This window comes from Bradyrhizobium sp. U531, assembly GCF_051710265.1.
Classification (GTDB): domain Bacteria; phylum Pseudomonadota; class Alphaproteobacteria; order Rhizobiales; family Xanthobacteraceae; genus Bradyrhizobium.
Genome location: NZ_JASVEN010000007.1, coordinates 284,649 through 332,063, shown reverse-complemented (window position 1 = coordinate 332,063; position 47,415 = coordinate 284,649). Strand labels below are relative to the sequence as shown.

Below are 47,415 nucleotides of genomic sequence, written 5' to 3'. Positions count from 1 at the left end.
CAGCCGACAGAGAACTGTCACCCATCCATCCGGTCTACTTTGTTACCTATCTATCCGGTCTGGACACTCTTCTTCCTTCTCCCCTTGTGGGAGAAGGTGGCGCGAAGCGCCGGATGAGGGGTATCTATCGACGCATTCAGTGAGAGTTGCACTCTTAGAGAGAAACCCCTCACCCGTCTCGCCGCTATGCGGCGAGCCATCCTCTCCCACAAGGGGAGAGGGAACACCGGCCGCCCCTTCTCTTTTTGCATTCCGCTACGGCGCGCATCGCTTAGCTGCCGCGACCGTTTGTCGCTACAACGGTCCCCGCAAACAAAGCCCAAACAACAACACACAGGGAGAAACAACATGCAAAAACTCATCGCCGCGGTTGCGGCCGGCCTTGCCCTTGCCGCGACGTCAGGCGCGGCGCAGGCCCAGATTTCCGACAATGTCGTCAAGCTCGGCGTGCTCACGGACATGTCGAGCCTCTATGCGGACGCGACCGGCAAGGGCTCGCTCGCCGCTGTCGAGATGGCCGTCGCCGATTACGGCGGCAAGGTCGCCGGGGTCCCGGTCCAGATCGTTGCTGCCGACCACCAGAACAAGCCCGACGTCGGCGTCAACATCGCCCGCAACTGGTACGACAACGACAAGGTCGACGCGATCCTCGACGTACCGACCTCCTCGGTGGCGCTGCCGATTTCCGCGCTGACCCGCGAGAAGAACAAGGTCAACATCAACTCCGGCGGCGGCTCGTCCGACATCACCGGCGCGCAATGCTCGCCGAACACGGTGCACTGGACCTACGACACCTATGCGCTGTCGAACGTCGCCGGCAAGGCAATGGTGAAGCGCGGCGAGGACACCTGGTTCTTCGTCACCGCCGACTACGCCTTCGGCATGGCGCTGCAGCGCGACGCCGCCAACGTCGTCAAGGAGAGCGGCGGCAAGGTGCTCGGCGAGGTCCGCCATCCCCTCAACTCCTCGGACTTCTCGTCCTTCCTGCTGCAGGCCCAGGCCTCCAAGGCCAAGGTGGTTGCGCTGGCGAACGCCGGCGGCGACACCACCAACGCGCTGAAGCAGGCGGCCGAGTTCGGCCTGACCCAGGGCGGCCAGAAGATGATCGCGCTTCTGCAGGAGATCACCGACACGCATTCGCTCGGCATCAAGGCGACGCAGGGCCTGATCGTCACCGACGCCTTCTACTGGGATATGAACGAGGAGACCCGCGCCTTCTCCAAGCGCTTCAACGAGAAGGTCGGCCACATGCCGACCATGATCCAGGCCGGCCTCTATTCGGCGACCATGCACTATCTGAAGGCGATCGAAGCCATCAAGTCGGACGAAGCGCCGAAGGTGATGGAGCAGATGCGCAAGACGCCGATCAACGATTTCTTCGCCAAGAACGGCAAGATCCGCATCGACGGCCGCATGGTGCACGACATGTATCTGTTCGAGGTCAAGAAGCCCGAGGAATCCAAGGGCGAGTGGGACCTCTACAAGCTGATCGCCACCGTGCCCGGCGACGAGGCCTTCCGTCCGCTCGACAAGGGCGGCTGCCCGCTGGTGACGCACTAGGTTCCGTCATTGCGAGCGTAGCTAAGCAATCCAGAAATGCACCCGCGGAGATAGCTCTGGATTGCTTCGTCGCCGGCGCAAAATTGCTTCGCAATTTTGTCGCTGGCTCCTCGCAATGACGGCAGCCCAACAAGCACGACAATGCGCCCGGTGAAAACCGGGCGCACGTCGTTTAGGCCGTCAGGCGAGCCGCGTTACTCCGAATACTTGAACTCGGGCATGTTCTTCAGCTCGTCCTTGCTGGCGTTGAACACGGCGTGGTCCGGGTACCATTTCGAAGTGGACGACGTCGTGGTCGCAGCGGGCTTGGTGTCGGCGGTGCCGGTCGCAGCGCCGGTCGTGGTGGTGGTCGTCGCCGGCTTCGCGCCGGTGCCGGTGTAGGCCACGGCCTCGTTGACGAACTTCAGCTTCTCATAGGGCACGGCGACGAGATGCTCGCCCATGCCGAGGAAGCCGCCGACGCCGATCACGGCGATCTTGATGTCACCATTCTTGTCCATCAGCAGGTCGTTGATCGTGCCGATGTTCTCATTGGCGTCGTTGTAGATCTTCAGGCCGTCCATCTTCGAGGTACGCCATTGACCGGACGCCGTCGTGGTCGTCGTCGTGGCGGTGGCCGCGGTCGGCGCCTTGTCGGTGGTGGCGGTCGGGGATTGTGCAAACGCAACGGTGGCAAGCAGTGCAGTACCGGCGAGGCCGGCGGCGATCGATTTCATCATCATGTTGTCCTCTCCTTCACAAAAAACTCGTGTGGAGAAAACAGCGCTGATCACGCGCGGTTCCTTGCGCGCCGCAATTTCGTCGCGCGATGCGCGCGCGCAGAATTTCGCGCGAGTGTTCCTGCGTCACTCAGTAACATTCTGCGCCGCACGGTTCCCCGCCGACGATCGTGCGCCCTGGGTGAAGCACGATCGCGGCGAGGACCGCGCCGACCCTGATGGTTCAGGTCAGCTCTTGTAGTCGATCAAAAGCGCGGAGAAATCGGACTTGCCGGACGAGCTGCCGTTGGCGCCGTAGGACGATGACGAGGATTGCGATTGCTGCAAGGCCTGGAGGAACTGCTGCAGGATCTCGGCCGTGGTCTGGTCGCTGGAGGTGCTGCTGGTCGTGTCCGTCGAGGACGCCGAATCCGAAGAGCTGTCGTCCGGTGGCGGACCGGGCGGAGGCCCGCCCGCGCCGCCTGGCCCGCCGGGACCGCCCGCGCCACCCGGACCGTTCGCGAAGGCCGACTGAAACACGCCCTTGAGCTCGTCGGCCTGGTCGGAGGTCAGCGTCCCGTTCGACACCTCGTTCGAGATCAGGTCGTCGATCTTCGACTGCATGTCCTCCTTGGAGGGACGCGTGCCGCTCGACTGGTCGCTCGACCGGCTCTGCTGGAGCGCGGTGTCGATGTCGGTCAGCGCGGTCGAGAGCGCGGACTGGTCCGACGACGAGACCGTGCCGGCGGACACCTGCGATTGTAATTCCTGCTGCAGCCGCTGCAGCGGCGACTGGATATTGCCGGCGGAGGCCGCCGAGATCGAGGTCATGATGGCTCCGTGGTTTTTGCGGGGTTTCACTGCCGCCCACGCCACGGTATGGTTAACGGCCTTAACGATACCTTGCCGTTCCGCAACGGTGCGATTGCCGTCTGTTGCGGGACGCCGGGCAGAAACAATCCGAAACAAAAATCTTCGCCATTTGGCCCGAATCTTGGACAAACAAAGCGCATGGCCATTCCCAATCCCAACATCCTGGTCGTCGAAGACGACCGCGAAACCCGGACGTTGATTGCGAAGTACCTGCGCAACAACGCCTGCAACGTCACCGCCGTGAGCGACGGCCGCGAGATGTCGCGCGCCATGTCCGATCACCGCGTCGACCTCATCATCCTCGACGTCATGCTGCCCGGCGAGGACGGCCTCAGCCTGTGCCGCAAGGTGCGTGCCGAGTCACAGACGCCGATCATCATGCTGACCGCGCGCGGCGAGGACGTCGACCGCATCGTCGGCCTCGAGATGGGCGCGGACGATTATCTGCCGAAACCCTTCAACCCGCGCGAGCTGCTCGCTCGCATCAACGCGGTGCTGCGCCGCCAGGCCGCGGCGCAAGCCGCAAGCTCGATCGAGGGCGCCTCCGCGCTCACCTTCGAGGGCTGGCACATCGACCTGCGGCTGCGCGAGCTGCGCAATCCCGAAGGCGCGCGCGTCGCGGTGACCAGCGCCGAGTTCGATCTGCTCCGCACCTTCTGCGAACGGCCCGGCCGCGTGCTGTCGCGCGACAGCCTGCTCGACCTCACCCAGGGGCGCAACACCGGCTCGTTCGAGCGCTCCATCGACGTGCTGGTCAGCCGTATCCGCCGCAAGATCGAGCCGAACCCGGCCGATCCCACCCTGATCAAGACGGTGCGTTCCGGCGGCTATCTGTTCACGCCGCGAACTCAAGTCGCAGGCTCGCAGGCGGCAAGCACCCAGGCAGCTGGCACTGAAGCGGTTGCGGCGCCCCTGAGCAATTGACGGGGACGCCGACGATGAGGCCGTTCGGGTTCTTTCACCTCAAGGGGATCGGCGGGCAGATCGCCGCGCTGGTGCTGGCTTCGACCGTCGCGCTCCACCTCGTCGTCACCACCGCCTTCCTGATCAGCCGGCCGGACCGCCCCGACACGCCGCCGGACGGCGCGCATCAATTGACCGACGCCGCGCTGCTGCTCGGCTCGGCCGAGGCGAGCGAGCGTCCGCGCCTGCTCGCCGATCTCGCGCGCGCCTTTCCAAAGCTCGGCATCGAGATGCTCGCGCCCGGCACCGCGAGCGTCGAGGAGAGCGACAATCAGCATCTGCGCGCGATGCGCCGTCATCTCGGGCGCGGATACAAGGCGGTTCAGCTCGCCCCTGGCGGCGGCGAATCCCGCGTCGGCGTCGAATTGCCCGACGGCACCATGATATCAGCACATGTCGATGGCGGGCCGCGACAATGGTTTTGGGGCGGCCCCTGGCTGATGGCGCTGATGAGCGCGTTCATCTGCGTCACCGTGCTCGGCCTGTGGGCGGCGCGCGCGCTGGCGGCTCCGCTGTCGTCCTTCGCCAAGGCGGCCGAGAATTTTAGTCTCGACGGCGGCGCCGAGCCGCTGCCCGAGCGCGGCCCCGAGGAGATCCGCTCGGTCGCGCGCGCGCTCAACCGCATGCATGAGCGGATCGCGCGGCTGATGTCGGATCGCACGCGGATGCTGGCCGCGATCAGCCACGATTTGCGCACGCCGATCACGCGGCTGCGCCTGCGCGCCGAGTTCATCGAGGACGAGGGCAACCGCAAGCGCATGCTGATGGATCTCGACCAGATGCGCGCGATGCTGGAAAGCGTGCTGTCGCTGCTGCGCAACGACCGCAAGATCGAAGCCGTTACGCTGGTGGACATCGCCAGCACGCTGCAGCTCGTCGCCGACCAGTTCGGCGACATGGGCCATGTCGTGCATTACGACGGGCCGGCCTCCGCGACCGCCGCCGCGCGGCCCGACGATCTGCATCGCGGCGTCACCAACCTCGTCGAGAACGCCGTGCGCTTCGGCGCCGAGGTGACGATCCGCCTCGACGTCTCCGGCACCACGTTCGTCATCGACGTCGAGGACGACGGTCCCGGCATTTCGGATGCGCGCAAGCAGGAGATGCTGGAGCCGTTCGTGCGCGGCGACGACGCGCGCACCATGGACGAGTCCACCGGCTTCGGCCTCGGCCTGTCGATCGCGCGCGCGATCGCGGTCGCCCATGGCGGCGAGCTGTCGCTGCACGACCGCGAGCCCCACGGACTGATCGTGCGGATGCAATTGCCGCTGTGGCAGCAGCCCCGGCTTGCGGCCTGAGATACCGACTTAGAACCGCCGCTTACGCCGCGAGCGGCGGATGCTCGACGGCGACCTCGTCGAAGATGGCCACCGCCTCGAAGCGGTAGTTGCAGGCGTGGCAGGTCCAGAGATAGCTGACGCGCCCCTCGCCCGGCTCGATCCAGTCGGGCTGCGGGATCGGCGTGCCGCATTGGGCACAGGGGTTTTGCCTGGGGGTCTCGCTGAGGATTGCTTTTGTCATGGCACCTCTCCCGATTTGCTAGCCGCTTCCTACTCGCTTTCGCGCGCCTGCGCGAATAGACAGTCATGCTGCCGCGAGTGGTCCGCCCTGAGGGAACCTGTACGCCGGCATTGAGTCGTAACAGCGGCTCTGCGCTGCAAAATCGTTAACGGCGGCGTTTGGTCACATCATCGCCGCGTTCCGGAGGCCTATCGGCAGCCGGGCGCAGGTCACTCAAGGGCCTCAGGATTATCTTATGAAGATTTTACGCATTGCCGCGCTGCTCGCGGCCGGGCTGACATTGCCGCAGGCCGCCTTCGCAGGTCAGGCCGAATATGCCGAGATGGTCGCGGCCCATGCCCGCGCCAACGGCGTTCCGGAGGCGCTGGTACATCGCGTGATCATGCGCGAGAGCCGCTATCAGCCCGGCCTCGTCGGCCATGGCGGCACCATCGGGCTGATGCAGATCAAGCTCGCGACCGCCCGCGGCGTCGGCTACACCGGCGATGCCGCCGGCTTACGCGATCCCAACACCAATCTCACTTATGCCGTGAAATACCTCGCCGGCGCCTATCGCGCCGCCAATGGCGATCACGCCCGCGCCGTGCGCTATTTCGCCGGCGGCTATTATTATGCCGCCAAGCGCCAGCGGCAGGAGGCCGTGCAGGTCGCCACGATGGGCGACATGGGCCAGAGCGGCATGGGTCAAGGCGGCATGGGCCAACTTTGGCTCGAGCCGAACGGCAATCCGCAGCCGATGTTCGGCAATGCGCCGCACCGCAAGCTGGCCCAGCGCGTCCGCAATGCGCGGGCGCAGGCGATGAAGTAACGTCTCGTGTCCCGGACGCGCTGCAGCGTGCAACGCTGCTGCGCAGAGCCGGGACCCAGCATCCCATACTCCAGCATCCCATACTAAGGCATGGGCCCCGGCTCTGCGACGCACCACGCCGCCGAGGGGCGGCGCGCTGCATCGCGTCCGGGGCAGGGCGGCGAGGTTCCCCGCAACACGCGTTGACCACCCCGCCCCGCTGTCCTACATTAGAGCCGTTCCGAGGGGTGCTCCGAGGAGGAGCTGAGATACCGCTAAATGGGCAATAACGCCCAGGACCGCGGTGACCCTTTGAACCTGATCCGGGTCATGCCGGCGAAGGGACAGGGATGTTGCAAACGACCAAGCGACCGGATTCACCGGTATCCATCATCGGCGCAGGCATCGCGGGAGCCTGGCAGGCCCTGTTGTTCGCACAGGCCGGCCATGCCGTGACCTTGCACGAGCGCGGTGACGAGGCGATGACGGATTCCACCAGCCATTGGGCGGGCGGCATGCTCGCGCCCTATTGCGAGGCCGAGGTCGCCGAACCCATCATCAGCCGCCTGGGGCTGCGCTCGCTCGAGGTCTGGCGGCGCGAGCTGCCCGACACGCCTTTCAACGGCTCGCTCGTGGTCGCCCATCCGCGCGAGCGCAACGACTTCGAGCGCTTTGCGCGCATGACCGAGGATCACCGCCGGCTCGACGCCGCCGGCCTTGCCGAGCTCGAGCCGTCGCTGGAGGGCCGCTTCCGCGATGCGCTGTTCTTCCCGGCCGAGGGCCATGTCGAGCCACGCCGCGTGCTGCCGCAGCTGCACGAGCGCATCCGCGCCGCCGGCGGCACCATCAAGTTCTGCAGCGACGTCACGGCGAACGATCTCGCAAAAGACTCTGACGGCATCGTCATCGACTGCCGCGGCCTCGGCGCCCGCGACGAGCAGCCGGAGCTGCGCGGCGTCAAGGGCGAGATGATCCTGATCGAGACCAGTGAGGTGCAGCTCGCCCGCCCGGTGCGGCTGATGCATCCGCGCTGGCCGCTCTACGTGATCCCGCGCGAGGACAATCTGTTCATGCTGGGCGCGACCTCGATCGAGACCGAGGACACCGGCGTCAGCGTCCGCTCCGCGCTGGAGCTGCTGGGCGCGGCTTACGCGGTGCACCCCGCCTTCGGCGAAGCCCGCATCGTCGAATTCGGCTCCGGGCTTCGTCCCGCTTTTCCCGACAATCTGCCGCGCATCGGCATTCGCGGCCGCAGGATCACCGTCAACGGCCTCTATCGCCACGGCTTCCTGATCGCGCCCGCGCTCGCCGAGCTGACGCTCAACTATGTCGAGCGCGGCCAGATCGACAACGAGGTGATGCAGTGCTTGTGATCGTCAACGGTGAGCAGCGCGAGGTGAACTCGGCCAGCGTCGACGCGCTGCTCTCCGAGCTCGACTACGAGGGCACCCATTTCGCCATCGCGCTGAACTACGACGTCGTGCCGAAAAGCCGCTGGGCCGAGACCAGCCTGAAGGCCGGCGACGAGATCGAGATCATCACGCCGCGGCAGGGAGGGTGAGGATGGATGCTGTCTCTCACCACGAACTCCGCCGTCATCCTGAGGTGCGAGCCGTCTTCGGCTCGCCTCGAAGGATGGCCGCGCCCGCAGCTGTCATCCTTCGAGGCGCGCAAGAGCGCGCACCTCAGGATGACGGTCCGCGCTTGTTGCCTGCAAGGAAATTGAAGCCATGGTGACCTTCTACGGCAAATCCTTCTCTTCCCGCCTGCTCATCGGCAGCGCGCTCTATCCCTCGCCTGCGATCATGCAGTCCGCGATCCGCGCCTCAGGCTCGAACATCGTCACGGTGTCGCTGCGGCGCGAATCCGCCGGCGGCAAGTCGGGCGATGCGTTCTGGAAGCTGATCCGCGAGCTCGACGTCACCGTGCTGCCGAACACCGCCGGCTGCCGCAGCGTGCGCGAAGCCGTGACCACCGCCAAGCTCGCGCGCGAATTGTTCGGGACGTCCTGGATCAAGCTCGAAGTCATCGCCGACAACGACACGCTGCAGCCCGACGTCGTTGGCCTCGTCGAAGCCGCCACCATCCTGATCAAGGACGGCTTTGAAGTGTTCCCCTATTGCACCGAGGATCTCTCGGTCGCCAACCGCCTGGTCGATGCCGGCTGCAAGGTCGTGATGCCGTGGGCCGCTCCGATCGGCAGCGCGAAGGGCATCACCAATCGCGATGCCTTGATGCTGATGCGCGACCGGCTGCCCGACATCACGCTGGTGGTCGATGCCGGCCTGGGCGCGCCCAGCCACGCCGCGCAGGCGCTGGAGCTCGGCTATGACGCCGTGCTGCTCAACACCGCAATTGCAAAGGCCGCCGATCCCGTCGCGATGGCAAAAGCCTTCCGCTTGGGTATCGAGGCCGGCCGCACCGCCTTCGAGGCCGGGCTGATGAACGCCCGCGACTTCGCCTCCCCCTCCACCCCTGTCGTTGGGACCCCGTTCTGGCATGCCGTATCCTGATCGCTTCTATCCCGTCGTCGACAGCCTCAAATGGGTCGAGCGTCTGACCAAGCTTGGCGTCGGCACCATCCAGCTGCGCGCCAAGGCGCTCAACGACGCCGATGCGCTGCAGATCGTCAGCGACGCGCTGGCGATCACCAAGGACACGCAAGCCAAGCTGGTCGTGAACGACTATTGGCGCGCGGCGATCGTCGCGGGCGCAAAATATTTGCATCTCGGCCAGGAGGATCTCGCGGAGGCCGATCTCGGCGCCATCCGCGAGGCCGGCCTCTCGCTCGGCGTCTCCACGCATGACGATGCCGAGCTGGAGACCGCGCTCAAGGCCAAGCCCGATTACGTCGCGCTCGGACCAATTTTCTTCACCACGCTCAAATCGATGCGCTTCGAGCCGCAAGGCATTCCGAAGATCACCGATTGGAAGAAGCGCATCGGCCCCATCCCGCTGGTCGCGATCGGCGGCATCAAGTTCGAGCACGCCGCGGAGATCTTTGCGGCGGGTGCGGATTCGATCGCGGTCGTGTCCGACGTCACCCAGAACGCCGACCCCGATGCCCGGGTCCGGCAATGGCTCGGCCTGAAGGAGACGGCGTGATGCGCACGGCGCTCTCACTCCACACCCAACTGTCATCGCCCGGCTTGACCGGGCGATCCAGTACGCCGCGGCTTCACGGTTCTTACCGCGACGCCGCGGCGTACTGGATTCCCGCCTTCGCGGGAATGACAGCTGTAATTGACGCACGCGCGGCGAAACCAACGAATTAAACCGGAGGATCCCATGAACATCCGCTCCAATCCCGAAAAAACCGTCCCCGCCGTCACCACCGGCCCGCTGCCCTCCTCGCGAAAGATCTTCGCCTCCCCCGACGCCGCGCCCGATCTGCGCGTGCCGCTGCGCGAGATCATCCTGTCCGAAGGCGCGGGCGAGCCGAACCTCCCTGTGTACGACACCTCGGGCCCCTACACCGACCCCTCCGTCACCATCGACGTCAATGCCGGCCTTGCGCGCGGCCGCAAGCAATGGGTGCTGGAGCGCGGCGGCGTCGAGGAATATCAGGGCCGCCAGATCAAGCCGGAGGACAACGGCAGCGTCTCCACCGACAACGCCGCGCGCGCCTTCTCGGCCTATCACCAGCCGCTGCGCGGCCTCGACGGCCACAAGATCACGCAGCTCGAATTCGCCCGCGCCGGCATCGTCACCAAGGAGATGATCTACGTCGCTGCCCGCGAGAACCTCGGCCGCAAGCAGCAGCTCGATCGCGCGGAAGCCGCCCTTGCCGACGGCGAAAGCTTCGGCGCCTCCGTGCCCGCCTTCATCACCCCGGAGTTCGTCCGCGACGAGATCGCGCGCGGCCGCGCCATCATCCCCTGCAACATCAACCACTCCGAGCTCGAGCCGATGATCATCGGCCGCAACTTCCTGACCAAGATCAACGCCAATATCGGCAACTCGGCGGTGACCTCGTCGGTCGAGGAAGAAGTCGAGAAGATGGTGTGGGCGATCCGCTGGGGCGCCGACACCGTGATGGACCTCTCGACGGGCCGCAACATCCACACCACCCGCGAATGGATTTTGCGCAACTCGCCAGTGCCGATCGGCACCGTCCCCATTTATCAGGCACTGGAGAAGTGCAACGGCGACCCCGTCAAGCTGACCTGGGAGCTCTACAAGGACACCCTGATCGAGCAGTGCGAGCAGGGCGTCGACTATTTCACCATCCACGCCGGCGTGCGCCTGTCCTACATCCACCTCACCGCCAGCCGCGTCACCGGCATCGTCTCCAGAGGCGGCTCGATCATGGCGAAGTGGTGCCTGGCGCATCACAAGGAGAGCTTCCTCTACACGCATTTCGACGAGATCTGCGACCTCATGCGCAAGTATGACGTCTCGTTCTCGCTCGGCGACGGCCTCCGTCCGGGCTCGATCGCGGACGCCAACGACCGCGCGCAGTTCGCGGAGCTGGAGACGCTCGGCGAGCTCACCAAGATCGCGTGGGACAAGGGCTGCCAGGTCATGATCGAAGGCCCCGGCCACGTGCCGATGCACAAGATCAAGATCAACATGGACAAGCAGCTCAAGGAATGCGGTGAAGCCCCGTTCTACACGCTCGGGCCCCTGACCACCGACATCGCGCCGGGCTATGACCACATCACCTCAGGGATCGGTGCGGCCATGATCGGCTGGTTCGGCTGCGCCATGCTCTGCTACGTCACGCCGAAGGAGCATCTCGGCCTGCCCGACCGCAACGACGTCAAGGTCGGCGTCATCACCTACAAGATCGCCGCCCACGCCAGCGATCTCGCCAAGGGCCACCCCGCCGCGCAACTGCGCGACGACGCCCTCTCCCGCGCCCGTTTCGACTTCCGCTGGAGCGACCAGTTCAACCTCGGCCTCGACCCCGACACGGCCAAGAACTTCCACGACGAGACCCTGCCCAAGGAAGCTCACAAGGTCGCGCATTTCTGCTCGATGTGCGGACCGAAGTTCTGCTCGATGAAGATCACGCAGGACGTGCGGGATTACGCGGCGACGCTGAACGATCCGGCGGCGGTGGGGATGTCGATGAGCGGGACGGCCGAGGATGGGATGAAGCAGATGAGCGCGAAGTTCAAGGAAATGGGCTCAAGCGTTTATCTGGATGCGGAGAAGGTGAAGGAGAGTAATCGGGTGTTGTGAGGCTGACGAAAGTCGCACTCCAATCATGAAAGGGGCGATCGACAGATCGCCCCTTTTTCGTTGCAATGCAGGGGGCATCGAGATTATCTTCGCCCTATGGTTGCAGATGCGTTGAAGCTAGTATTTTGCGACGCTAAACGCCGTTTGGGGATGGGATGAGATGGTCGGAGTAATTTACATCCTAACGAACGTAGCGATGCCTGGCATCATCAAGATCGGTATAACCGAAGGCGACATTGAAGATCGGGTAAGAGGCCTAGATAACACTTCAGTCCCATTGCCGTTTGAATGCTTCTATGCAGCTCAGGTCGCAGAACCTTGGAAGGTTGAGAAAGCTATCCATGAAGCTTTCGGCGACAATCGCATTCGCAAGAGTCGTGAGTTCTTTCGGATTTCGCCGGATAAGCCTAAAGCGATTGTCGAGCTACTCTGCCAGAAGAACGTAACTCCCGGACAAGAGATACTGAGCGAGGCCGACGATCAAGAAGCCTTGAACGAAGAGCGAAAGCGAAGAGCCAACTTTCGCTTCTCTCTGATAGGCATCAAGCCCGGCACAGAATTGCAATCCGTTTTTGACGACAACATAACATGCAGAGTTAAGAATGACCGCTGGGTTGAATTTCGTGGAGAGGAACACAGCCTTTCAAGCTCGGCGCTCCTAGTTGCTCACGAAAAGGGGCTTGGATGGGCGGCCATACAGGGGCCCCAGTACTGGAAACACAACGGCAAGACTCTTGCGGAGCTGCGGGAGGAAACCGCCCAAGAGGACTAAGAGAAATTAGAGCTGAGCCGACGAAAACCAAGGACGCGCAATGACAACCATCGACATTATTGCCCTATGGGGAAAATACATTTTACTTCCTCTCGTAAGTGCAGTCTTTGGAGCCGCAACAAAAGGATGGATAGAAAACCGACGTTTTCTTAAACTTGAGAAGTCGCGAGACATTGTCGGGCGCTGGCGAGGCGAATTGAGGTACATAAAGCCGAAGCAGCCTGCGGAATCGATCGAAATAGAATTCTACCGGTACAGATTTTGGAATTTGCCTTATTGGCTTGATTCCAAATTGATCAGAGGCGTGGTCCGCTCTGGAAACGACACGGATGGAGACTTGTTCATTCAAGGCGGCTTCTATCAACCAGACCAACTCATGCTGGACTATCAAAGCTCTCAGGCCGTCAGACGACAATTTGGAAGCGTAATTCTAAAGTTGGACGCAAGTGGCGGAACGCTATTTGGGAACTTCATCGGTCACTACGATGAGCCTTTGGTGGGCGCTCTGTCTCTTGAGAGAGGTCGGAAATAGTAACAGCCACCGAGTTGAACCTTCCCTGCGATAGATCTACTGACAATCGACTTGCCCGCCCCCATACCCCACCGCCTCCCCGACCAGCTCCGCCCCAACCTCCGCCTCGTCTTCGTCGGCACCGCCGCCTCGACGCGCTCCGCCGAGCTCGGGCACTACTACGCCCATTCCGGTAACCGCTTCTGGCGGGCGATCCATGAGGCCGGGATCACGCCGCGGCGCTATCAGCCGAGCGAGTTCGCTTCGCTGATAGAGCTTGGGATCGGCTTCACCGATCTCTCCAAGACGGGCGCGGGGATGGATCACCAGATCGCGGCGGAGACGATCGACGTGGCGGGGTTCAGGGCGAAGATGGAGACGTACCGGCCGCGCACGATTGCGTTCACGAGCAAGAAGGCGGCGAGCTTGTTTTACGGCCGGCCGTCGACCGCGATTGCGCTGGGGCGGCAGAGGCGCGATGCGAGCTTGCCGGAGATCTTCGTACTGCCGTCGCCGTCGGGTGCGGCGTCGGGGAGTTGGTCAATCGAGCCGTGGCGGGAGCTAGCGACGTGGATCAACCGGGGTCCGTAGGGTGTGTTAGCTGCGCGGCGGCGCGAAGCGCGGGCGCGCGGCGCAACCCACCGCTTGTGCGGCTGCGGATGTAGAAGCTGGTTCGTCACGCCTTGGGCCGTTCCGTGGTGAGGGACCGCAGCTGTGGGCGGCTAACCCACCCGACGAGACCGCAGGCCCTCACCGAAACAGATACGTCACCCCGAACGTCGCCAGATGCGTCCGCATCGCGACGTCGTAGGTGTTGACCGACGGGTCGAACTCGGGTCGGCCGCTCGACCGTGCGACGGTGAAGCCGGCGCTGCCGTAGTCGGCATAGCGGTATTCGGCGCGCGCGAGCCAGTTGCCCCACACGACTGTCTCCAGGCCGCCGCCGAGCGTCCATCCCATCTTCGTGGTCGACGAATTGATGATCGGCGAGGACAGCGCGAAGAAACCGCTGCAGTTGCGACTGGTGCAGGTCGAGGTCAACTCGAAGTTCTGCCAGGCCGCGCCGGCGGTGGCATAGAGCATGGTGTGGGGGTTGACGAGATAACCGGCGCGCGCACGCAAGGAGGCGTCCCAGCGGCTGCGGATCGAAAGGCTCTCGCCCGGTGCCTGGGAGTCGGCGAGATGGATGCTGGTAAAGCCCTCGCGCATCGTGGTGCGGTCGGCGAAGCCGACGTCGCCCTCGACGCCGGCGGTCCATTGCGAGGCGAGTTGCCAGAGATAGCCGGCGTAGGGGCTGGCACGAAACCCGGTGTTGTCCATCGGACGGTTGTTGGCGCGCTCGGCGAGATCGAACGCAGAGCCCCCGATCGTCTCCGACGTCGCCGTCAGGTCGGTGCGCGTGGCGCGCGCACCGAGACCAACACCGACATAGGCGCCGGTCCAGGACGGCAGCATCGCGGCCTGCGCGAACAGCGGATGCGAGCGGCCGCCATTGAGGGGATCGCCGAACTTCCAGGCGAGGCCGACGCTCGCCGTGTGGGTCCGCAGCCCGGTGTCGAAATTGTCGACCGTCAGCGTGGGCCCCGCGCCGCTTCTCGTGCGTGCGATGGCGAAGGGCGAGGTTCCGAAATCAGCATAGCGATAGTCGGCGCGCAGCAGCCAATTGCCCCACAGCGGGGTCTCGATACCGCCGCCGAGCGTCCACCCCGTCTTGATGGCGGAGTTCGACACAACCGCGGGCAGCGCATTGTTGCAGGTGGCGCCGACGCAAACCGAGGTGACGTCGAATTGCTGCCAGGCGAGTCCGCCCGTCACATAGGCCATTGTCGATGGCGTCAGGAGATAGCCGGCGCGGCCACGCAGGCTCGCATCCCACCCGGCCTCGAGTGCGAGGCTGTCGACGAGGAAGGTGGATGAACCGGCCCGCGGCGAGGCGCGAAAGCCCTGGAGGATGGTGGTCTGGCGACCAAGACCCAAATCGCCTTCGACGCCGAGGACCCAGCTTGGTGCCACTTGCCAATTGAAGCCGGCATAGGGATTGACGCGAAGACCCGGGCCATCGAACGGTTGACTGATGACGGCGTCACTGATGTCACGGGGAACGCCATCCTCCAGCACCGATGTGGTGGTGAGGTCGGCGGCCGTCGATCGGAAGCCGAGGCCGAGGCCGGCATAGAAGCCGGTCCACGACGAGACCGCGACGGGCGGCGCTTTGGCGAAAGGCTTGAGCGCGACATCCGCGCCTTGCGCGGGAGCTGCGAGCGCGAGCGTAATCGCGGCCGAAAGCGCGGCGCCACACTGCAGGACCCCGCGCTTGCGGCGGGTCGATGATCGTCGCATGTCGAAACTTCTTGTCGCAATTGTCCAAAATCCCATACTGCGAACGGCGGACGCCTCGCGTCGTCCGATCGAACGACGCCGCGCACAATCCGCCTGCCTGTTGCAGAAACGGCACGGCGGCGATACCACGCCAAGACAGAGGAGCCCGCCCATGCTGACCCTCTACTCCTACCCGGACCTGTTCGGCGTCGCCGACAACAACGGCTACGGCCTCAAGGTCTACGCCTTCTTCAAGCTTGCGGGCGTACCGTTCGTGCACGCGCACATCTTCGACGCCTCCGCGGCGCCGCGCGGCCAGCTGCCTTACATCGTCGACGAGGGCGAGACCATCGGCGACAGCGAAGCCATCATCGCGCACGCCATCGCGAAATATCGCCTGACGATCGACGCCGCGCTCTCGGCCGCGCAGCGGCGCACCAACCATCTCGTCACGCGCATGCTCGACGATCTCTATTGGGTGATGTCCTATTCGCGCTGGCAGGACGATCGCTATTATCCCGCCTTCCGCGACGGTTTTATTGCGCAGCATCCGCAAGTCAGTGCCGAAGGGTTCGAGAAAGCCAAGGCTTACAATTCGCAGCGCTATCACTACCAGGGCATCGGCCGCTACACGCCGGAGCAGGCCTATGCGCGGGGCCTTGCCGATCTCAAGGTGCTGGCCGAGATGGTGCCCGCCGCAGGCTTCGTCCACGGAGCGTCACCGACGAGTTGCGATGCCGGCATCTACGGCTTCCTCGCCAACATCCACTACTTCCCGATCCCGACGCCGCTGAAGGCCTTCGTCGACGCGCACGCAAATCTCGTCGCGCATTGCGAGCGGATCCATGCGATGCTGTCACCGGCATCGCAGTCCTCATCCCAGTGAACATCACAGACCTCATCCTGAGGAGGCTGCGAAGCAGCCGTCTCGAAGGATGGCCGCAAGCGAGAGGCCGTCGTTTCGCACTATCGGCGTGATCCCGCGCAATAAAACAGGCAGGCTGTCGGAATCGAGGCCGGTCATTCGTCCTCCGGCCGAACGTAGATTATCCGGAGTCCCAAATGCCTGCCACCATCACCGCCTTCGAATCCTCGCCCGACCGCGGCCGCGGGCAGGCCCGCGACATGCGCGTGCGCTGGGCCTTCGAGGAGGTCGGGCTGGCTTACGACGTCCGCCTCGTCTCTTTCGCGGCGATGAAGCAGCCGGCGCATCTGGCGCTGCATCCGTTCGGCCAGATCCCGACCTATGAGGATGGCGATCTCGCGCTGTTCGAGTCTGGCGCGATCGTGCTGCACATCGCGGAAAGCCACGATGGTTTACTGCCGAAGGACGCGAACGCGAGGAGCCGCGCGATCGCGTGGATGTTTGCCGCGCTGAGCACGGTGGAGCCGCCGATCGTCGAGCTGTCGATGGCGATGCTGTTCGAGCGCGACAAGGGCTGGTACGCGGAGCGCCTGCCGATGCTGCAAGACCGTGTCCGTGTCAGGCTCGGCGAACTGTCCCGCCACATCGGTGGCGCCAACTGGCTCGACGGCGCCTTCAGCGCCGGCGACCTCATGATGGTGACCGTGCTGCGGCGGCTGGCCACGTCGGGATTGCTCGACGAACATCCCGATATTGCCGCCTATGTCGCCCGCGGCGAGGCGCGGCCGGCGTTCCGGCGCGCGTTCGAGGCGCAGCTTGCGGTGTTCGTCGCGTCGTCGCAGTCGTAGCCCGGATGAGCGCAAGCGACATCCGGGGCCGCTATTCCCGCATGTCGCTTCGCTCATGCGGGCTACGGACCGAGACCGAATGGTGGGCACGGCGCTTGCGCGCCCTTGCCCACCCTACGGCACCTCGCCGCTACCGCATCGTGATCGCAAGACCCGAGAGATCCGCGTTCGCCATCAGGCCGACCTGCGTTCCCGACAGCTCCAGCACCGCGCCCTTCTGGTTGGTCAGCACGATGGCGCGGGCGCCGGCACCCACGGCAAGGCCCGCGCCGGCGGCGCCATAGACACCGGCGACGTCCGAGGGGCGGTTGATGTTGGAGACGCGGCCGCGCAGCACGGTCTTGGATCCGCCGAACACCAGGCCGTAGTCGAGCCCGCCGGTCGAGAGCCCATAGGAGCGGCCGCGAAAGTTCAGCACGCCCGAGCCGCCGGAACCGCCGATGATCCAGCCCGCCTTGTAGATCGTCAGCGTCACGAAACCGCTGTCGGCCTGCGCCGCGGTCGAGAGTCCGGCGAGAGCGGCAATGGCGACCAGCGCGGCGCGAAGGGTGGTAGCGAGCTTCATGGGAGTCTCCGGGGGCTATTTTCTGGGGGAATTCGAATCAGACGAAGGGAATGTACCTGATGGATCGCGGCGGCAACATGATGGGATGAGGCGTGCGCATCGCGGTGAGCAGCTTTCCTGTGCGGCACTGCGCTCTCGAACGGAGTCAGCGTTTAGGGTCGCGTGCCTCCACAGCGTCATGGCCGGGCTCGACCCGGCCATCCACGCCTTCCTCCCGGCACAAGAACGTGGATGCCCGGGACAAGCCCGGGCATGACGGCGGAGTTGGGGCCACAGCACGGACTAATCGCATCATGCCATTCGCCCCCTGTTTTGCCCGACGGCGCAACCGCTCGTTTCGCCTATTCCGCAGCCAAAAAATGTCCAATGATTTCCATCTCATGTCTACTGTGCATGGGGTTGTTTTCGCACTTTTTGGTTTGAGCGCCCGCGCGCCTGCGGCTACGCTTGCGGCATCCGCGACCGTGTTTCGAGGTGATCCCATGCCGATCCAGCATTTCGCGCCCCCGCCCAACGTCAAGGCGCCGCCGCTGTCCTTTGCCACCCGCGTCGGCGATCTCCTGTTCGTCTCGGGCATTCCCGGCTTCGATGCCAATGGCGCGCTGCCCGACGGCTTCGAGGCGCAGTTCGCCAATGTCGTCGTCAACATCAAGCGTGTGCTGGGCGAGGCCGGCGCCGGTGTCCGCGACCTCGCCAAGGTCAACGTGCTGCTGACCCGCGCCTCCGACGTCGCCGCGATGAATGCGCTCTATGCCGGCGCCTTCGGCCCGCCGCCCTATCCGGCGCGCACCACCTGCGTGGTGCAGGCCCTGCCCGATCCGAAGATGCTGATCGAGATCGAGGCGGTGGCATCGCTGGCGAAGGGATGAGCTTTCGGGCGTCCGCAACTGACATGTCCGTGAACGGTCGCGGGGCGGCTTGCCAGCCGGGCCATTTTGCCGCACGACTTCCGCTCTCACGTTCCCATCGCCTTCGTTTCCAAGTTCCCATCAGGAGATATTTCATGCGTCGCGTTCTCGCGCTCTGTGCCGTTGCCGGCATCGCCACCTCCGTCTTCGCCGTGCCGGCTTCGGCCAAGGTCGGCTATTACGTGATCCGCTGGGACAACACCGGCATCTGCCAGGTCTGGAACGAGGACCTCAGGTACAAGCCGTTCCAGTGGGGCGTGTCGACCTACAAGGTCGTGAGCAAGCCGCTGCCGACCTTCCAGGCCGCGTCCGACCTGCAGATCAAGATGCGCGCCGAGCGCCGCTGCACGCTCTAGGCTTGACGCGACAATATTGGAATGCGAGGGCGGATCGCGCAAGCGGTCCGCCCTTTTCCTTTGCGGGGACAGCCGCATTGTTCGGCCGATTTCAGCAAGGTCCTGCGTGCGTCGTTTGAACCTGATCCGCGCATGGAACTACTCACATCTTGTCCGGCGCGCATCCCCCAAGCGTCGGCACCAGCCCCTCCCCGTCATTGCCGGGAGGCGCATCACATCATTCATTTTGAGGAGCCGATCATGCGTCGTATTTCCGTGCTGTGCGCTGCCGCCGGTCTTGCCGTCACCGCGTTCGTGGCCGCGAGTCCTGCACAGGCCAGCTATCACCTGATCCGCTGGCAGGACACCGGCTTCTGCCAGATCTGGGACGAGAGCATCCCGACCACGCCGTGGCCGGCCGGCTATCACCGCGCCAGCGCGAGCATGCCGACCTTCATCGACGCACTCGCCGCCAAGGACGCCGCGCTCAAGAACGGCCATTGCAGCTGGTAAGATCTCGATCGGCGGACGAAGGCGGGCAAGGACGCGGGCATGCGTCCTTGCCCGCTGCTTTTTGCGGGATGCCGTAGAGCGCCCTCACGCGTCCTTGTGCGCGCCGGGATGGATCAGGACGTCGCGGGCGGCGGCGAGGTCGATGAAGGCCTGCGTGCTGCCGCCATGGTCGGGATGCATGCCCTTGGCTGCGCGGCGATAGGCCCGGTTGATGTCCTCGCAGGTGAGCTGACCGGCAAGCGGCAGGCCGAGCATCTGGCGGGCGCGATCCTCGCTCGACAGCTTTTTCGGCATGGCGTTGCGGCGGCCGAAGCGCGGCGCGGTGAGGCCATGAACGACATCGAGCACCACGCCGAGACGACGCTGCGCCGCCACCGTGACGCCGTGATCGCTGTTGTCGACGGCCTGGCGCAGCACCGGCAACGCCTGCTCGGCGGCCTGGCGCAGCATCGTATCCGTGCTCGTCCGCGCGATCTCGGCCACGAGCCGGCCCGCCTCGGCGAAGTCGGCGGGATGCGCCGACCGCAGGCGTTCGAGGGCCAGTTTCCAGGAGTCGAGTCGGGGGTCGAGCCGTTCCATCATGCGCGCAACGTTTAGCAATGACGATCAGTATGCCAAGGCGGCCGTTTCCGACCCCTTAATTTCGAGTTAGCGTTTCGCGAAACTTCGAAACGAAATCGGGAGGAAAATGTCATGGCATTACTTGCAAACCACATCGCCGTCGTCACGGGGGCCGGTTCCGGCATCGGCCGCGCGATCGCCGCCGGCTATGCCCGCGAGGGCGCGCAAGTCGTGCTGCTCGACGTCAACGCCGACACCGCCGCGGAGGCCGCCGGCGAGATCCGGAAAGCGGGCGGCAAGGCCGACAGCTTTGCGCTCGACGTCACCAGGCGCGAGGACTGCTTTGCGCTAGCCAGGCAGGTCGCCGACAAGGTCGGACAGGTCTCGATCCTCGTCAACAATGCCGGCATCACCCGCCGCAACGCCTTCACCGCGGAGACCGAGACGGTGGCGAAGGACTGGAACGACATCATCTCGCTCAACCTCAACGGCGTCTTCAACGTGACGCAGGCCTTCCTCGCGCCGCTCCGTGCGAGCAAAGGCCGCATCGTCAATATCGGCTCGATCCAGTCCTTCGTGCATCTGCGCACGCCGAGCTCGGCGGCCTACACCACGTCGAAGCATGGCGTGCTCGGCTTCACCAAGGCGCTCGCGGTCGAGCTCGGCAAGGAGGGCGTGCGCGTCAACGCGATCGGGCCGGGCTTCATCGAGACCAACATCAACGCCAATGTGCGCGCGACCAATCCGGCGCTGGTGCAGGCCTTCGTCGACCACACGCCGCTGGCGCGCACCGGCAAGCCCGAGGACATCGTGGGTCCCGCGGTCTTCCTGGCCTCCGACCTGTCGGCCTATGTCACGGGCACGATCGTGATGGTGGACGGCGGCTATCGCACCGTGTGAGAACGCGAGATAGGTCCGCATCGTCACGCATCTCGCACCAATCGCGGCGGCTTCGCGGCTTTCGCGAGGTCATCTGGTGCGGCGCTGCGGAATTAACCTTTCATTAACCAAACCCGACCACCGTAGATCTACGGCTTGGGGGTCGTTTGTTCTCGATCCGCTTCCAAAGATGGAAGCGGGCGTTGATCGGGGAGTGTGTTGATGACCACTGTTCATGTCGCTGCGTCCGAGCCGGGCGCCCAATTTCTTGCCCCCAACGAGATCGTTCCGCTTCTGATCGGCGCCACCGTCGGCGAGGTCGAGCGCGAGCTCGTGCTGCAGACGCTGGCGCGCTGCGACGGCAACCGCACGCGCGCCTCGCGCGTGCTCGGCCTGTCGGTGCGCACGCTGCGCAACAAGATCAAGATCTATGCCGCCTCGGGCATCGAGGTGCCCGCCTATCAGGATTAGCGTCCGAGGACGTGCCGCTGAACAAGTCCGCCAATGATGACCGCAAGCGCGATCATCACGACCGCGGCTGCAATCAGCTCGATCGCGCGGAGGAGGAAGGCCGTCATGACGGCCCATGACGGCTGCGGCTCCTCGGCGAATGCGACCGGCACGACGTCGGGTACCAGCTGGTGCGCGAGGCCAAGCGCTGCTGCAAGGACGGCAGCGAACAGGCAAAGGATTTTCCACGCTGCGCGCATCGGTCGCTCCTCGCAAGAGTTGTGGCCGCGAGATCGATGACATGGCGGCACGCGCCGCCGATTGATGTTGATCAAGCGTTATGAGCTGCGCCGGCGGAATTGCTGCTGTCGTCAAACGCCGCTAAGTAGCTTGCTTCCGGTCAAGGGAGCAGCGGCGTGGCAGACGAACAGAAGCGGCAGGGATCTCAAGGTCCGCGCGGACGGCAGGGCGAACCGGGACGGCCGGGGCCGCAGGGTCATCCGGGCCGGCGCGGCCCTGATGGCGCGCGTGGCAAGCCGGGTGCGCAGGGCAAGCCGGGTCCGATCGGAAAGGCGGGACCTCAGGGCAAGCCCGGTCCGCAGGGCAAGCAAGGCGAAGCCGGCCCGCGCGGCGCCATCGGCGCGCAGGGACCCGCAGGACCCCAGGGCTCTGCCGGGCCCCAGGGACCGACTGGGCCGCAAGGCCCGCGCGGCGAGCCGGGACCGGCCGGTCAATTGCCCTCGATCGAGCAGGTGCTGCCCTGGCTCGATCAACTGTTCGACGCCTGGGACGAGCGCCGCCGCCAGCGCGAGCGCGAAGCCGCCGAACGCGAAGCGCTGGAGGCCGCCGAGCGCGCGATGCTGGAGGCCGCCGTGCGGGAGACCGACGAAGCCATGGCCGATGACGAGAGCGACGCCGGCGACGGCGACGAGCATAAGAAAAAGAAGAAAAAGAAGAAGCACGACCACAAGGACTAGCGGCTTGCGCGTGCCCCGGACGCAGCGCGGCATGCAATGCTGCGCTGCTGGGCCGGGGCCCATCTCACCGCAACGCTCGCGCGAGATTGCTGGGTCCCGGCTCAGCGGAGCGGCGCGCCGCACCGCGTCCGGGACATGAGCAATGTTAGGATGCGCCGGAAGCGTCATCCTTGCCCGGCAGCATGCCCATGCGCTCGAACTGCCAGCGCATGGCGCGATACCAGAGATAACCGACCGCCGCGCCGCACAGGGCCAGGATGATCACGTTGGCGCCCGAGAACGAGCCGCTCCACCACATCATCCATGCGGTCCATAGCAGCGTGAAGACGATGGCACCTGCTTTCAGCGGAAGAAGGGGGCGGTTCATGATCCTGCTCCGAGCTGTCAAAACCCCGGCGGACATCATGGCAGAGCGAGGCGCCCGATACCGTGAGCCAGATCACGGAACGCGTGGCCGGAGCTAGCCGAAGCGCAGCCGCGAGCGCTCCTTCGCCCTTTCCGCCTCGACCTCGCGGTCACGCGCTGGCGCATGGGTGTGCAGCGAGATCAGGAGCTTTCGCGCGGCCTCCGACACCTCCGCGACAGCGCGATCGAACGCCGCCTCGTTGGCCTGCGACGGCTTGTTGAAGCCGGACAGTTTCCGCACGAATTGCAGCGCGCTGGCATGGATCTCATCCTCCGTCGCCGGCGGCTCGAAATTGAACAGCGTCTTGATGTTGCGGCACATGCAGGTCTCTCTTTCGGATGTTTCCCTGAAGACGATCGGCGAAGTCGAAATCCTACATCCTTCTCCGCATTTCTGTTAAGTTCCACCGCAACGCGGCCGCCGACCATGAGCCGCAACGGGGGAGAGAAACATGAAGGCTTCCTTTGCCGCGCTGACGGCTGTTCTGCTGTCCTTTTCGACACCGATATGGGCCGCCGATTATCCGGCCCCCAAGCAGGGCGACTGGATCGCCAGGGATTTCAAGTTCCACACCGGCGAGACCATGCCGGAGTTGAAGCTGCATTACACCACGGTGGGCGAGCCCTCGGGTCAGCCGGTGCTGGTGCTGCATGGCACGGGCGGCTCGGGCACCGGCATGCTGGGGCCTACCTTCGGTGGTGAGCTGTTCGGCCCGGGGCAACCGCTCGACGCCACCAAATATTACATCATCATTCCCGACAATATCGGCCACGGCAAATCATCGAAGCCGTCGGACGGAATGAAGACGAGCTTCCCGAAGTACAATTACGACGACATGGTCGAGGCCCAATATCGGCTCGTAACGGAAGGCCTCGGCGTCAAGCATCTTCGACTCGTCATCGGCAATTCGATGGGCGGCATGCAGACCTGGCTTTGGGGCGAGAAATATCCGAAGGCGATGGACGTCCTGGTTCCGATGGCCTCGCAGCCGACCGAGATGGCCTCGCGCAACTGGATGATGCGGCGGATCATGCTCGACACCATCCGCAACGATCCCGACTACAACGGCGGCAACTACACCAGCCAGCCGCGCATGATGAAATACGCCACCACCGCCTACGGCATCGCCAGCATCGGCGGTACGCTGGCCTATCAATCGCAGGCGCCGACCGCCGCCAAGGCCGACAAGATCGTCGACGACCGGCTGGCAACGCCGATCACGGCCGATGCCAACGACTTCGTCTACCAGTGGGAGTCCTCGCACGATTACAATGCCGGCGAGAAGCTGGAGCAGATCGAGGCGACACTGCTGCTGATCAACTCAGCCGACGACGAACGTAACCCGCCCGAGACCGGCATCACGGACGCCGCGATGAAGCGGGTCAAGAACGGCAAGCTGTATCTCATCCCCGCGAGCACCGAGACGCGCGGCCATGGCACCACGGGCAACGCGAAATTCTACGCCGAGCAGGTCCGGCAATTGCTCCAGACGGCGCCGCAGCGGACGATGTAGCCCGCGCGGGGAAACAGCATGTCGAAAGCGCGCTTTCGCAAGGCCGCGCTCGCGCTTCCTGGCGTGATCGAGGGCGCGCATCACGGCCATACCGACTTCCGCGTCGGCAAGCGCGTGTTCGCGACGCTGGGCTACCCCGATGACGCATGGGGCATGGTGAAGCTCACGCCGGATCAACAGACCCTGCTCGTCGATGCGGAGCCGGAGATGTTTCGTCCGGTGCCCGGCGCCTGGGGTAAGAACGGCAGCACGAATGTGAAGCTGGCGAAGATCGATCCGGTGACCTTGCGGAGCGCGCTCGAGATGGCGTGGCGCAACGTCGCGCCGAAATTGCTGCTCGCATCGCTCGATGCGCGATAGCGAATACCGCAACGCATCATACGCGACGCTTCGCGCGCCGCATATTATTTGAGCATGCAATGCGCTGGCAGCTCGGGCTTAATCGCGTCAACGATACGAATCGGAACGCGACGGAGGATCGCATGCGCAGGCTCGCATTCTGCGTTTGGCTGGCCGCGATGACGGCGCTGACGAGTGCCGCGTTCGCGTTCGACAACGGGCAATACGACCACGTCCCGCCCGATATCCGTGCCTGGTTCAAGAGCGTGATCGCGCCGAACGGCGTGCCCTGCTGCGACATCTCCGACGGCCATCGCACCGACTACGACGTGCGCGCGGGCAGCTATTGGGTTCCGATCGAAGGGCAATGGATGGAGGTGCCCGAGCGCGCCGTCATCCGCGATCGCGGCAATCCGGTCGGCCAGGCGGTGGTGTGGTATGTCCACCACCGCGGCGCCATCATCATCAGCTGCTTCGTGCCGGCGGATGCGGTCTAGCCGCACGATGGCGCGTCAGCGCTGCGCGTGGTAGTTCGAGCAATGGCTTCCGCAAGCGACCGAACACGCGCGGTGATGCGCTTCGTCATGGCGGCGTTCTACATCGCGGCCGGTGTCGCGCATCTCATCGCCCCTGAGAAGTTGCTCGCGATTACGCCGTCCTGGGTTCCGTTCGCGGCGCAAATCGTCCTCGTCACCGGCATCTGCGAAATCGCCGGCGCCATCGCGCTGGTCACGAAGCCCCTGCGCTGGTGGGCAGGGGTGGCCTTTGCGCTCTATGCGCTGTGCGTCTGGCCGGCGAACATCAAGCACGCCCTGGAGGGCATCGACCTTCCGCCGATCCCCAACAGCTGGCTCTATCATGGGCCACGCCTGATGTTTCAACCGGTGCTGATCTGGTGGGCGCTGTACTGTGCCAGCGTCATCGACTGGCCGAAGCGGCGCGACAAGGGGGATAGCGGCCGGACCGAAGGATGATAGTCTCGACACGTGCAATCAAGGAGCCCCTCGTGACCGATCTTTGCGCCGACGACCTCGCCGCCATCTATGCCAAGCCGAGCCCGCGCGTGATCGCGAAAGCGCGGCCCGCGATCGACGCGCATGCGAAGAAGTTCATCGAGATGTCGCCGTTCTGCGTGCTCGCGACGTCGGGCGCGGACGGCAGCGTCGATGCCTCGCCGCGCGGTGGCGGCATCGGCTTCGTCCACGTCGCCGGTCCCAACCAGCTCTTGATGCCCGACCGCTCCGGCAACAACCGGATCGACAGTTTTCGCAACGTCGTCGAAGGCTCGGGCTTCGTGCAGATGTTGTTCTTCGTCCCGGGGATCGACGAGACGCTACGCGTCGGCGGCCGTGGCACGCTGTCGGCCGATCCGGATCTGCTGGCGTCCATGGTCGAGTTCGGCAAGCCGCCGCGCGCCGTGCTGAACCTTGACGTCAGCGAGGTTTATTTCCACTGCGGCAAGGCGCTGATGCGCTCGCAACTATGGTCGTCGGAAAAGGTGCAGCGCTCGGTGATGCCGAGCATCGTCACAGTCATCCACGACCAGACCGGCCTTGGCGAGCCGGCGAGCCAGGAGAGCGTGGAAGAAATCTACAAGACGCAATTGTAGGTGGGACAGCAATGATGGTGTCGTCCCGGACGAGCGAAGCGAAGATCCGGGACCTCGGCGCGAGCGCTTGCGCTCGTCGCCATCGAGTATGCGGCGACGACGTCCGTCGCGACGCCAGGGCTTAGTGCCCTTCGCCCTCGAGCCCGCCGACGTGCTTCTGGGTGTAGAGCTCGAGGCCGATGCGGCCGATCAGGTCGAGCTGGGTTTCGAGGAAGTCGATGTGGTGCTCCTCGTCGCTCATCAACTTCTCGAACAGGTCACGCGTGACGTAGTCCTTGACGCCGTGGCAGTAGGTCGCCGCTTCCTGGTACAGCGCACGCGCGCTCATCTCGGCCGCGAGATCGCACTCGATGATCTCCTTGACGTTCTGGCCGATGCGCAAGGGATCGAGCACCTGCATGTTCGGAAAGCCGTCCAGGAACAGGATGCGCGCGGTGAGCTTGTCGGCGTGCTCCATCTCCTCGATGGACTCCTTGCGCCAGACCTTGGCCATGTCGAGGAGGCCCCAATTGTCGAGGAAGCGGTAGTGCAGCCAGTACTGGTTGATCGCAGTCAGCTCGTGACGCAGTGACTTGTTGAGATAGTCGATAACTTTTGCGTCGCCCTGCATGGTTCACTCCAGCTCTTGCAGTCCAAATCGGCCCCAACCGAGTTTAGAACGCTTCTAAGTCAGTTTACGAATGAGGGCAACTGGCTACGGAGACGCAGCCGGGGAAAAGCTCAGCCAGACGGGCGGGAAATTATCAGCAGGCCGCGAGGGCGAATTGGGCGGGCGCGGCCGTCTCGTCATTGGCGGCCACGGTGTGGCTGTGCGGGCAGCCGGCGCAGCAGGACTGGGCGCAGGGGCCAAGGGTTTCATCGATGATGGTCTTGATCGTCCGCGCGCAGCGGCCGCATTCGGCGCTGCAGCCGAGGCATCCATAGACCTGCTTGGCATGGCGCACGGTGTCGTCGGACTCGACGACGGCGGTGCGGATGTCGTCGTCGCTCAGCACGTTACAGGAACAAACGATCATGGAAGCGGCAGGCCCTTCGGTGATGCGTCATCAGCGATATTCAACGGGCCGGCCGGATGCAAAAGGAAAAACCGGTATTTGAAGCTATTCCAAACTGGCCCGAAAGCAGCCTAGAACGGCCCTAAATTTCAGCGTTGCGCTGGATCAAGATTTGAGGGGATCTAATCTCCGCCGCCGCCCCCACCGTCGCCGCCGCCGCCTCCGCAATCGCCGCCACTGCTGCCGCTATCGCTGCTGGAGCAACTGCCGCCGTCGCTCGAGCTGCCCGAGCTGTCGCTTGAAAACCAGCTCCCCAGCGAGAAGCCGTCGCTGCTCCCGCTGTCGGCGTCGCTGCTGCTGCTGCTTCCGCCGTCGCCGCCGGCCCCTGCACGCGAGCGCCGGCTGCGGTTCTGGAGGTGGGTGAACCAGCCATAGCCGATCGCAGAGACGACCCCGGCAGCAATCAATGCATTGATCATCGCGCTACTCATCATCGTCTCCCCTGGAAGCCGCCGTCCTATGAATTGGTCGCGCCCGGCAAAGGTGCCGTTCATTGATCATTCAAGCGAAGTATGGAACTCTGCCCCCAAAGGTTCCCGCGTGTTTACGAAAGGTCAGCCCATGAAGAAGTTGCTCCTGACGGTCACCGCCGTCGCCGCCCTGGCCGTTGCGGCCGGATCCCCGGCCCATGCGCAGCGCGGCGTCGCGGCAGGCGTGGCGGCGGGAATCATCGGCGGCGCCATCGTCGGCGGCGCGCTGGCCTCTCCGTATTATTACGGACCCGGCCCGGGCTATTACGAACCCGGCTATTACCCGCCCCGCTACTACGCGCCGGCGCCGGGCTACGTCGCTGACGGCTATTACGGTGGCGGCTGCGTCTGGCAGAAGCAGCGCTTCTGGGACGGCTATGGCTGGCGCATCCGCCGCGTTCGAGTCTGCGGCTGAGGCGCCTCGAACCGGTTCACCGCGACAGCTTGAGCTGGACCGGTTCACTACGGACGCGCCGTTCATCTCGGGGCCCGAAAAAGACCGCTTTTTCTCGTCACAGCTCCGTGTGCGTTTACCATGGGTTGACCAATTGCGCGCTTCCTAGCTGCAAGGCCAATTCCATCAGCGTGTTCGTGAACCTTTAAAACCCGGGCGCCTCTAACAAGAGGAACCCATCTCCCAGGAGAGCCAAGAGCATGAAGAAGACTATTGTTGCCGCCCTCACGGTCGCGACGGTCGCCGGTTCGCTGGTGACTGCCACGCCGTCCGCGAAGGCCCATGACGGCCTCGGCGCCGGCCTCGCGGCCGGCCTGATCGGCGGCGCCATCGTCGGCGGCGCGATTGCGTCGAGCCGTCCCGCTTATGGCGGCCCCGTCTACGTTGCCGAGCCCCCGCCGCCCGCGCCCTGCTACTGGCAGCGCCAGCGTTATTGGGACGGTTACGGCTGGGTCGTTCGCCCGGTTCGCGTTTGCTACTGATCTGATCGCATGGCGCTCTTGAGCGCCGCGATCGAAGCCCGGCCGAAACCATCGGCCGGGCTTTTTCTTTGCTCGCTTTTCGTAAGCTCGCGCGCTAGCGCGCCGCCTGGATCGCGCGCAGCACCTCTTCGCTCGGCCAGCAATCGACCTTGAGGCCCGCCGACTTCTGATAGGCGCCGAGCGCGGCGCGCGTCTGCATGCCGGCCTTGCCGTCGATCTTGTCCTTGTAGAGCCCGGCGCGCGTCAGCCCGCGCTGCATGGTCTCGACGTCCTTGGTGCGCAGCTGCTTCGAGGCCGCCCATGGCGTTGAGAATGGCAGCGGGCTGGTCATGCGGTCGGCGAGATGACCGACGAACAGCACGTAGAGGTCGGAGAAATTGTATTCCTTGATGACGAAGTAGTTCTTCGTGGTCAGGAATGACGGGCCGTAGATGCCCTCCGGCTGCAGCAGCGAGGCCGGCTGCGTCTGCTCGGCGGCGCCGAGCTTTTGCCCACGCACCGGCACGAAGCCCTCGCGCAGCCACTGGCCGATCGGCTTGGTCACTTCAGGCACGCCACTGGTGCAATCGACCTTTGCCGGCGCCTGCACCTCGTAAGCCCAGCGCACGCCGCTCTGCCAGCCCTTATTGACGAGCTGCTGCGCGGCCGAAGCCAGTGCATCGGGCACGGAATGCCAGATGTCGATGCGACCGTCGCCGTCGAAGTCGACGCCGTGCTTGTAATATTCGGAGGGGAGGAATTGGGTGAGCCCGGTGGCGCCGGCCCAGGACGAACGCATGTCCTTGCGCGTCACCACGCCCTCGCCCAGGATTTTCAGCGCAAGGATGAACTCGGTGCGGTACTGGTCCTTGCGGCGGCCGACATAGGCCTGCGTCGCCAGCACGCGAACCAGATCATAAGGCAGCGTGTAGCGGCCGTAATCGGTCTCGCGGCCCCAGATCGCGAGCATCACGGTCGCGGGCACGCCGGACTTCTTTTCGATCTCGCCGAGCGGGCCACGATATTTCTGCAGCAGTCGCTGTCCCTCGCCCGCCAGCCGCGCGATCGAGGCTTCCCTGACGTAATCGGCAGGCACCTGCACGAACTCGGCCTGCGACGGCGCGCCGGTCGCGGGACGCCCGGGCAGGATCAGGTCCGGCAGCTTGTAATCCGGCTCGAGCCCGCGCGTCTGCTCGTCGAAAATCTTGCGCGAGACGCCTTCGGCCTGCACCTCCGGCCAGAGCGAGGCGATGAACTGCGTGAAGGCGGCATCGGCGGCGCGGGCGGACGACCAGCCGCAGGTGACGAGGATCACCGCAGCAATGAGCGCCCGCCGCATCATGTCGCCGTCACCGCGTCAGCTTCTTGTACTTCACGCGATGCGGAATGATGCTGTCCTGGCCGAGCCGGCGCATCTTGTCCTTCTCGTAATCCTGGAAGTTGCCTTCGAACCATTCGACGTGGCTGTCGCCTTCGAAGGCCAGGATGTGGGTCGCGATGCGGTCGAGAAACCAGCGGTCATGGCTGATGATGACGGCGCAGCCGGCGAAATCCTCCAGCGCCTCTTCGAGAGCGCGCAACGTATCGACGTCGAGGTCGTTGGTCGGTTCGTCGAGCAGCAGCACGTTGGCGCCGGACTTGAGCATCTTGGCGAGGTGCACGCGGTTGCGCTCACCGCCGGAGAGCGCGCCGACCTTCTTCTGCTGGTCGGCGCCCTTGAAGTTGAACGACGAGCAATAGCCGCGCGAGTTCACTTCCTTCTTGCCGAGCAGGATCAGCTCGTTGCCGCCGGAGATCTCCTCCCAGACGTTCTTGTTGCCGTCCAGCGCATCGCGCGACTGGTCGACATAGCCGAGATGCACGGTCTCGCCGACCGTGATGGTGCCCTTGTCCGGCGTCTCCTGCTTGGTGATCATCTTGAACAGCGTGGTCTTGCCGGCGCCGTTGGCACCGATCACGCCGACGATGCCGCCCGGCGGCAGCTTGAAGGTGAGATCGTCGATCAAGAGGCGATCGCCATAGCCTTTGCTGAGGCCTTCGAAATCGACCACGTTGGCACCGAGCCGCTCGGCGACGGGGATGATGATCTGCGCGGTCTGGGTCTGCTTCTCGCTCGCCTGCTTGAGCAGATCCTCGTAGCGCTGGTAGCGCGCCTTCGACTTGGCCTGGCGCGCCTTCGGCGAGGACGCGACCCATTCCTGCTCGCGGGCGATCGTCTTCTGATGCGCGGCGTCCTCGCGACCTTCCTGCTCGAGGCGCTTCTGCTTCTGCACCAGCCAGGACGAATAGTTGCCCTCGTAGGGAATGCCCTTGCCGCGATCGAGCTCGAGAATCCAGCTCGTGACGTTGTCGAGGAAATAGCGATCGTGGGTGACGATCAGGATCGCGCCGGGATAGTTGCGCAGATGGCCTTCGAGCCACGACACCGACTCGGCGTCGAGGTGGTTGGTCGGTTCGTCCAGCAGCAGCAGTTCGGGCTGGTCGAGCAGCAGCTTGCACAGCGCGACGCGGCGGCGCTCGCCGCCGGAGAGCTTCGTGACGTCGGCATCGTCGGGCGGGCAGCGCAGTGCGTCCATGGCCTGGTCGACCTTGCTGTCGAGATCCCAGAGGCCCTGGGCCTCGATCTCGTCCTGCAGCTTGGTCATCTCGTCGGCGGTCTCCTCGGAGTAGTTCATCGCCAGCTCGTTGTAGCGATCCAGGATGGCCTTCTGCTTGGCGACGCCCAGCATCACGTTCTCGCGCACGCTGAGCGCCGGATCGAGATGCGGCTCCTGCTCGAGATAGCCGACGCGGGCGCCCTGCGCGACCCAGGCCTCGCCGTTGTACTCCTTGTCGAGGCCGGCCATGATCTTGAGCAGCGTCGACTTGCCCGAGCCATTGACGCCGAGCACGCCGATCTTGGCGTCCGGGTAGAACGACAGATGGATGTTATCGAGCACCTTGCGGGTCGGGTAGCTCTTGGTCAGGCCCTGCATGAAATAGATGAACTGGCGCGCCATCGGTCCCGAAAACCTTCGATTTGAGGAAATTTGCTTTGCCGCCGATGTAGCGATCCCGCCCCCAAAGGGCAACGTTTTCCGTCCGTTCACCACGGATGAATACGGGACGGACACCATCCGGCCACCGATCCGGACAATTGAAACCATCTTTTAATCAATCAGGCCGAATGCTCGGTTTCGCGCGGAAACAGCGCCACCCGCTCAGAACGAACGGGAGCACAGCGAGACAGCGTCATGGCTCTGATCGAGACCCATTCCCTTCCTGTTCCGGCAGCAGCCGGCCACGTCTCCGGCTTCGCCGCGGAGATCAAAGGCTTCTGGAAGCGCTTCTTCGCCACGGCCTTCAACCCCTACCGGCCCGAGCTGCACTACATGCGCGGCCCCGGCCCCGCCTGGCGCGCCAAGCACGGCATGGATGCGCCGTTCCGCCTCAAGCCCCGCGACCTCTGAAGCACCTCCTCCTGTCGGATTTTTGAAGACGCAAGCGGCTTGCGCGCCGTCCTGATTACGCGCAACCATGGCCCGGTTCCGACGATGGCGCCCCTGCCCAGCGCCGTCCCTCTCGCCACCAACTCTGGCCCTGGATGAACGCTGATGAGCCGGCTGCGCTGCGCAATTCTCGACGACTATTTCAATCTCGCCCTCGACGTCGCCGACTGGCAGAAGCTGTCCGACCGCGTCGACGTCACCGTGTTCAGCCATCCCTTCGCCTCCGAGCAGGAAGCGGCCGGCGCGCTCGCCGATTTCGAGATCATCTGCGCGATGCGCGAGCGCACCGCGTTCCCCAAAAGCCTGTTCGAGCGCCTGCCGAAGCTGAAGCTGCTGCTGACGTCAGGCATGCGCAATGCCGCGATCGACATCGAGGCCGCCAAGGCCAAGGGCGTCGCCATCGGCGGCACGCAATATTCGCGTGACCCGACCGCGCCGCTGACCATGGGCCTGATCCTGGAGCTGACCCGCGGCATCGGCCGCGAGAATGCGCGCATGCATGCCGGCGAGCCCTGGCAGAGTTTTGCCGGCGTCGAGATCGAGGGCATGACGCTCGGGGTTCTCGGGCTCGGCAAGCTCGGCAGCAAGATGGCCGGTATCGGCAAGGCCTTCGGCATGAACGTGATCGCCTGGAGCCCGAACCTGACGCCGGAAAAGTGCGCGGCCGCCGGCGTCGGCTACGCCACCAAGGAGGAGCTGTTCGCCAAGGCCGACATCGTCACCATCCATGTGGTACTCAGCGAGCGCTCGCGCGGCCTCGTCGGCCGCGAAGATCTGGCGCGGATGAAGCCGACGGCGTTCCTCGTCAACACCGCGCGCGGGCCAATCGTGGACGAACAGGCGCTGCTCGAGGCCTTGCAGCAGCGCAAGATCGCGGGCGCCGGCATCGACGTGTTCGCGGTCGAGCCGCTGCCGGTCGACCATCCCTTCCGCAAGCTCGACAACCTCGTGCTGACGCCGCATCTCGGCTACGCCACCAGGGATGGTCTCGGCATCCATTACGGCCAGATGGTCGAGGCGATCGATGCTTTCACCAAAGGCGGCGAGCTGCCGCGCAAGATGGCCTGAAACGACAACATGGCCTGAAACGAAAAGGGCGTGCCGACGGCACGCCCTTTTGCAATCTGAAGTCTCGCGGCGCGCTTAGCGCACGGTGACCGGCGCGGGCAGCGGCGGCACCACGGTCGGCTGGGTGCCCGGGACCGGGCCAGCCTGGGCGGCCATCGGAGCCGGGCCAGCGGCAGGACCGGGCGCCGGCGCGGCGGAGGCGGTCGCCGTACCGGGCGGCGGGCCACCGGGCATCACCACCACGCGGGTGCCGACCTTGACGCGGTCGAACAGGTCCGAGACGTCCTCGTTCAGCATGCCGATACAGCCGGAGGAGACGAACTTGCCGATCGTCGAGGGCTGGTTGGTGCCGTGGATGCGGTACACGGTCGAGCCGAGATACATCGCGCGCGCGCCGAGCGGATTGCCGGGGCCGCCGGCCATGAAGCGCGGCAGATAGGGCTGGCGCTCGATCATCTCGGTCGGCGGATGCCAATCCGGCCACTCGGCCTTGCGGGTGATCTTCTGCACGCCGGTCCAGGTGAAGCCGTCGCGGCCGACGCGGACGCCGTAGCGGATCGCACGGCCGCCGCCGAGCACGTAATAGAGATAGGTGTTGGGCGTATCGACCACGAGCGTGCCGGCCGGCTCCTTGGTCTGGAACGAGACCTCCTGGCGGCGCAGGTTCGGCGGCAACTGCACGGGTGCAGCATCGGGCTGCTCCTCGGGCGGCAGCGCGGCCAGCGTCACCGGGCGGCCATCGGAGCCGACGGGCGGCTGGCCGGCCTGAACCGTTCCGGTCGCGGCAGGACCGCCGACGGCTTCCGGCGGTCGCATGCCGTCATTGGTCGGGGCCTGCTGGCCCGGGCGATCAGCATAGATGATCTGCGGCGGACCGGCGGGGCGGCCGTAGCGGGGATCGTCGGGCGACATCACCGGGCCCTGCGGCGGCGCGGCCGAGTACACCGGGGGAGCGCCAACAGGGCGGCCATAGCGCGGATCATCAGGCGACATCACCGGACCCTGCGGCGGCGCCGCCGAGTAGACCGGGGGTGCGCCAACGGGGCGGCCATAGCGCGGATCGTCGGCCGGACCTGGCGGCGGCAGCGACGTGTGCGGCATCGCGTCGTCGTCATCCTCCAGCGCGTCGAAATTCGGCGCGCGGTCGCCGGGCCGGTATTCGGCCGGGGCGCCGTAGCTCGGTGCCTGCTGGATCGGATAGCTCTGAGCCTGCGCGAGCGAGCTTCCCGCCGCAGCGACTGTTGCGGCAGCGCATATCGTCAGAAAATGTTTGATCATCATCGCTCTTGTATAGTCCCCGGGCCCATCAGGACCGTTAACGGCCAGATGGCCGAAGATAGCGGCACATTCAAGACATATCAGGCATATTTGCGCCGGAATTGCCGATTTGTGACCCGCAAGACTACCGTTGCCCCGTTGCATCACGGACCGGAAATCGCATCGTGCCGCGGATTGCCCGACACATCGGCCCCGAAATTAAGGGAACGGGCCGGAATCGATGCGGTATGTTCGAATTAGCCTGATTCGCCGCCAATTTGAGCTCCGATCTCCGCGTGGCGAACGCGGCCAACAGTACCGTCACCGCGTTCAGATGGCTCATGGGCCCTGGCACTCCACGCCGCCGGGGCGGAAATTCGTAATCCCTCGATGCTTCCCGGCTTTCGCTTCCTGTTTGCCGCGATCCTGCTGTCAACCTCCCTCCTGGTATTCGGCCTGGGCGCCGCCGCGCTGCTGCGAGCGAGCCATGAGCAGTATGCCAACAACCCCTCCTGGCGGAACGGCCCGCAGGAGCAGCGGTTCGCGCAAGTCTCCGAGCCTGCCCCGCCGGTGCTCGCGGTCCTCCGCGCGGAGCCGGAGGTGACGCCCGAGCCCGAGCCGTCATTGCGCGACCAGGTGCCGACCATCGGGCTGCCCGCAACCGAGCCCGAGCAGGTCGCCGCGCTGACCACCGAGATGGTTCAGCCGCAAGCCGCCACGCCTCCGGTCGAAGCTTTGGCCGACGAGCCGGCCAAGGTCGAGGCGGCAACGGAGGCCACCGCACCGTCGCCCGCCGATACGCTCACGTCGGCCGACACCACGGCGTCGCTTCCCGACACCAAGCCTGACGCAAAGCCCGCCGCTGTCGTAGCCGCCACCGAGCCTGCGCCTGCTGATCCGGCCCTCGCCTCCGCGGCGCTCGAGATCGCCTCGGCCAAGCTGGCCGCGCTGAACGCGCCGGCGACGACGACCGTCAAGGATGCGCCGGCGAAGGCCAAGGTCGACAGCAAGGCCGACGACAAGGCGACCAAGCGCAAGGCGAAGGCCAAGAAGCGGCATCGCGTGGTGCGGCGTCCGCCGCCTCAGCAATTGCAGCAGCAGCTCGATCCGTTCGGGCAGCAGAGTTTTGCGACCACGACCACGCGCACGCGGTGACGTGCCTCAGCGCTCGGAAACCCGTCATGCCCGGGCTTGTCCCGGGCATCCACAATCTTCGTGCCGCGCTTGAAGACGTGGATGGCCGGGTCAAGCCCGGCCATGACGCCGCGGGAGTTGCGGGGCGAGGAAGTGGACCTTCGCAGGTCGTTACGCCGGCCCGGTCGCGATGGCCGGGCCTTTTTCCTGGCCCCATTCCGACCACGAGCCGTCATAGAGCGCGGTGTCGGTAATCCCGAGGCGATACAGCGCGAGCGTCAGCACGCCGGCCGACACGCCCGAGCCGCAGCTCGTCACGATCGGCGCATCGAGCTTGACGCCGGCACCGGTGAAGGCGGCGCGGAGATCGTCGAGCGGCTTCATCTCGCCGGTCGCGGCGTCGAACAGCTGATTGTAAGGCACGTTGCGGGCGCCGGGGATGTGACCGGAGCGGATGCCGGCGCGCGGCTCGGGCGCGCGGCCTTCGAAGCGGTCGGCGGCGCGGGCGTCGATCACCTGCTCCTTCCTGCTTTCGACATTGGCGACCAGCTGCTGCATGCTGCGCACGCGCTTCGCATCGAAGCTCGCCTTGAAGGTCGCCGGCTTCGGCTTTACCTCGCCACTTTCCACGGGGCGCCCCTCGGCACGCCACTTCTTCAGCCCGCCATTGAGGATGCGCACATTGCCGTGGCCGAACGCCAGGAACATCCACCATGCGCGGGGCGCGGCGACCCAGCCGCCGGTATCGTAGAGCACGACGGTGTCGGCGTTGGAGACGCCGAGATTGCCGATGTCACGGCCGAACTGCTCGGCGCTCGGATACATGTGCGGCAGCGGGTTGGAATGGTCCGACACCGCATCGACGTCGAAGAACGCGGCGCCCGGCAGATGCGCGGCGAGATAATCGTCCTTCGGCAGCGGCAGCACGCCAGGGAGCTTGAAGCTGGCGTCGAGGAGCTTGACGTTGGCGTCGTTGAAATGGGCGGCGAGCCATTCGGTGGAGACGAGGGGGTCGGTAGTCATGGGGGTTTCCTTTGTCATTCCGGGGCGCCCGGAGGGCGAGCCCGGAATCCATCGTGCGACAGAGTCAGAGGATGAATGGATCCCGGGCTCGCGCTTCGCGCGCCCCGGGATGACGGGAGCGATTACTTCTTCTTCGGCTCCCACTTCTCTGTCGCGCCGCCGGCATCGCGCCAGGCGGCGTAGCCGCCGGCGATGTGGGCGACGGGCTTCAGGCCCATGTCCTGCGCGGTCTTGGCGGCGAGTGCGGAGCGCAGGCCGCCGGCGCAGTGGAAGACGAACTTCTTGTCTTCCTGGAAGATCGGCTTGGCGTAGGGGCTCTGCGGATCGATCCAGAACTCCAGCATGCCGCGCGTGCAAGCGAACGCGCCGGGGATGCGGCCGTCGCGCTCGATCTCGCGGGGATCGCGGATGTCGACGATGACGACGTCGCCGTTCTTGGAGATCTCGATGGCGTCCTTGGCGTTGAGCGTCTCGATCTCGGCATTGGCCTCGTCGATCAGCGCCTTGATGCCGCGGGTGATGTTCTGGGGCATTGGGTTCTCCCTCTTGTCATCCGGGGCGCGCGTCGCGCGCACCCGGAATCCATTCCTCTACATGCGCTGCGGCCCGATGGATTCCGGGTTCGCGCTAAGCGCGCCCCGGAATGACAACAGGAGCTAGTGCGTCAATTCCTTCATCGCACCTTCCAGCCCCTCGATGGTGATCGGGTACATGCGGTTGGCGAAAATGCGTTTGATGATCGTGGTCGATTCCGAATAGTCCCAGTGCTTCTGCGCGACCGGGTTCAGCCACACCGCGTGCGGATAGGTGCGGATGATGCGGTCGAGCCAGATCGAGCCCGGCTCCTCGTTGACGTGCTCGACCGAGCCGCCGGGCACCATGATCTCGTAAGGCGACATCGAGGCGTCGCCGACGAACACGATCTTGTAGTCGTGCGGATATTTGTGCAGCACGTCCCAGGTCGGCGTGCGGTCGGTGAAGCGGCGCTTGTTCTGCTTCCACACGCCTTCATAGAGGCAGTTGTGGAAGTAGAAATACTCCATGTGCTTGAACTCGCTCTTCGCCGCCGAGAACAGCTCCTCGACCTGCTCGATATGCGCGTCCATGGAGCCGCCGATGTCGAAGAACACCAAGAGCTTCACCGCATTGCGCCGCTCGGGACGCATGTGCACGTCGAGATAGCCGTGATTGGCGGTCTCGCGGATCGTGGTGTCGAGATCGAGCTCGTCGGGCGCGCCGGTGCGCGCGAATTTGCGCAGGCGGCGCAGCGCCACCTTGATGTTGCGGATGCCGAGCTCGACATTGCCGTCGAGGTCTTTGAACTCGCGCTTGTCCCACACCTTGACGGCGCGGTTGTTGCGGTTCTTCTCCTGGCCGATGCGCACGCCTTCGGGATTGTAGCCGTGGGCGCCGAACGGCGAGGTGCCGGCGGTGCCGATCCATTTCGAGCCGCCCTGGTGCCGGCCCTTCTGCTCCTCGAGGCGCTTCTTCAAGGTCTCCATGAGCTTGTCCCAGCCCATGGCCTCGATTTGCTTCTTCTCTTCCTCGGTCAGGTACTTCTCGGCGAGCTTCTTCAACCACTCCTCGGGGATCTCCGCCTTCTCCATGGCGTCGAGCAGGTTTTCCAGCCCCTTGAACACCGAGCCGAAGACGCGGTCGAACTTGTCGAGGTTGCGCTCGTCCTTCACCAGCGCGGTGCGCGACAGATAGTAGAAATTCTCGACCGAATAGTCCGCAAGGTCGGCGTCGAGCGCCTCCACCAGCGTGAGGTATTCGCGCAGCGTCACGGGGACCTGCGCGTCGCGCAGAGAAGTGAAGAATTGCAGGAACATGGCTGACAGATTGCCCGTCGGGGGGCGAACGTCAAGGGGCGGAGACTGCCGCTGAACGCTGGACCGGGAAGCTTTTTGCTCTAGAATTGGCGCCCTCAGGGGTTGTTTTGGGGACGTATGCAATGGGAATTGTCGCAGCGCTCATCATTGGCGCGATCGCGGGCTGGCTCGCGGGCAAGATTGTCCACGGGGCGGGATTTGGACTGATCGGCAACATCGTCGTCGGCATCATCGGCGCGCTGGTTGCGAGCTGGGTTCTGCCGCAGCTCCATATCGGGCTCGCCACCGGCACCTTCGGCGCCATCGTCGACGCCACCATCGGCGCGGTGATTGTGCTGGTCATCCTTTCGCTGATAAAACGGGTCTGAAAGCCTGACCGAACCTGGAACGGCCGCCATGCGCGGCCGTTCGCTTGTCGCGACCGGAGCCGCACCTCGCGCGACGATGACCCAAGGACACGCCAAGGAAACGCAATGAAATTTACCGGCACCAAGGACTATGTTGCGACCGACGATCTCAAGGTCGCCGTGAACGCCTCGATCGTGCTCGAGCGCCCGCTGCTCATCAAGGGCGAGCCCGGCACCGGCAAGACGGTGCTGGCGGAGGAAGTGGCGAAGGCGCTGAACGCGCCACTGCTGACCTGGCACATCAAGTCCACCACCAAGGCGCAGCAGGGCCTGTACGAATACGACGCGGTGTCGCGCCTGCGCGACAGCCAGCTCGGCGATGCGCGCGTCTCCGACATCAAGAACTACATCAAGCGCGGCAAGCTGTGGGAGGCCTTTGCCGCCGAGCAGCGCCCGGTGCTGCTGATCGACGAGATCGACAAGGCCGACATCGAGTTTCCGAACGATCTGCTGCTCGAGCTCGACCGCATGGAATTCCATGTCTACGAGACCGGCGAGACGATCAAGGCCAAGCAGCGCCCGATCATGATGATCACCTCCAACAACGAGAAGGAGCTGCCGGACGCCTTCCTGCGCCGCTGCTTCTTCCACTACATCAAGTTCCCCGACGCGGACACGATGGGCCAGATCGTCGACGTCCACTTCCCCGGCATCAAGAAGCGCCTGGTGGAAGAGGCGCTACGCATCTTCTTCGAGGTGCGCGAGGTGCCCGGGCTGAAGAAGAAGCCGTCGACCTCGGAGCTGCTGGACTGGCTCAAGCTGCTGCTCAACGAGGACATGAGCGTCGAGCAGCTGCGCGAACGCGACCCGCGCAAACTGATCCCGCCGCTGCACGGCGCGCTGCTCAAGAACGAGCAGGACGTGCATCTGTTCGAGCGGCTGGCGTTTTTGAGCCGACGGGAAGTGTGAGGCGAGCCGTGTCCCGGACGCGCTGCAGCGTGCAACGCTGCTGCGCAGAGCCGGGACCCACAACGAGACACGGCACAAGGCTAAGACATGGGCCCCGGCTCTGCAGCGCACCGCTGAAGGAGCGCTGCGCTGCGTCCGGGGCACGAGAGTGCAGTATGGCGCGCCACTCTCCCCTCCCGTCATTGCGAGCGCAGCGAAGCAATCCAGACTTCCTCCGCGGTGGCAGTCTGGATTGCTTCGTCGCAAGGGCTCCTCGCAATGACGGAGCAAGCGAGAGGGCGCGTGAGAGGACGATTTTGCTCTGCGCTCAAGACCACGACGTCTTCAGCTCGTAGGGCGGATTAGCCGAAGGCGTAATCCGCCGCTGTTTGTCTCCGCGTCGACGGAAGCGGTGGGTTACGCCAGCGGCCACGCTCCGCGCGGCCGCTCGCTAACACCCTACGCATCCTCACGCCACCGCCGCGTCCGGGATGCGTGCGGCTTCCATCGGGGCCTTGCCGCGGATGAGATCCGAGGCACGGTCGGCGATCATCATCGTGGACGCATTCAAGTTCGCCGAGATCATGCGCGGCATCACCGAGGCGTCGATGACGCGGAGGCCTTCGAGGCCATGGACGCGGAGTTGGTCGTCGACCACCGCCCACGAACTATCCGCCGGGCCCATGCGGCAGGTGCAGCCGGGATGGAAGGTGGTGGTGCCGCGCTCGGTGGCGGCGTGCAAAAATTCGTCGTCGGTGTTGATGTTGGGGCCGGGGAAATCCTCGTAGGCGTAATAGGGCGAGAGCGGCGCGCTCTTCAGAAGGCGCCGCGCGAGCTTCATGCCGCCGACGACGACGCGGCGATCGAGTTCGGCGCCGAGATAGTTGGTCTGGATGATCGGCGGCGCGAACGGATCAGAGGAGCGGATGCGGACGTAGCCGCGGCTCTCCGGCCGTTGCTGCCAGGACGCGACCGTCATGCCGGGCTCGTCCTCGAGCTGGCCCTGCACGCCTTCCTTGTAGGACGCCGGCGTGAAGGTGAGCTGCAGGTCGGACGAGTCCGCGCTCTCGCCGGAATGCCAGAAGCAATAGACCATGGTCGGCGACAGCGAGAGCAGGCCCTTGCGCTGGGTCGCCCATTTCAGCGCCTCGATCCACAGCGAGAGGCCGCGGCGGAGCTCGTTGATGGTCTTGATGTCCTTGACCCGCGCCACGGTGCGCGGCGCGTAATGGTCCTGCAGGCCCTCGCCGACCGGCAGCGCGTGACGCACGGCGATGCCGTGCTGCTGCAGCAGATCGGGCGAGCCGATGCCGGAGAGCTGCAGAAGCTGCGGCGAATTATAGGTGCCGCCGGAGAGGATCACTTCCTTGTTGGCGCGCACCTCCACCGGCGTGCCGCGAGGGCCACCCTTCATGTAGCGGACGCCGACGGCGTGCTTGCCCTCGAAGATGATCTCGGTCGCGTGCGTGTGCGTGTGGACATGCACGTTCGGCCGCTTCATCGCGGGCTTGAGGAACGCGGTCGAGCCGGAGACGCGCAGGCCCTTGTCGATGGTGCGCTGGCAGTAGGAGACGCCCTCTTGAACAGCGCCGTTGTAATCGGGGTTACGCGGAATGCCGAGCGAGACCGCGCCTTCCATGAAGGCTTCGCAGAGTGGATCGCGCCAGTCCATCGTGGTGACGGTGAGCTTGCCGTCGCGCCCGCGGAAGGTGCTGTCGCCCTCGCCGACCCGCTTTTCGAGCCGCTTGAAGTACGGCAGCACGTCAGCATAGCCCCAGCCGCGATTGCCCATCTGCGCCCAGGTATCGAAGTCCATGCGCTGGCCGCGATTGTAGATGTGGCCATTGATGGAAGACGAACCGCCGAGCGTCTTGCCGCGCGGCGCGTAGATGCTGCGGCCGCCGGTGTAGGGACCGGGCTCCTGCTGGTAGGCCCAGTTGATGCTCTTCATGTGGAAGGTCTTGATGAAACCCGCCGGCAGATGGATGTAGGGATGCCAGTCGGACGGCCCTGCCTCCAGCACACAAACGCTGGTGTTGGGATCTTCGCTGAGCCTGGAGGTGAGGATGCAACCGGCCGAGCCCGCGCCGATGATCACATAATCAAATCTATCCATGATGCCTCGGCCGCCTCTAGCGCGGCTTTTCGTTGAGCTGGTAGTTCAGATGTGCCTTCACCGTCGGCCATTCGGCCGCGGTGATGCTGTACACGACGGTGTCGCGCAGCGTGCCGTTCGGCGCGACCTGATGGCTGCGCAGGATGCCGTCCTGCTTGGCGCCGAGGCGCTCGATGGCGCGGCGGCTCTGATGATTGAAGAAATGCGTGCGGAATTCGACCGCGATGCAGTTCAGCGTCTCGAAGGCGTGGGCGAGCAGCAGGAGCTTGCACTGGGTGTTGAGCGGGCCGCGCTGCGCGCTCTTGCCGTACCAGGTCGAGCCGATCTCGACGCGGCGGTTGGCGGCGTCGATGTTCATGTAGGTGGTCTGCCCGACGATCTTGCCGGCGGCATCGAACACGGTGAAGGGCAGCATCGAGCCCGAGGCCTGCAGGCCAAGGCGACGGTCGATCTCCTTGGCGACGTTATCCGGCGTCGGGATCGCCGTGTACCAGATCGTGTAGAGATCGCCGTCCTTCACGGCCTCTACCAGCCCCTCGCGGTGCTCTTTCGACAGCGGCTCCAGACGGGCATGCTGTCCGCGCAGGGTGGTGGGATCAGGCCAGGGCATTGTTCGCTCCATAATAACTTCCGTCATTCCGGGGCGCGACGAAGTCGCGAGCCCGGAATCCATTCAACCACAAACTCTGCGGCCCAATGGATTCCGGGCCTGCGTGCTTGCGCACGCATCCCGGAATGACAGCGGAATGTATCGGCACATCTTTACATTCACTTGTTCAAAAAATTCAACGGCAAACCGCCGCGGGGCCAGTCCATGGCGACCAGCTCGCCCTTGCCCGACAGCGTGATGTAGGCGGTCTTCAGCCCGGGGCCGCCGAAGGCGATGTTGGTGGTGACGCGGTCGCCGGTCGGGACCTGCTCCACCAGCGTGCCGTCGGGTGCGATCACGGAGATGCAGCCCGAAACGAGGGTGGCGACGCAAACATTGCCGTTCGCCTCCACCGCGAGCGAGTCGAACATCTGGTAGCCGCCGAGGCCGCAGATCGGCTTGCCCCGCTCGCCGCGGTAGATCACGTCGCGCGGCTTCAGCGTGCCCGGCGCGGAGAGCTCGTAGGCCCAGAGCCGGCCCGTCGGCGTCTCCGCGATGTAGACGGTATTTTCATCCGGCGAGAGGCCGATGCCGTTCGCCGGCAAGATGCCGTGCACGATCTCGACGAGCTCGGTCATGCCGGGCTTGAGATAGTACATGCCGCCGACGTCCATCTCGCGCGCGCGGCGCTTGCCGAGATCGGAGAACCACAGGCCGCCCTGCTTGTCGAACACGAGGTCGTTCGGCCCGCGCAGATCGTGCTCGCCGCACTTCGTGACGACGGTCTCGACTTTTCCGGTCTGCAGATCGACGCGCTGGATCGAGCCGCCGAGATAATCGTCGGGCTGCGGGCCCGGCATGATCATGTTGCGGGTCGGGATCCAGGAGAAGCCGCCATTGTTGCAGATGTAGATCTTGCCGTCGGGGCCGAGGGCCGCGCCGTTCGGGCCGCCTGGAATTTTCGCGACGATCTCCTTGCGGCCGTCGGGATAGACACGGGTCAGGCGCTGGCCGCGGATTTCCACCAGCACCACCGAGCCGTCCGGCATCACGACCGGCCCTTCGGGAAATTCGAGGTCGGTGGCGAGAACGCGGACGTCAGACATGTGAGACCCTCCCGGCTGCTTGTTATGACTTGCACGGGATATCCGGCTCGGCCCCACACGCAAGATTTGCCTGAGGTTATGACAAAGTCACCGAGGCTTGCCAAGCAAGCGGGACGGTATGCCAGCGTTGCGCCGCATTCCTTCGGCGCCGCGACATGACCGCGCCTGAACCGCCACTGGCAACGAGCCGGCGTTCGTGGCTACACTCCGCTGAACCGCTCACCAGAAAGCCCGGAGGAACCGCGCCATGGAAATCACCGACGTGCGGGCGCACCATATCCGCATCCCCTATGACGCCGGTGTCGCCAGCTTTCGCCAGGGCGCGTCCGCGATCTCCGCGCTCGACATGGTGCTGGTCGAGGTGTCGACCGATGCCGGACTGACCGGCTGGGGCGATGCTTTCGCTTACGTCTGTCCGCGCACCACGCGCAGCGCGGTCGAGGAGATGATCGCGCCGCAAGCGCGCGGGCTGAAGGTGCCGGATGCGGCCGACATTCCCGCCGCGATGGAGCAGATCCAGCGCAATCTGCATCTGTTCGGCCGCTACGGCATCACCATGTTCGCGATCTCCGGGCTCGACATCGCGCTGTGGGATCTGGCGGCGAAGGTGAAGGGCGTCCCGCTGCATCGCTTGCTCGGCGAGACCAGGCGCACGGCCATTCCCGCCTATGCGAGCCTGCTGCGGATCGGCTCGCCCGAGAATATCGCCAGCGAATGCCGGAAGGCGCTCGCGCTCGGCTATGGCGCGATCAAGCTGCACGAGACCACGGCGCCCGCGGTGTTCGCCGCGCGCGAGGCGATCGGGCCGGCCATTCCGCTGATGGTCGACATGAACTGTCCGCTGACGACCGGGCAGGCGATCGCGTTCGCTACCTCTTGCCGCGATGCGCGGCCGATGTTTCTGGAGGAGCCGGTCTGGCCGCCGGAAGATTTTTCCGCGCTCGCCGAGGTGCGCAGCAAGGGCGGGCTCGACATCGCCGCCGGCGAGAATGCCTGCACCGAATTTCAATTCCGCCAGATGATGGCAGCGGGCGCAGTGAGCCACGCCCAGCCGTCGGTGATCAAGGTCGGCGGCATCACGGAATTCCTGAAGGTTGCCGCGCTCGCCGATCAGCTCAGTGTCAAGATCGTGCCGCACTCACCCTATTTCGGGCCGGGCCTGCTCGCGACGTTGCACCTGCTGGCAACGCGCCCGGACGGTCTGGTCGAGTTGTTCTACCTCAAGCGCGAGGCCTGCCTGTGGGGCGGCCGCGCCGATGCCGACGCCACCGGTCACGTCCCGGTGCCGACCGGACCAGGGCTCGGCTATGAGCCCGATCGCGCGGTGATGGAGCGCTATCGCGTGGCGTGATCGCCGCGGCTATTTTTGCGCGTCCTTGTTCGGAGCGTCCTTGGGCGCCGGCGCGTCCTGCTTCTTCTTCAGGTCTTCGGCGATCTTCGCCTGCGCGGCCTGGAGATCGCCAAGCACCTTCTGCAGACCGGCGACCGTCGTCTTCAGCGCGTCGATCTGGCGAGCCGCCGCGTCCAGCTTCTGCTGATGATCGAGGTTGAGCTTGGTGATGGTCTTCTGCAGGAAGTCGACATTGCTCTGCAGGCAAGAGGTGCGCCGCTCCATGGTCTTCTCGACCGTGCATATCTCGATGCCGGGCACGTCCTGCGCGTGAGCCGGCGCATCCGCCAGTGGCGCGAGCAACAATATCGCGAAACAAATGCCGGCATTTCGAAGCAGCATGCGGGGTTCCTCGTCCGATCGATCACGGCAATGTGCGCTGTTTGGGCGCAGCCGGGTGAGGCTACCACACTCGTACCGCATTCTCGCGTTGAGCTTGCGACCGTTCCCTCGGACGGGGAACGATGATCCGCAGGCGGAAGAAGTGGGCGCTCTTTCCGCGGTTTTGTTTAGGGGAGATTTTTGGAATGGCAACGCGTGACAGACGTCTGGCGGAATTCGACGGCGCCGGAGAGCCGCCGCCGGGCCTTGCGGTCGAGGTGCTGTGCGAGGACCACAGCGGGACGTACCAACTGCCGTTCGCCTGCCACTATGTCGAAGGACGCTGGCAGAACCACGAAGCCGGCATTGCGGTCGAAGCCACCGTCATCGGCTGGCGCCTGCCGCGCGTGAAGCAGCGCGGGGCCGCCTGAAAGCACGTAGCTGTTCCAAAATGCAACGGCGCCGCGCTCCGCCTTAACCTTCGGAACGCGGCCCGAACGAATCACGTCCGAATCAGCGGATTGGCCGTGTACGCACCTGTTCACGGCTAGATGTCGGCACGGCCGCGCGAGGGCGTACAATATCTGTGCAGCAGCAACGACGAGCGCGGCCCGCGTGGGCGCCAAAAGTTAACGATGACAAGGCCATAGCGCCAGGGCGGGCAACGCCGGTCGCCGCCCCCGAAACAGGCGGGGCGGCGCCATGCCTGCCTAATATTCGACCTCGAGCTCCTCGATCTCGGCCGGCTCCTCCAATGCAGCCGCGATCCATTCGGCCATCTCGGGCATCGCCATGACAGTGTCGGCATAAGCCTTCAGGCCCGGCTCCAGCTTGACGTCGTAGGTGACGAAGCGCGTCACCACGGGCGCGTACATCGCATCCGCCATGGTCCGCTGCGCGCCGAACAGGAAGGGGCCGCCCGATGCGGCCAGGCAATCGCGCCAGATGGACCAGACGCGGTCGATGTCGGCCTGCGCGCGCGACCAGATCTTGAAGCCGGGAAAGCGGCCCTTCAGATTCACCGGCAGCGAGGCGCGCAGCGTGGTGAAGCCGGAGTGGATTTCGCCTGATATCGAGCGGCAATGGGCGCGCTGCACGCGGTCTTCAGGCAGCAGGCCGGCGGCCGGCATCACCTCGTTGAGATATTCGGCGATCGCCAGCGTGTCCCAGACCACGGCGCCTTCATGCCGCAGGCACGGCACCAGGATGGAGGAGGACAGCAGCAGGATCTCCGCGCGCGCCGAGGGATCGTCCGGCGCGGTGACGATTTCCTCGAAATCGAGGCCGGAGAATTTTGCCAGCAGCCAGCCGCGCAGCGACCAGGACGAATAGTTCTTGCTGCTGATGGTCAGTGTCGCCTTTGCCATGCGGCTCTTGCCTCCCGCCTGATCGCGGGCACCGCGCAACCCGCGCGGGGCCCGCTCGTGTCCCGTGCTTCCCGCCCGGAGCGCAGCAAGCGACGTGCCAATTCCGGAGGCGGCCGGGCTTCCGTCTGGCTTCGATATTGCATGACGGCAGGGGGACAGGTGGGCGTTTCAGTATGATGTCGATGTATTATCAGGCCTTTCAGAACCACATGGACCTGACGGCGCCGTGGCGCGCTGGGGCTTCGTCCGCGCTGCGATTGCTCGGCCTGGTGCCGCAGGGCATGTCGGACCAGGTCGTCGGCCGGCTCTCGGCCGCGCTGGAGCTGATCTCGCGCTCCACCCTCACCTACGCCCGTCCCGCCTACGGCATCGACAGCGTGATGGTGGGCAACCGCGAGATCGCCGTCACCGAAGAGATCGCCTACGCAACGCCGTTCGGCTCGCTGCTGCACTTCAGGAAAGAGGGCGTCGGCGAGCAGCCGCGCATGCTGCTGGTGGCGCCGATGTCCGGCCATTTCGCCACGCTCTTGCGCGGCACCGTGCAGACGCTGCTGCAGGACCACGACGTCTACATCACCGACTGGCACAACCCGCGCGACATTCCGCGCAGCGAAGGCCGCTTCGGCCTCGACGATTACACCGAGCATCTGATCGACTTCTTAGGCCAGCTCGGCCCGCGCCCGCATATGGTCGCGATCTGCCAGCCGTCGGTCTCCGCGCTCGCGGCCGCCGCGATCATGTGCGAGGACGACCATCCCTCGCGGCCGGCGACGCTGACGCTGATGGCCGGTCCCATCGACACCCGCATCCAGCCGACCAGGGTCAACGACTTCGCCAAGAGCAAGCCGATCGATTGGTTCGAGCAGAACTTGATCAACTACGTGCCGGTGCAATGCCGCGGCGCGCTCCGGAAGGTCTATCCCGGCTTCGTGCAGCTCACCGCCTTCGTCTCGATGAATCTCGAGCGCCACATCAAGCAGCACATGGATCTCGCCAACCACATCGCCAAGGGCGAGCGGGAGAAGGCCGC

Annotated in this window: 59 protein-coding genes and 1 riboswitch (1 of these 60 cut by a window edge); of the genes, 36 read left to right on the top strand and 23 right to left on the bottom strand. The window is 65.1% G+C overall.

What is annotated here, in order from left to right:
• Positions 1-348: 348 nt before the first annotated feature.
• Positions 349-1,560: an ABC transporter substrate-binding protein gene (locus tag QRQ56_RS29025; protein ID WP_438744604.1), complete on the top strand. Its 1,212-nt coding sequence runs from the start codon at positions 349-351 to the stop codon at positions 1,558-1,560.
• 194 nt (positions 1,561-1,754) lie between these two features.
• Here QRQ56_RS29025 and QRQ56_RS29020 read toward each other — a convergent pair whose 3' ends face one another.
• On the bottom strand, positions 1,755-2,282 hold the full coding sequence (locus QRQ56_RS29020; RefSeq protein WP_438744603.1) for a PRC-barrel domain-containing protein: 528 nt from the start codon (positions 2,280-2,282) through the stop codon (positions 1,755-1,757).
• On the opposite strand from QRQ56_RS29020, the gene QRQ56_RS29015 reads away from it, so the two are divergent.
• Entirely contained in the window at positions 2,281-2,520 is a 240-nt protein-coding gene (locus QRQ56_RS29015) for a hypothetical protein (protein ID WP_438744602.1), read from the top strand. The genes QRQ56_RS29020 and QRQ56_RS29015 overlap by 2 nt on opposite strands.
• Here QRQ56_RS29015 and QRQ56_RS29010 read toward each other — a convergent pair.
• A complete protein-coding gene (locus QRQ56_RS29010; RefSeq protein ID WP_438744601.1) occupies positions 2,508-3,089 on the bottom strand; it encodes a hypothetical protein in 582 nt (193 codons plus the stop codon). The two genes, QRQ56_RS29015 and QRQ56_RS29010, sit on opposite strands and share 13 nt — an antisense overlap.
• 180 nt (positions 3,090-3,269) lie before the next feature.
• Between QRQ56_RS29010 and QRQ56_RS29005 the strand changes: the two genes are divergently transcribed.
• Entirely contained in the window at positions 3,270-4,055 is a 786-nt protein-coding gene (locus QRQ56_RS29005) for a response regulator (RefSeq protein WP_438744600.1), read from the top strand.
• 14 nt (positions 4,056-4,069) lie between these two features.
• Positions 4,070-5,392 (top strand): ATP-binding protein, encoded by a 1,323-nt coding sequence (locus tag QRQ56_RS29000; protein WP_438744599.1) that lies wholly within the window; start codon positions 4,070-4,072, stop codon positions 5,390-5,392.
• A gap of 22 nt (positions 5,393-5,414) precedes the next feature.
• Here the strand turns inward: QRQ56_RS29000 and QRQ56_RS28995 are convergent, their stop codons facing one another.
• Entirely contained in the window at positions 5,415-5,615 is a 201-nt protein-coding gene (locus QRQ56_RS28995) for a hypothetical protein (RefSeq protein ID WP_438744598.1), read from the bottom strand.
• A 235-nt stretch (positions 5,616-5,850) separates the two neighbouring features.
• Here QRQ56_RS28995 and QRQ56_RS28990 point away from each other — a divergent pair, with 235 nt between their 5' ends.
• The 9 genes from QRQ56_RS28990 to QRQ56_RS28950 all read left to right on the top strand — a co-directional run bounded on the left by QRQ56_RS28990 (position 5,851) and on the right by QRQ56_RS28950 (position 13,463).
• Positions 5,851-6,423 carry a transglycosylase SLT domain-containing protein gene (locus QRQ56_RS28990; protein WP_438744597.1) on the top strand — a complete coding sequence of 191 codons (573 nt, stop codon included), beginning with the start codon at positions 5,851-5,853 and terminating at the stop codon, positions 6,421-6,423.
• Between the two features lie 213 nt (positions 6,424-6,636).
• Positions 6,637-6,765: riboswitch (TPP riboswitch) on the top strand.
• The gene (locus tag QRQ56_RS28985; protein ID WP_438744596.1) at positions 6,753-7,775 is read left to right on the top strand and encodes an FAD-dependent oxidoreductase; all 1,023 of its coding nucleotides are present in this window, start codon (positions 6,753-6,755) and stop codon (positions 7,773-7,775) included. It overlaps the preceding riboswitch by 13 nt.
• Positions 7,766-7,963 (top strand): sulfur carrier protein ThiS, encoded by a 198-nt coding sequence (gene thiS, locus QRQ56_RS28980; RefSeq protein WP_438744595.1) that lies wholly within the window; start codon positions 7,766-7,768, stop codon positions 7,961-7,963. The genes QRQ56_RS28985 and thiS overlap by 10 nt, the downstream gene beginning before the upstream one ends.
• Positions 7,964-8,132: 169 nt before the next feature.
• Positions 8,133-8,915, top strand: coding sequence for a thiazole synthase (locus QRQ56_RS28975; protein WP_438744594.1), 783 nt, complete (start codon positions 8,133-8,135; stop codon positions 8,913-8,915).
• Complete coding sequence (locus QRQ56_RS28970; protein ID WP_438744592.1) at positions 8,902-9,507, top strand: thiamine phosphate synthase; 606 nt, start codon at positions 8,902-8,904, stop codon at positions 9,505-9,507. Before QRQ56_RS28975 ends, QRQ56_RS28970 begins: the two co-directional genes overlap by 14 nt.
• A 183-nt stretch (positions 9,508-9,690) precedes the next feature.
• Positions 9,691-11,589, top strand: a complete 1,899-nt coding sequence (gene thiC / locus QRQ56_RS28965; protein ID WP_438744591.1) for a phosphomethylpyrimidine synthase ThiC — start codon at positions 9,691-9,693, stop codon at positions 11,587-11,589.
• A gap of 160 nt (positions 11,590-11,749) precedes the next feature.
• Positions 11,750-12,361: a GIY-YIG nuclease family protein gene (locus tag QRQ56_RS28960; protein WP_438744590.1), complete on the top strand. Its 612-nt coding sequence runs from the start codon at positions 11,750-11,752 to the stop codon at positions 12,359-12,361.
• A gap of 40 nt (positions 12,362-12,401) precedes the next feature.
• A complete protein-coding gene (locus QRQ56_RS28955; protein ID WP_438744589.1) occupies positions 12,402-12,893 on the top strand; it encodes a hypothetical protein in 492 nt (163 codons plus the stop codon).
• A gap of 51 nt (positions 12,894-12,944) precedes the next feature.
• Entirely contained in the window at positions 12,945-13,463 is a 519-nt protein-coding gene (locus QRQ56_RS28950) for a mismatch-specific DNA-glycosylase (RefSeq protein WP_438744588.1), read from the top strand.
• Positions 13,464-13,622: 159 nt separating this feature from the next.
• On the opposite strand, the gene QRQ56_RS28945 is transcribed toward QRQ56_RS28950, so the two are convergent.
• Positions 13,623-15,212 carry an outer membrane protein gene (locus QRQ56_RS28945; RefSeq protein WP_438744587.1) on the bottom strand — a complete coding sequence of 530 codons (1,590 nt, stop codon included), beginning with the start codon at positions 15,210-15,212 and terminating at the stop codon, positions 13,623-13,625.
• A gap of 151 nt (positions 15,213-15,363) precedes the next feature.
• Here QRQ56_RS28945 and QRQ56_RS28940 point away from each other — a divergent pair, with 151 nt between their 5' ends.
• Both QRQ56_RS28940 and QRQ56_RS28935 read left to right on the top strand, forming a co-directional pair.
• Positions 15,364-16,077, top strand: a complete 714-nt coding sequence (locus QRQ56_RS28940; protein WP_438744586.1) for a glutathione S-transferase family protein — start codon at positions 15,364-15,366, stop codon at positions 16,075-16,077.
• A gap of 176 nt (positions 16,078-16,253) precedes the next feature.
• Entirely contained in the window at positions 16,254-16,904 is a 651-nt protein-coding gene (locus QRQ56_RS28935; RefSeq protein ID WP_438744585.1) for a glutathione S-transferase family protein, read from the top strand.
• Positions 16,905-17,034: 130 nt separating this feature from the next.
• Here QRQ56_RS28935 and QRQ56_RS28930 read toward each other — a convergent pair whose 3' ends face one another.
• On the bottom strand, positions 17,035-17,469 hold the full coding sequence (locus tag QRQ56_RS28930) for a hypothetical protein (RefSeq protein ID WP_438744584.1): 435 nt from the start codon (positions 17,467-17,469) through the stop codon (positions 17,035-17,037).
• Positions 17,470-17,951: 482 nt separating this feature from the next.
• On the opposite strand from QRQ56_RS28930, the gene QRQ56_RS28925 reads away from it, so the two are divergent.
• The 3 genes from QRQ56_RS28925 to QRQ56_RS28915 all read left to right on the top strand — a co-directional run bounded on the left by QRQ56_RS28925 (position 17,952) and on the right by QRQ56_RS28915 (position 19,225).
• Positions 17,952-18,338 carry a RidA family protein gene (locus QRQ56_RS28925; protein WP_438744583.1) on the top strand — a complete coding sequence of 129 codons (387 nt, stop codon included), beginning with the start codon at positions 17,952-17,954 and terminating at the stop codon, positions 18,336-18,338.
• Between the two features lie 134 nt (positions 18,339-18,472).
• On the top strand, positions 18,473-18,733 hold the full coding sequence (locus QRQ56_RS28920; RefSeq protein WP_438744582.1) for a hypothetical protein: 261 nt from the start codon (positions 18,473-18,475) through the stop codon (positions 18,731-18,733).
• Between the two features lie 240 nt (positions 18,734-18,973).
• Complete coding sequence (locus tag QRQ56_RS28915; protein WP_438744581.1) at positions 18,974-19,225, top strand: hypothetical protein; 252 nt, start codon at positions 18,974-18,976, stop codon at positions 19,223-19,225.
• Positions 19,226-19,309: 84 nt separating this feature from the next.
• Here QRQ56_RS28915 and QRQ56_RS28910 read toward each other — a convergent pair whose 3' ends face one another.
• Complete coding sequence (locus QRQ56_RS28910) at positions 19,310-19,807, bottom strand: J domain-containing protein (RefSeq protein WP_438744580.1); 498 nt, start codon at positions 19,805-19,807, stop codon at positions 19,310-19,312.
• Positions 19,808-19,918: 111 nt separating this feature from the next.
• Between QRQ56_RS28910 and QRQ56_RS28905 the strand changes: the two genes are divergently transcribed.
• On the top strand, positions 19,919-20,686 hold the full coding sequence (locus tag QRQ56_RS28905; protein ID WP_438744579.1) for an SDR family NAD(P)-dependent oxidoreductase: 768 nt from the start codon (positions 19,919-19,921) through the stop codon (positions 20,684-20,686).
• A gap of 201 nt (positions 20,687-20,887) precedes the next feature.
• The gene (locus tag QRQ56_RS28900) at positions 20,888-21,136 is read left to right on the top strand and encodes a helix-turn-helix domain-containing protein (protein ID WP_438744578.1); all 249 of its coding nucleotides are present in this window, start codon (positions 20,888-20,890) and stop codon (positions 21,134-21,136) included.
• Here QRQ56_RS28900 and QRQ56_RS28895 read toward each other — a convergent pair.
• Complete coding sequence (locus QRQ56_RS28895; protein WP_438744577.1) at positions 21,133-21,375, bottom strand: hypothetical protein; 243 nt, start codon at positions 21,373-21,375, stop codon at positions 21,133-21,135. The two genes, QRQ56_RS28900 and QRQ56_RS28895, sit on opposite strands and share 4 nt — an antisense overlap.
• 156 nt (positions 21,376-21,531) lie before the next feature.
• Here QRQ56_RS28895 and QRQ56_RS28890 point away from each other — a divergent pair, with 156 nt between their 5' ends.
• Entirely contained in the window at positions 21,532-22,092 is a 561-nt protein-coding gene (locus tag QRQ56_RS28890; RefSeq protein ID WP_438744576.1) for a collagen-like protein, read from the top strand.
• A gap of 145 nt (positions 22,093-22,237) precedes the next feature.
• Here the strand turns inward: QRQ56_RS28890 and QRQ56_RS28885 are convergent, their stop codons facing one another.
• Positions 22,238-22,459, bottom strand: a complete 222-nt coding sequence (locus QRQ56_RS28885) for a hypothetical protein (protein ID WP_438744575.1) — start codon at positions 22,457-22,459, stop codon at positions 22,238-22,240.
• A 93-nt stretch (positions 22,460-22,552) separates the two neighbouring features.
• A complete protein-coding gene (locus QRQ56_RS28880; RefSeq protein ID WP_438744574.1) occupies positions 22,553-22,819 on the bottom strand; it encodes a DUF2277 domain-containing protein in 267 nt (88 codons plus the stop codon).
• Between the two features lie 130 nt (positions 22,820-22,949).
• Between QRQ56_RS28880 and QRQ56_RS28875 the strand changes: the two genes are divergently transcribed.
• From QRQ56_RS28875 to QRQ56_RS28855, 5 genes are all read left to right on the top strand, one after another.
• Entirely contained in the window at positions 22,950-24,011 is a 1,062-nt protein-coding gene (locus tag QRQ56_RS28875) for an alpha/beta fold hydrolase (protein WP_438744573.1), read from the top strand.
• An 18-nt stretch (positions 24,012-24,029) separates the two neighbouring features.
• Positions 24,030-24,371: an MmcQ/YjbR family DNA-binding protein gene (locus QRQ56_RS28870; RefSeq protein ID WP_438744572.1), complete on the top strand. Its 342-nt coding sequence runs from the start codon at positions 24,030-24,032 to the stop codon at positions 24,369-24,371.
• A 122-nt stretch (positions 24,372-24,493) separates the two neighbouring features.
• On the top strand, positions 24,494-24,847 hold the full coding sequence (locus QRQ56_RS28865) for a hypothetical protein (RefSeq protein WP_438744571.1): 354 nt from the start codon (positions 24,494-24,496) through the stop codon (positions 24,845-24,847).
• Positions 24,848-24,922: 75 nt separating this feature from the next.
• The gene (locus QRQ56_RS28860) at positions 24,923-25,324 is read left to right on the top strand and encodes a DoxX family protein (protein ID WP_438744570.1); all 402 of its coding nucleotides are present in this window, start codon (positions 24,923-24,925) and stop codon (positions 25,322-25,324) included.
• 32 nt (positions 25,325-25,356) lie between these two features.
• Positions 25,357-25,959: an MSMEG_1061 family FMN-dependent PPOX-type flavoprotein gene (locus tag QRQ56_RS28855; protein WP_438744569.1), complete on the top strand. Its 603-nt coding sequence runs from the start codon at positions 25,357-25,359 to the stop codon at positions 25,957-25,959.
• Positions 25,960-26,080: 121 nt separating this feature from the next.
• Here the strand turns inward: QRQ56_RS28855 and bfr are convergent, their stop codons facing one another.
• From bfr to QRQ56_RS28840, 3 genes are all read right to left on the bottom strand, one after another.
• Positions 26,081-26,569 (bottom strand): bacterioferritin, encoded by a 489-nt coding sequence (bfr, locus tag QRQ56_RS28850; RefSeq protein WP_027529403.1) that lies wholly within the window; start codon positions 26,567-26,569, stop codon positions 26,081-26,083.
• Positions 26,570-26,702: 133 nt separating this feature from the next.
• Positions 26,703-26,975: a (2Fe-2S)-binding protein gene (locus QRQ56_RS28845; RefSeq protein ID WP_438744568.1), complete on the bottom strand. Its 273-nt coding sequence runs from the start codon at positions 26,973-26,975 to the stop codon at positions 26,703-26,705.
• Positions 26,976-27,136: 161 nt separating this feature from the next.
• Complete coding sequence (locus QRQ56_RS28840) at positions 27,137-27,448, bottom strand: hypothetical protein (protein ID WP_438744613.1); 312 nt, start codon at positions 27,446-27,448, stop codon at positions 27,137-27,139.
• 127 nt (positions 27,449-27,575) lie between these two features.
• Between QRQ56_RS28840 and QRQ56_RS28835 the strand changes: the two genes are divergently transcribed.
• Both QRQ56_RS28835 and QRQ56_RS28830 read left to right on the top strand, forming a co-directional pair.
• On the top strand, positions 27,576-27,899 hold the full coding sequence (locus tag QRQ56_RS28835; protein WP_438744567.1) for a hypothetical protein: 324 nt from the start codon (positions 27,576-27,578) through the stop codon (positions 27,897-27,899).
• Between the two features lie 239 nt (positions 27,900-28,138).
• The gene (locus QRQ56_RS28830; protein WP_438744566.1) at positions 28,139-28,420 is read left to right on the top strand and encodes a hypothetical protein; all 282 of its coding nucleotides are present in this window, start codon (positions 28,139-28,141) and stop codon (positions 28,418-28,420) included.
• 94 nt (positions 28,421-28,514) lie between these two features.
• Here QRQ56_RS28830 and QRQ56_RS28825 read toward each other — a convergent pair whose 3' ends face one another.
• Both QRQ56_RS28825 and ettA read right to left on the bottom strand, forming a co-directional pair.
• Positions 28,515-29,741 carry a lytic murein transglycosylase gene (locus QRQ56_RS28825; protein WP_438744565.1) on the bottom strand — a complete coding sequence of 409 codons (1,227 nt, stop codon included), beginning with the start codon at positions 29,739-29,741 and terminating at the stop codon, positions 28,515-28,517.
• A gap of 7 nt (positions 29,742-29,748) precedes the next feature.
• Positions 29,749-31,398, bottom strand: a complete 1,650-nt coding sequence (gene ettA, locus QRQ56_RS28820; protein ID WP_438744564.1) for an energy-dependent translational throttle protein EttA — start codon at positions 31,396-31,398, stop codon at positions 29,749-29,751.
• 234 nt (positions 31,399-31,632) lie between these two features.
• Here ettA and QRQ56_RS28815 point away from each other — a divergent pair, with 234 nt between their 5' ends.
• Positions 31,633-31,848 (top strand): hypothetical protein, encoded by a 216-nt coding sequence (locus tag QRQ56_RS28815; protein WP_438744563.1) that lies wholly within the window; start codon positions 31,633-31,635, stop codon positions 31,846-31,848.
• A 144-nt stretch (positions 31,849-31,992) separates the two neighbouring features.
• Positions 31,993-32,955, top strand: coding sequence for a D-2-hydroxyacid dehydrogenase family protein (locus tag QRQ56_RS28810; RefSeq protein WP_438744562.1), 963 nt, complete (start codon positions 31,993-31,995; stop codon positions 32,953-32,955).
• Positions 32,956-33,030: 75 nt separating this feature from the next.
• Here QRQ56_RS28810 and QRQ56_RS28805 read toward each other — a convergent pair whose 3' ends face one another.
• Positions 33,031-34,233: a L,D-transpeptidase family protein gene (locus QRQ56_RS28805; protein WP_438744612.1), complete on the bottom strand. Its 1,203-nt coding sequence runs from the start codon at positions 34,231-34,233 to the stop codon at positions 33,031-33,033.
• Positions 34,234-34,602: 369 nt separating this feature from the next.
• Between QRQ56_RS28805 and QRQ56_RS28800 the strand changes: the two genes are divergently transcribed.
• Entirely contained in the window at positions 34,603-35,367 is a 765-nt protein-coding gene (locus QRQ56_RS28800; RefSeq protein ID WP_438744561.1) for a hypothetical protein, read from the top strand.
• Positions 35,368-35,517: 150 nt separating this feature from the next.
• Here the strand turns inward: QRQ56_RS28800 and sseA are convergent, their stop codons facing one another.
• The 3 genes from sseA to QRQ56_RS28785 form a co-directional block, all read right to left on the bottom strand.
• Complete coding sequence (gene sseA / locus QRQ56_RS28795) at positions 35,518-36,369, bottom strand: 3-mercaptopyruvate sulfurtransferase (protein WP_438744560.1); 852 nt, start codon at positions 36,367-36,369, stop codon at positions 35,518-35,520.
• Positions 36,370-36,491: 122 nt separating this feature from the next.
• Positions 36,492-36,902 (bottom strand): rhodanese-like domain-containing protein, encoded by a 411-nt coding sequence (locus QRQ56_RS28790; RefSeq protein ID WP_438744559.1) that lies wholly within the window; start codon positions 36,900-36,902, stop codon positions 36,492-36,494.
• Positions 36,903-37,025: 123 nt separating this feature from the next.
• A complete protein-coding gene (locus QRQ56_RS28785) occupies positions 37,026-38,201 on the bottom strand; it encodes a vWA domain-containing protein (protein ID WP_438744558.1) in 1,176 nt (391 codons plus the stop codon).
• Positions 38,202-38,323: 122 nt separating this feature from the next.
• On the opposite strand from QRQ56_RS28785, the gene QRQ56_RS28780 reads away from it, so the two are divergent.
• On the top strand, positions 38,324-38,569 hold the full coding sequence (locus QRQ56_RS28780; protein WP_142248934.1) for a GlsB/YeaQ/YmgE family stress response membrane protein: 246 nt from the start codon (positions 38,324-38,326) through the stop codon (positions 38,567-38,569).
• 105 nt (positions 38,570-38,674) lie between these two features.
• A complete protein-coding gene (locus QRQ56_RS28775; RefSeq protein ID WP_438744557.1) occupies positions 38,675-39,517 on the top strand; it encodes an AAA family ATPase in 843 nt (280 codons plus the stop codon).
• A gap of 448 nt (positions 39,518-39,965) precedes the next feature.
• Here QRQ56_RS28775 and QRQ56_RS28770 read toward each other — a convergent pair whose 3' ends face one another.
• The 3 genes from QRQ56_RS28770 to QRQ56_RS28760 all read right to left on the bottom strand — a co-directional run bounded on the left by QRQ56_RS28770 (position 39,966) and on the right by QRQ56_RS28760 (position 43,307).
• Positions 39,966-41,612 carry a GMC family oxidoreductase gene (locus tag QRQ56_RS28770; RefSeq protein WP_438744556.1) on the bottom strand — a complete coding sequence of 549 codons (1,647 nt, stop codon included), beginning with the start codon at positions 41,610-41,612 and terminating at the stop codon, positions 39,966-39,968.
• A gap of 16 nt (positions 41,613-41,628) precedes the next feature.
• Positions 41,629-42,222 (bottom strand): GNAT family N-acetyltransferase, encoded by a 594-nt coding sequence (locus QRQ56_RS28765; RefSeq protein ID WP_438744555.1) that lies wholly within the window; start codon positions 42,220-42,222, stop codon positions 41,629-41,631.
• A 158-nt stretch (positions 42,223-42,380) separates the two neighbouring features.
• Positions 42,381-43,307, bottom strand: coding sequence for an SMP-30/gluconolactonase/LRE family protein (locus QRQ56_RS28760; RefSeq protein WP_438744554.1), 927 nt, complete (start codon positions 43,305-43,307; stop codon positions 42,381-42,383).
• A 247-nt stretch (positions 43,308-43,554) separates the two neighbouring features.
• On the opposite strand from QRQ56_RS28760, the gene QRQ56_RS28755 reads away from it, so the two are divergent.
• Complete coding sequence (locus QRQ56_RS28755) at positions 43,555-44,658, top strand: mandelate racemase/muconate lactonizing enzyme family protein (protein ID WP_438744553.1); 1,104 nt, start codon at positions 43,555-43,557, stop codon at positions 44,656-44,658.
• A gap of 9 nt (positions 44,659-44,667) precedes the next feature.
• On the opposite strand, the gene QRQ56_RS28750 is transcribed toward QRQ56_RS28755, so the two are convergent.
• Positions 44,668-45,039 carry a hypothetical protein gene (locus QRQ56_RS28750; RefSeq protein WP_438744552.1) on the bottom strand — a complete coding sequence of 124 codons (372 nt, stop codon included), beginning with the start codon at positions 45,037-45,039 and terminating at the stop codon, positions 44,668-44,670.
• A gap of 185 nt (positions 45,040-45,224) precedes the next feature.
• Between QRQ56_RS28750 and QRQ56_RS28745 the strand changes: the two genes are divergently transcribed.
• A complete protein-coding gene (locus QRQ56_RS28745) occupies positions 45,225-45,449 on the top strand; it encodes a hypothetical protein (protein ID WP_438744551.1) in 225 nt (74 codons plus the stop codon).
• 279 nt (positions 45,450-45,728) lie between these two features.
• Here the strand turns inward: QRQ56_RS28745 and QRQ56_RS28740 are convergent, their stop codons facing one another.
• Complete coding sequence (locus tag QRQ56_RS28740) at positions 45,729-46,385, bottom strand: glutathione S-transferase family protein (protein ID WP_438744550.1); 657 nt, start codon at positions 46,383-46,385, stop codon at positions 45,729-45,731.
• Between the two features lie 173 nt (positions 46,386-46,558).
• On the opposite strand from QRQ56_RS28740, the gene QRQ56_RS28735 reads away from it, so the two are divergent.
• Positions 46,559-47,415, top strand: partial view of a polyhydroxyalkanoate depolymerase gene (locus tag QRQ56_RS28735; protein WP_438744549.1) — the 5' portion only. The gene runs 367 nt beyond the window's last position; 857 of the gene's 1,224 nt are visible here — the first part of the coding sequence; its start codon is at positions 46,559-46,561; its stop codon lies beyond the right edge, outside the window.

Coding starts and splice junctions, on each gene's coding strand:
- QRQ56_RS29025 (WP_438744604.1), top strand. CDS start 349: ATGCAAAAACTCATCGCCGCGGTTGCGGCCGGCCTTGCCCTTGCCGCG.
- QRQ56_RS29015 (WP_438744602.1), top strand. CDS start 2,281: ATGTTGTCCTCTCCTTCACAAAAAACTCGTGTGGAGAAAACAGCGCTG.
- QRQ56_RS29020 (WP_438744603.1), bottom strand. CDS start 2,282: ATGATGATGAAATCGATCGCCGCCGGCCTCGCCGGTACTGCACTGCTT.
- QRQ56_RS29010 (WP_438744601.1), bottom strand. CDS start 3,089: ATGACCTCGATCTCGGCGGCCTCCGCCGGCAATATCCAGTCGCCGCTG.
- QRQ56_RS29005 (WP_438744600.1), top strand. CDS start 3,270: ATGGCCATTCCCAATCCCAACATCCTGGTCGTCGAAGACGACCGCGAA.
- QRQ56_RS29000 (WP_438744599.1), top strand. CDS start 4,070: ATGAGGCCGTTCGGGTTCTTTCACCTCAAGGGGATCGGCGGGCAGATC.
- QRQ56_RS28995 (WP_438744598.1), bottom strand. CDS start 5,615: ATGACAAAAGCAATCCTCAGCGAGACCCCCAGGCAAAACCCCTGTGCC.
- QRQ56_RS28990 (WP_438744597.1), top strand. CDS start 5,851: ATGAAGATTTTACGCATTGCCGCGCTGCTCGCGGCCGGGCTGACATTG.
- QRQ56_RS28985 (WP_438744596.1), top strand. CDS start 6,753: ATGTTGCAAACGACCAAGCGACCGGATTCACCGGTATCCATCATCGGC.
- QRQ56_RS28975 (WP_438744594.1), top strand. CDS start 8,133: ATGGTGACCTTCTACGGCAAATCCTTCTCTTCCCGCCTGCTCATCGGC.
- QRQ56_RS28970 (WP_438744592.1), top strand. CDS start 8,902: ATGCCGTATCCTGATCGCTTCTATCCCGTCGTCGACAGCCTCAAATGG.
- thiC (WP_438744591.1), top strand. CDS start 9,691: ATGAACATCCGCTCCAATCCCGAAAAAACCGTCCCCGCCGTCACCACC.
- QRQ56_RS28960 (WP_438744590.1), top strand. CDS start 11,750: ATGGTCGGAGTAATTTACATCCTAACGAACGTAGCGATGCCTGGCATC.
- QRQ56_RS28955 (WP_438744589.1), top strand. CDS start 12,402: ATGACAACCATCGACATTATTGCCCTATGGGGAAAATACATTTTACTT.
- QRQ56_RS28945 (WP_438744587.1), bottom strand. CDS start 15,212: ATGCGACGATCATCGACCCGCCGCAAGCGCGGGGTCCTGCAGTGTGGC.
- QRQ56_RS28940 (WP_438744586.1), top strand. CDS start 15,364: ATGCTGACCCTCTACTCCTACCCGGACCTGTTCGGCGTCGCCGACAAC.
- QRQ56_RS28935 (WP_438744585.1), top strand. CDS start 16,254: ATGCCTGCCACCATCACCGCCTTCGAATCCTCGCCCGACCGCGGCCGC.
- QRQ56_RS28930 (WP_438744584.1), bottom strand. CDS start 17,469: ATGAAGCTCGCTACCACCCTTCGCGCCGCGCTGGTCGCCATTGCCGCT.
- QRQ56_RS28925 (WP_438744583.1), top strand. CDS start 17,952: ATGCCGATCCAGCATTTCGCGCCCCCGCCCAACGTCAAGGCGCCGCCG.
- QRQ56_RS28920 (WP_438744582.1), top strand. CDS start 18,473: ATGCGTCGCGTTCTCGCGCTCTGTGCCGTTGCCGGCATCGCCACCTCC.
- QRQ56_RS28915 (WP_438744581.1), top strand. CDS start 18,974: ATGCGTCGTATTTCCGTGCTGTGCGCTGCCGCCGGTCTTGCCGTCACC.
- QRQ56_RS28910 (WP_438744580.1), bottom strand. CDS start 19,807: ATGATGGAACGGCTCGACCCCCGACTCGACTCCTGGAAACTGGCCCTC.
- QRQ56_RS28905 (WP_438744579.1), top strand. CDS start 19,919: ATGGCATTACTTGCAAACCACATCGCCGTCGTCACGGGGGCCGGTTCC.
- QRQ56_RS28900 (WP_438744578.1), top strand. CDS start 20,888: ATGACCACTGTTCATGTCGCTGCGTCCGAGCCGGGCGCCCAATTTCTT.
- QRQ56_RS28895 (WP_438744577.1), bottom strand. CDS start 21,375: ATGCGCGCAGCGTGGAAAATCCTTTGCCTGTTCGCTGCCGTCCTTGCA.
- QRQ56_RS28885 (WP_438744575.1), bottom strand. CDS start 22,459: ATGAACCGCCCCCTTCTTCCGCTGAAAGCAGGTGCCATCGTCTTCACG.
- QRQ56_RS28880 (WP_438744574.1), bottom strand. CDS start 22,819: ATGTGCCGCAACATCAAGACGCTGTTCAATTTCGAGCCGCCGGCGACG.
- QRQ56_RS28875 (WP_438744573.1), top strand. CDS start 22,950: ATGAAGGCTTCCTTTGCCGCGCTGACGGCTGTTCTGCTGTCCTTTTCG.
- QRQ56_RS28870 (WP_438744572.1), top strand. CDS start 24,030: ATGTCGAAAGCGCGCTTTCGCAAGGCCGCGCTCGCGCTTCCTGGCGTG.
- QRQ56_RS28865 (WP_438744571.1), top strand. CDS start 24,494: ATGCGCAGGCTCGCATTCTGCGTTTGGCTGGCCGCGATGACGGCGCTG.
- QRQ56_RS28860 (WP_438744570.1), top strand. CDS start 24,923: ATGCGCTTCGTCATGGCGGCGTTCTACATCGCGGCCGGTGTCGCGCAT.
- bfr (WP_027529403.1), bottom strand. CDS start 26,569: ATGCAGGGCGACGCAAAAGTTATCGACTATCTCAACAAGTCACTGCGT.
- QRQ56_RS28845 (WP_438744568.1), bottom strand. CDS start 26,975: ATGATCGTTTGTTCCTGTAACGTGCTGAGCGACGACGACATCCGCACC.
- QRQ56_RS28840 (WP_438744613.1), bottom strand. CDS start 27,448: ATGATGAGTAGCGCGATGATCAATGCATTGATTGCTGCCGGGGTCGTC.
- QRQ56_RS28835 (WP_438744567.1), top strand. CDS start 27,576: ATGAAGAAGTTGCTCCTGACGGTCACCGCCGTCGCCGCCCTGGCCGTT.
- QRQ56_RS28830 (WP_438744566.1), top strand. CDS start 28,139: ATGAAGAAGACTATTGTTGCCGCCCTCACGGTCGCGACGGTCGCCGGT.
- QRQ56_RS28825 (WP_438744565.1), bottom strand. CDS start 29,741: ATGATGCGGCGGGCGCTCATTGCTGCGGTGATCCTCGTCACCTGCGGC.
- ettA (WP_438744564.1), bottom strand. CDS start 31,398: ATGGCGCGCCAGTTCATCTATTTCATGCAGGGCCTGACCAAGAGCTAC.
- QRQ56_RS28815 (WP_438744563.1), top strand. CDS start 31,633: ATGGCTCTGATCGAGACCCATTCCCTTCCTGTTCCGGCAGCAGCCGGC.
- QRQ56_RS28810 (WP_438744562.1), top strand. CDS start 31,993: ATGAGCCGGCTGCGCTGCGCAATTCTCGACGACTATTTCAATCTCGCC.
- QRQ56_RS28805 (WP_438744612.1), bottom strand. CDS start 34,233: ATGATCAAACATTTTCTGACGATATGCGCTGCCGCAACAGTCGCTGCG.
- QRQ56_RS28800 (WP_438744561.1), top strand. CDS start 34,603: ATGCTTCCCGGCTTTCGCTTCCTGTTTGCCGCGATCCTGCTGTCAACC.
- sseA (WP_438744560.1), bottom strand. CDS start 36,369: ATGACTACCGACCCCCTCGTCTCCACCGAATGGCTCGCCGCCCATTTC.
- QRQ56_RS28790 (WP_438744559.1), bottom strand. CDS start 36,902: ATGCCCCAGAACATCACCCGCGGCATCAAGGCGCTGATCGACGAGGCC.
- QRQ56_RS28785 (WP_438744558.1), bottom strand. CDS start 38,201: ATGTTCCTGCAATTCTTCACTTCTCTGCGCGACGCGCAGGTCCCCGTG.
- QRQ56_RS28780 (WP_142248934.1), top strand. CDS start 38,324: ATGGGAATTGTCGCAGCGCTCATCATTGGCGCGATCGCGGGCTGGCTC.
- QRQ56_RS28775 (WP_438744557.1), top strand. CDS start 38,675: ATGAAATTTACCGGCACCAAGGACTATGTTGCGACCGACGATCTCAAG.
- QRQ56_RS28770 (WP_438744556.1), bottom strand. CDS start 41,612: ATGGATAGATTTGATTATGTGATCATCGGCGCGGGCTCGGCCGGTTGC.
- QRQ56_RS28765 (WP_438744555.1), bottom strand. CDS start 42,222: ATGCCCTGGCCTGATCCCACCACCCTGCGCGGACAGCATGCCCGTCTG.
- QRQ56_RS28760 (WP_438744554.1), bottom strand. CDS start 43,307: ATGTCTGACGTCCGCGTTCTCGCCACCGACCTCGAATTTCCCGAAGGG.
- QRQ56_RS28755 (WP_438744553.1), top strand. CDS start 43,555: ATGGAAATCACCGACGTGCGGGCGCACCATATCCGCATCCCCTATGAC.
- QRQ56_RS28750 (WP_438744552.1), bottom strand. CDS start 45,039: ATGCTGCTTCGAAATGCCGGCATTTGTTTCGCGATATTGTTGCTCGCG.
- QRQ56_RS28745 (WP_438744551.1), top strand. CDS start 45,225: ATGGCAACGCGTGACAGACGTCTGGCGGAATTCGACGGCGCCGGAGAG.
- QRQ56_RS28740 (WP_438744550.1), bottom strand. CDS start 46,385: ATGGCAAAGGCGACACTGACCATCAGCAGCAAGAACTATTCGTCCTGG.